Below are 46,505 nucleotides of genomic sequence, written 5' to 3'. Positions count from 1 at the left end.
TACGCCCGGCAGACCGAGTACGCCGACAACCCGCTGGACCTGGACAGCGACTACTACCTGGCCGAGCTGGGCTACACGGTGAAGGGCGTGGCGCTAAAGGCCGGCTACGAGGTGCTGGGTGGCGATGAAGGCCCCGGAAACCGCGCCTTCCAGACCCCGCTGGCGACCAAGCACGCGTTCCAGGGCTGGGCCGACATCTTCCTGCTGACCCCGGCGGCCGGCGTCGAGGATGCCTACCTCGGCGCCAGCGTGCCGCTGTTCGGCGGCATGCTGCAGGCCTGGTACCACGACTTCCGCGCCGAGCGCGGCAGCAGCCAGTACGGCGAGGAACTCGACGTCTCCTACGCCCATGCGATTCCCGGTGTGAAGGGCCTGACCGGGCTGGTGAAGTACGCCGGCTACGATGCCGACGACTTCGCCGTGGACACCGACAAGCTCTGGCTGCAACTGCAGTACAGCTACTGACGAAAACGGCCCCGCCTCGGCGGGGCTCTCCTCGTGCTCTCGCCGCGTGCTTTAGGAGTCTACCCATGCTCAAGCCCCTGCTCGCTTCCCTGCTGCTCGGCTTCGCCCTGCTCAGCCCCTCCACTTGGGCGGCCATCAATGCCGCCGAGGCGATGAACCTGTCCGGCATGCAGCGCATGCTCAGCCAGCGCATCGCCAAGTCATACCTGATGATCGGCGCCGATGTACGCCCGGAACTGGCCGAGCAGCAGCTCGGCCAGAGCATCGCCAAATTCGAGAGCAACTATCTGGCCTTGCTCGACTACGCGCCGACGGCGGACATCCGCCAGGCCATCGAGTCGGTCGGTCAAACCTGGAAACGCTACAGAGACCTGGCGCTGACCCGCCCCGACAAGAGCAACGCCCCGGCCGTGCTGGCCCTCAGCGACCAGTTGCTGGCCGAAAGCGAAAACGTGGTGCAACGGCTCGAACAGCACAGCGGCGGTCAGAGCGCGCGACTGGTCAATCGCAGCGGCCGGCAACGCATGCTCAGCCAACGCATCGCCAAGCTCTACCTGGCCATGAGCTGGGACTTGCCGATCGAGGGACTGCGGGACGATTTCGAGCAGGCGGTGGGCGAATTCGATCTGGCGCTGCGGGAACTGCAGCAGGCCCGGCAGAACACGCCCGGCATCGCCAAGGGCCTGCAGCAGGCCGACGCCCAGTGGCGCTATACCCGGGCTGGCTTCAATCTCTCGACCGATTCCCGCTATGTGCCGACGGTGATCACCACGACGACGGAAACGCTGCTGTGGCAGATGAATACGCTGACCAGCCAGTATGAAGGCGTGATGCTGGCGGGTTCCTGACGCGCTGCCGATCCTGGCGGCGAGATACCCGGGGGCGAGGCTTGGCCTGCCCGCCAGCCGCGCCGGGTTACGTGCTCCAGGCGCCGTGGTCTACCGGGCCCGACCTCGCGAACCAGGTCGGCCGGCGCCGCCCGAACCCTGTGCCCTAACCTTCGCTGCGTACCCGTTGTACCGCGTTCAGCCAGCCCAGGTAGAGTTTGGCCCGCGGCTCGTCGGCCATGCGCGGCTCGAAGCGCTGCTGGCGCTGCCAGTGGCTGGCGACCTCCTCGAGGTCGCGGAAGATGCCCGCCTTGAGGCCGGCCAGGTAAGCCACGCCAAGGGCCGTGGTCTCGGTGACCTCCGGGCGTTCAACCGGAACACCGAGAATATCGGCGAGGAACTGCATCACCCAGTTGTTCACCACCATGCCACCGTCGACCCGCAGCGCGCTGGGTGCCGCGGCGCCGTCCTGGCGCATGGCTTCGAGTAGGTCGCGGGTCTGGTAGCAGACCGATTGCAGGCCGGCGGTGACAATCTCCTTGATGCCGGTATCGCGGGTCAGGCCGAAGATCGCGCCGCGGGCTTTCGGGTCCCAGTAGGGCGCGCCGAGACCGGTGAACGCCGGCACCAGATAGACGCCGCAGGCATCGCCGGTCTGCTCGGCCAGGGCTTCGGAATCGCTGGCGTGGCTGATCAGCTTGATGCCGTCGCGCAGCCACTGCACGGCGGCACCGGCGACGAAGATGCTGCCTTCCACCGCATAGGTGACCTTGCCGTTCAGGCGATAGCCCACCGTGGTGAGCAGGCGGTTCTTTGAGGCTACCGGGGTGTCGCCGGTGTTCTGGATCATGAAGCAGCCGGTGCCATAGGTGCTCTTGACCATGCCCGGCTGGAAGCAGGCCTGACCGACCAGCGCAGCCTGCTGGTCGCCGGCCATGCCGAGCACCGGGATCGGCGCGCCGAGCAGCCCAGCATCGCAGACGCCGAACTCGGCGGCGCAATCCAGCACCTCGGGCAGCAGGCTGCGGGGAATGTCGAACAGCGCCAGCAACTCGTCGTCCCATTGCTGGCTGTGGATGTTGAACATCAGGGTGCGCGAGGCGTTGCTGGCGTCGGTGCGGTGCACCTTGCCACCGGTCAGGCGCCAGAGCAGGAAGCAGTCGACCGTGCCGAAACGCAGCTCGCCACGCTCGGCCCGCTCGCGGGCGCCGGGCACGCTGTCGAGTATCCAGCGCAGCTTGGTGGCGGAAAAGTACGGGTCGATCAGCAGCCCGCTCTTGGCGCTGACCATCGCCTCGTGTCCGGCGGCCTTGAGCTCGGCGCAGTAGTCCGCCGTGCGGCGATCCTGCCAGACGATGGCCGGGTGGATCGGCGCACCGCTGGCGGCATCCCACACCAGGGTGGTTTCCCGCTGGTTGGTGATGCCGATGGCGACGATCTGCTCGGCGCTCAACCCGTCCTGCTGCAGTGCCTGTCGGCAGACGTCCAGGGTGCTCTGCCAGATCTCCTCGCCGTCATGCTCGACCCAGCCGTCCTTGGGGAAGTACTGCTTGAATTCCTGCTGTGCACGGGCCACCGGCCGGCCCTCGGTGTCGAATACGATGGCGCGGCTGCTCGTGGTGCCTTGGTCAATCGCAAGTAGGTACTGGGCCATGCTCGGGTTCCTTATTGTTCTGGGCGAGGTGATTGGGCAGGTTCATTCGCGGCCAATGGCGGCGAACTGGGCTTGGGTGTGCTGCGCCAATAGCGCGGCGGCGAGTTCCACTTCCAGGCCGCGGCGGCCGGCGCTGACGTAGATGGTCGGAAAGGCCTTGGCGGTCTCGTCGATGAAGGTGCGCAGGCGCTTCTTCTGCCCCAGCGGGCTGATACCGCCAAGCAGATAGCCGGTGGCGCGCTGGGCGGCGCTCGGGTCGGCCATGTCGGCCTTCTTAACCCCCGCGGCCTGGGCCAGGCTTTTCAAATCGAGACTGCCGGCGACGGGGACCACCGCCACCAGCAGCTCGCCCTTTTCGCTGGCGGCCAACAGTGTCTTGAATACCCGCGCCGGTTCCAGGCCGAGTTTCTCCGCCGCCTCCAGGCCGTAGGACGGCGCCTTGGGGTCGTGGTCATAGCTGTGCACGCGATGCTCGGCACGGGCTTTCTTCAGCAGATCGATGGCAGGTGTCATGTTCGAATGTGAAAATCCGCGACAGGATTCGCGTACCATAGCCGAAAATTCGCGCTTGGGCAGCTCCCGGCTATAATGCCGGCCATTCCAAGGGAGCCCCTATGAGCCTAGCGCCTCGCCAACAGCGCATTCTCGACCTCGCCCGCGAGCGCGGCTACGTCAGCATCGACGAGCTCGCCCAGGTCTTCGCCGTCACCCCGCAGACCATTCGTCGCGACATCAACCAGCTGGCCGAACAAGGCCTTCTACGACGCACCCACGGCGGTGCTGCCAGCGAAGCGTCGAGCATTCAGAACACCGCCTACGGCATGCGGGCCGGGCAGATGCGCGATGAAAAGCAGCGCATCGCCGAAGCCATTGCCGCAGTGATTCCCAATCACGCTTCGCTGTTCATCAACATCGGCACCACCACCGAAGCCATCGCCCGCGCCCTGCTCAACCACACTGGTCTGAAAATCATCACCAACAACTTGCACGTGGCCGCCCAACTCAGCGCCAAGGACGATTTCGAGGTGCTGGTGGCCGGCGGCACGGTGCGCAGCGACGGCGGCGTGGTCGGCCAGGCGGCAGTGGATTTCATCCACCAGTTCAAGGTCGATTTCGCCCTGGTGGGCATCAGCGGCATCGACGAAGACGGCAGCCTGCTGGACTTCGACTACCAGGAAGTGCGCGTTTCCCAGGCGATTATCGACAACGCGCGGCAGGTCTTCCTCGCCGCCGACTCCAGCAAGTTCGGTCGCAACGCCGTGGTGCGTCTGGGGCCGATCACCCTGGTCGACCGAGTGTTCACCGACCACGTCCCTCCCGCCCCCATCGCCCGCCTGCTCAGCGAACAGAAGATCCACCTCGACCTGGTCTGAACCGCTCCAGAGCCTGCCAGGCCTGACGCTGGCGGCTGCGGAGAAGCCGGAGCTGGCCATTCTCGATGCTTTCCCTAGGTACGCGCCCCTACAAGTCGTTGCTGGATTGGCGAAGCGGCTATCGGGATGCCCAGGTCATGTCTGATTCCTGTAGGGGCGAATCCATTCGCCTGAGTTGCATGGCTATCCGTCCTGGCCCTGGCACCGTACTCGAACACTTACCTTGACCACTTGGCGCGAAAGTGATCATCGGGCTGGTCAAGTCGAGCGTCTTCGACTAATCTGTTTTCGGAAGTGAACATATCCTGTTCGATTTCGACTGACGGTGCCCCATGACTCAAAAAGACAACCTCACCGCTCCCGTTGCCGAAGTGTATGACCTTGCCGTTATCGGCGGCGGCATCAACGGCGTCGGCATCGCAGCCGATGCGGCCGGCCGTGGCCTGTCGGTCTACCTCTGCGAAAAGGACGACCTGGCCCAGCATACCTCCTCGGCCAGCAGCAAGCTGATCCACGGCGGCCTGCGCTACCTGGAACATTACGAATTCCGTCTGGTGCGCGAGGCCCTGGCCGAACGCGAAGTGCTGCTGGCCAAGGCACCGCACATCGTCAAGCCGATGCGCTTCGTGCTACCCCACCGCCCGCACCTGCGGCCGGCCTGGATGATTCGCGCCGGCCTGTTCCTCTACGATCACCTGGGCAAGCGCGAGAAACTGCCAGGCTCGCACAGCCTGCGCTTCGGCATCACCAGCCCGCTGAAAGCCGAGATGAAGCGCGGCTTCGAGTACTCCGACTGCTGGGTCGACGACGCCCGCCTGGTCGTGCTCAACGCGATGGCCGCCCGCGAGCAAGGCGCCCATGTCCATACCCACACCCGTTGCGTCAGCGCCCGGCGCAGCAAAGGCCTTTGGCACGTGCACCTGGAGCGCGCCGACGGCAGCCTCTACTCGATCCGCGCGCGTGCACTGGTGAATGCCGCCGGCCCCTGGGTGGCACGCTTCATCAAGGACGACCTGAAGCAGAAGTCGCCCTACGGCATCCGCCTGATCCAAGGCAGCCACATCATCGTGCCGAAGCTCTATGACGGCGATCACGCCTATATTCTGCAGAACGAAGACCGGCGCATCGTCTTCGCCATTCCTTATCTGGAGCGCTTCACCCTGATCGGCACCACCGACCGCGAATACCAGGGCGACCCGGCCAAGGTGGCGATCACCGACGGTGAGATCGACTACCTCCTGCAAGTGATCAATGCCCACTTCAAGCAGCCCATTGCCCGTGGCGACATCCTGCACACCTACGCGGGTGTCCGCCCCCTGTGCGACGACGAATCCGACGAGCCCTCGGCCATCACCCGCGACTACACCCTGGCGCTTTCCGCCGAACCGGGCGAGGCGCCCCTGCTCTCGGTGTTCGGCGGCAAGCTGACCACCTATCGCAAGCTGGCCGAGTCGGCCCTGGCGCAGCTCGCACCGTACTTCCCGAAACTGAAACCGAGCTGGACCCACCACAGCCCGCTGCCCGGTGGCGAGGACATGACCAGCCGCAGCGCCCTGGTGGAGGCCCTGTGCGCCGAACACGCCTGGCTGCCGACCACCCTCGCCCGCCGCTGGGCCGCCACCTATGGCAGCCGCAGCCACCGTCTGCTGCAGGGCGTTTCGACGCTGGAAGGCATGGGCGAACAGATTGGCGCCGATCTCTATGCACGCGAAGTCGACTACCTGTGCGATGAAGAATGGGCCCACGACAGTGCCGACATCCTCTGGCGCCGCACCAAGCTCGGCCTGTTCCTGAGTGCCACCGAGCAGGAGCAGCTGGCCGCCTACCTGAAAACGGCACACCCGCCCAAAGCGACCGTGCACGCAGCCTGACAGCACGCATGTTTCCCGCACCCCGCTTCGGCGGGGTTTTTTATGTGCGCAAAACCAGCCAAAGGACCGGGGGCCGAAAGCCCGAAGGTGAAGGGTAGGATGGCTCGACTGGCAGGAAGCCTCAGGTCGTATCAAGGCACCAAGCCGCCCAGCTATCACCTGACCTTTCAAGGACGTGAACATGCCCCTCGTACCTATTGGCAGAGCGCTGCTCGTTCTGACCGCTCTGTTATCCCCAACGCTTCGAGCCAGCACCCTGCATCTGGATGGCACCCCCATGGTGCTCCATGCCAGCGACTACAACGAACCCCTGACGCTGACCGGCCAGGCTGCTGGCACGACTCACGCCGTCGAGTTGACCAGGCAGTTGCCGGATCTCGATCTGCTGCTTGGGCTGACCAACCAGGCCAGGCTGCATGCCAGTGCCGAAGGCGCGCAGGCGCTGTCGTTGCACGGCGACGGCAGCGGCTCCCCTCTTACCCTTGCACTGATGGCCGGCGACCTCGAAAACAAGGGGTGGCTGTCGGCGCAAGGCGCCCAGGCAAGCGGGCTCTTCGTCGGCGATAACGCAGGCATTACCGGCCAGTTGAACAATGGCGGCCGCATCGAAAGCGAAGGTGTCGGGGCGGCGGGCATCCGGCTACAGAACTCCGCAGCGCTGCTCGCTGACTTGGCCAACAGCGGTCGCATCGAAGCGCGGGGTAACGGCGCCCGCGGTATCGCACTCTCGCTGGCCGGGATTGCCGGCAGCCTGGAGAACAGCGGCTGGATAAGCGCCACGGGGCGCAACGGCACCGCCATCGAGCTGGGCCAGACCAGTCATGTTGGCGCCATCGTCAATCAGCAGTCCGGCAAGGCCCTCGCCTCGGGGGACCACGCCCGAGGCATCGCGATCGCCCTGGGCTCCATGCAGTCTTCTTCGATCTCCCTCCGCAACTACGGCCTGGTCCGCAGCGAGGGGTTGGAAAGCATCGGGATTTTCGTCGACCACCCCGGCAATCTCTCGCTGCTGCGTAACGATGGCATCATCCAGGCGCGTGGCGAAAATAGCCGCGGGCTCCTGCTTGGCAGCGGCTATCTGGACGACGCCACCGCCACCCCCGGCCTGCAGTTGGTCAACACCGGCACGCTCGCTGCCGAGGGCATCGCCATCGAAGCCCTGGCCTCTTCCGTCGGCCATGACGCCTCTCCCTGGCTGAAAATCGATATGGAGCAGGGTTTGCTCGCCGGGAAAAGCGCCGCGATCAAGGGTGCCGGCAACATCATCCTGAACTTCAACGGTGGCGAGATCCGCGGGGACCTGCTGGGCCTGCACGAGATGTTCGCCAGCAACGGTGCCCGCTTCAGCGGTCAATTGATCCAGGCCCCCACCCTTTGGATCAGCTCGCTGGATCTGGTACAGCCGCATACCCGCCTCGAAGGCGATCTGCAGATGGCGGAGGGCACGCTCGATCTCAACCTCCAGCCTCGAACCGACCCGCACCGCGCCATTCTGGAGGTCAGCGGAACGGCGCGGTTTGGTCAATCCGGGCCAAGTACCCTGCGCCTGAAGGCTACCGCAGAGGACTTCCGCTCCCTGTCATCCCGTCGCTATACGCTGCTGAGCGCCAGCCATATAGACGTCCAAGGTGCCGGCAGCGGTTCAGGGCTGCAGGTGGTCAGCCAGTCCGACCTGCTGCGGATCGAGCGCTTCGCAGTGACCGACACCCAGATCAGCGCGGACGTCAGTGGCCTGACACCCGCCCAGGCCAGCGACTATCTACGCCAGCAAGGCGCGGGCTACCACATACTGCCGGCATTCGCCGCCTTCTATGGCACTACCCTGGGGCAACTCGACGAGCAAGACCCGCTGTTCGAGGCGACGGTCAGCAGCAATGGAGAAGCGCTAGCGCGGCTCGCGCAGCAACTCACCCCGGACGCCAACGGAGCCACCAGCCTCACCTCGCACAGCAACCTCAACCTGGTCGGCAACACCTTGCAGCAACGCAGCGCCGGGTTGCGCGGGCTCTCTTCCGGTGATGAGCTCAGCGAAACCGGACTCTGGCTGCAGGCACTCAGCAACGATACCGACCAAGGCACTCGCCAGGGCATTCCGGGTTTCGACGCTGACAGCCAGGGCCTCGCCATTGGCATGGATGGGCAGTTGAGTGATCACTCCCACCTGGGCATCGCCTACAGCTACCTCGACAGCGACGTGCGCAGCCAGAGCGGCAGCACCACGGATGCGGAAAGCCATGCCCTGACCCTGTACGGCGCCTATAGCCAGGGCCCCTGGTTCCTCGATGCCAGCCTTACCTACGGCCGGGGCGATAACCGCAGCAAGCGCTATGTCGCCGGCACTCGCGTCGAGGGCGACTACGACAGCACGCTATGGGGGCTGAGTCTGCTCGGCGGCCATGTCGTCGAGCTGGATGCGGGTTGGCAACTCGAACCCCGCGTTGCGGCACGCTACAGCCATGTGACGCTGGACAGCTATCGCGAGTCAGGCTCCGCCGCGGCGCTGGCGATCGGCAGTCAGACCCATGAGGTGGGCGAGCTGGGGGCCGGCATGCGTTTCGCCGGCCGCTTCGAGCTGGGCGGGGGGAGTCTCGAACCGGAGGCACGGTTGATGGCCTACCATGACTTCATCGCCGATCGGGTCAGCAGCACCAGCAGCTTCGTGGTGGGCGGCGCCCCCTTCGTCACGCCGGGCGCCAGCCCCGCACGCGACAGCTACGAGGCTAGCCTCGGTTTGAACTATCGCCTTGGTGCGACCAGTGTCGGGCTGAGCTATGACCACCTCACGAGGGCCGACTTCTCCAGTGATACCGTGCACGCCAAGCTCCGCTACGACTTCTGACAAAAGCCCCATACCGCGCCGTGTCCTGCTCCTGATCGCCTGCATGGCGGCACTGAGCGGCTGCGTTACACCGGTGGTCGACCTGGAGCAACTTGCCGAACAATCCCGGCATCAGGTCGCCACCCTGGCCACGGGCTCGTTTCAACTGCGAGCGCTCATCCCCAGGGAGGGCCCGCCGGGCGGCCGTCTGCGGGTGTATCTGGAAGGGGATGGCCGGGCCTGGGTCACGCGTAATCAGCCCAGTCTCGACCCAACGCCCAGGAACCCATTGGTGCCGAGCCTGGCGCTGTCCGATCCTCGTCCCAGCGTCTACCTTGCGCGGCCCTGCCAATATGTCCAATCCCCGCGCTGCGCGCCGCCTTACTGGACCCAGCAGCGCTACGGGCAGGAGGTCGTCGACAGCCTTAACGAGGCGCTGGAGCAGCTCAGGCAACGCTACGCAGCCACCTCCTTCGAGCTGATTGGCTATTCCGGGGGAGGCACGCTGGCGTTGTTGCTGGCCGCGACGCGCAACGACATCGCCCAGGTACAAACCTTGGCAGGCAATCTCAGCCCGCGCTTGTGGGCACGGTATCAGCGCCTAACGCCTCTCCTAGGCTCGCTGGACCCGCTGGATTACGCCGCCGTCCTCAGGCATCTGCCGCAACGGCATCTCGCGGGCGAGCGAGACACCATCATTCCCCTTGCCTTACAGGACGACTTCGCTAGACAACTGGGTCCCAGTGACTGCATGGAAAAGGTGGTGCTCGATGCCGACCACTGGAGCGGCTGGTCGACGCGGTGGCCGGCTTGGCGTGATCGGCCTATCGAATGTAGGTCCCAGCCAATTGCGCCTCGCCCACCCGGTGCGCGCTCAAATACGGCAGCACCGCCGCCAGCAGCGGCTCCTTGAAGGCTTCTTGGAAGCGATGGGCCAGGCCGGGGATGAGCTTCAGCTCGCTGCCTTTGATATGGGCGGCTACGTGCACGCCGTGCATTACCGGCAGCAGTGGATCGGCGGTGCCATGAACCACCAGGGTCGGCACGCGCAGGCGGTTGAGCAGCCCGACCCGGCTGGGCTCGGCAAGAATCGCCAGTAACTGGCGCTGCACGCCTTCGGGATTGAAGGCGCGGTCGTAGGCTTCGGCGGCCTGTTGCAGCAGCAGCTCGCGGTCGTCGGCGACCCGCGGGCTGCCGAGGGCGGCGAGCAGGTCGGCTTGCTGCTCGATGGCCACTTCGCGGCTCGGCGCTTCCCGGCGAGCCAGCAGTTCCAGCAAGGCGCCATCGGGGGCGGGCAGGCCCTGGGCGCTGGAACTGGTCATGATCAGGGTCAGGCTCATCACCCGCTGCGGTGCCAGGTCGGCCATGTGCTGGGCGATCATGCCGCCCATGCTGGCGCCCAGCAGGTGGAAGCGCCCCACGCCCAGCGTGTTCATCAGGCCCAGGCCGTCACGGGCCATGTCGCGCAAGCGATACGGTGCCGTCACCGCCAGGCCGAGCCGATAGCGCAGCGCCTCATAGGCGAGGTTGGCCGGCGGCGCGGCGTGCTTCCAGCGCGACAGACCCACGTCGCGATTGTCGAAGCGGACCACGCGAAAGCCCTGCTGGCAGAGGCGCACCACCACTTCGTCGGGCCAGTGGATAAGCTGCCCGCCAAGCCCCATGACCATCAGCAGCACCGGGTCGCGCTCGCGGCCGATGCTCTGATAGGCCAGGGTCAGGTCGCCCACGTCGGCATGCTCGGTGGGCACCCGGGGATCGCAAGGGGAGGCCGCGAAAGACGGCAGGCCGCAGAGTAGCGCGGCCAGAAACAGGACAACACGCATGTTCGAAACACCAACGAATGCAACTTCCAGTAGATCGGAATTCTGCGGATGTTCGTTCGTGCGCACTGCCACAAAAGCATGACAATTTGATGAAGGCCGCCGAGCGGTCACCGACGGCTGTGATTCTTCGGCGCGGCAGGGCGGGACCGGGCGCTCGCGAGCGCCCGGCAGGATCAGGCCGGCAGCGCCTCGCGCAGTTGCCGCGCGGCTTCCACCATGTTCTTCAGCGCCGCCTCGGTTTCCGCCCAGGCGCGGGTCTTCAGCCCGCAGTCGGGGTTGACCCACAGCCGCTCCACCGGGATGCGCCTGGCGGCCCGTTGCAGCAGCTCGACCATTTCGCCCACCTGCGGCACCCGCGGCGAGTGGATGTCGTAGACGCCGGGGCCGATCTCGTTGGGGTAGGCGAAGTGCTCGAAGGCGTCCAGCAGTTCCATCTGCGAGCGCGAGGTCTCGATGGTGATCACATCGGCGTCCATCGCCGCGATGGCTTCGATCACGTCGTTGAATTCGCTGTAGCACATGTGGGTATGGATCTGCGTGCCATCGGCCACTCCCGAGCTGCACAGGCGGAACGCCTCGACTGCCCAGTCCAGGTAGGCGCCGCGCTCGGCCTGACGCAGCGGCAGGCCCTCGCGAAACGCCGCCTCGTCGATCTGGATGATGCCGATGCCGGCGGCCTCCAGGTCCCGGACCTCATCGCGAATGGCCAGCGCCAGTTGCCGCGCCTGGGTCTCGCGAGGCAGGTCGTCGCGGGCGAAGGACCACATCAGCATGGTCACCGGGCCGGTCAGCATGCCCTTGAGCGGTTTGTCGGTGAGGCTCTGGGCGAAGCGGATCCACTCCACGGTCATCGGGCGCGGGCGGCTCAGGTCGCCATAGATGACGGCCGGTTTGACGCAGCGCGAACCGTAGCTCTGCACCCAGCCGAAGCGGGTGAAGGCGTAGCCGTCCAACTGCTCGGCGAAGTATTCGACCATGTCGTTGCGCTCAGCTTCGCCGTGCACCAGCACGTCCAGCCCCAGGTGTTCCTGGATGCGCACCGCCTCGGCGATTTCCGCACGCATGGCAGCGATGTAGCCGGCCTCGTCGAGGTTGCCCTGCTTGAAATCCCGACGCGCCTGGCGGATCGCCGTCGTCTGCGGGAAGGAGCCGATGCTGGTGGTGGGGAACGCCGGCAGCCGCAGGTGCGCACGCTGTTGAGCGATGCGCTCGGCAAACGGGGTGGCGCGGCGGCAGTCATCGGCGGTCACCGCCTGCAAGCGCGCCTGCACCTCGGCCTTGTGGATGCGCGGCGAGCGCTTGCGGCTTTCCTGCACCTGCTGGTTGTGGGCCAGCGCCGCCTTCACCTCGTGGGCCTCTGGCTGATCCACGGCACGGGCGAGCAAGGCCACCTCGGCGCACTTCTGCACGGCGAACGCCAGCCAGCTCTTCAACTCTTCGTCCAACCGGTCCTCCCGCTCTAGGTCCACCGGACTGTGCAACAGCGAGCAGGAGGGCGCGACCCACAGGCGCTCGGCAAACCGCTCGCCGGCCTGCTGCAGCAAGCCCAGGGCCTGTTGCAGGTCGCAGCGCCAGATGTTGCGGCCGTCCACCACGCCGAGGGACAGCACCTTGTAGGGCGGCAGGCGATCCAGCACGCCCGCCAGTTGTTGCGGCGCCCGCACCAGATCGATATGCAGGCCGTCCACCGGCAGGCCGACCGCCAGCCCGAGGTTGTCTTCCAGGCCACCGAAATAGGTGGCCACCAGTTTCTTCAGCGGTGCGTGCTGGAGCAGGTGATAGGCGCGCTCGAAGGCGTTCTTCCAGTCCTGCGGCAGGTCCAGCACCAGGATCGGCTCGTCGATCTGCACCCACTCCACCCCCTGCGCCGCCAACCGACCGAACACTTCGCCATAGAGCGGCAGCAGGCGATCGAGCAGATCCAGTCGGTCGAACGACTCGCCCTTGGCCTTGCCCAGCCACAGGTAGGTCAGCGGGCCGAGCAGCACCGGCTTGACCCTGTGCCCGAGGGCACGGGCTTCGTCGACCTCCTCGAACAATTGCTGCCAGCTCAGGCGGAACGACTGGTCAGCGGTGAATTCCGGCACCAGATAGTGGTAGTTGCTATCGAACCACTTGGTCAGCTCCTGGGCCTGGAGCGTCTGCGCCTGTGCGCTGCCGCAGCAGCTGTGGGTGGCGCCACGGGCCATGGCGAACAGGGTCTCCAGGCCAACCTTGCCGTCGGCGGCACGGAAGCGTTCGGGGATCACGCCAAAGGTCAGCGACTGGGTCAGCACCTGGTCGTACCAGGCGAAATCGCCTACCGGCAGCAGTTCGATGCCGGCGTCCTTCTGCGCCTGCCAGTGGGCGGCGCGCAAGTCGCGGCCGACGGCGCGCAGGCCGGCTTCGTCCAGCTCGCCGCGCCAGTGGGCTTCGAGGGCTTTCTTCAGCTCGCGGTCGCGGCCGATACGGGGGAATCCAAGGGTGTGGGCCAGTGCCATGGGAGCGTCTCCATACGGTTGATGGAGGCGATTGTCGGTGCGATGAAAGAATGAGACAAACTCAAGTTACTACACTTCATCTAAAGATATTCTCATGTTGCATCCGTATCCAGACGCCCAAACCCGTGACCGACCGTGACCGCAAAATGCATGCAGGCCGCTGGCAGCGAGGCACCCATGACGAACGACGACGCACCGAGCAATCTGCAGGAACTGCTGCAACGGGTCGAGCAGTCGAGTGCGGGATAGGACCAGGCTGCCTTCGCCAATTCCCTCAACGGCACCGCATTGACCGCCTTGGGGCTGGCGCTGTTCACCCACGATGGCGTGCCGGAGATCCTGGCGTTCGCATATTGCATCGGCAGCCTCCTGCTGTTCGGCCAGCCCCTGCTCTCCTAGCCGGCTCGACAGCCAATCGGGCTTGGGGGACACTTGCATCGTTCGATGAACGACGTTCATGCAGACTGCCTCGCACCCGGCTGGCCGCCGTAGCCATAGCGAGCCTTCTGCCGGCATCTCACCCCAAGCAGTCCGAGTGATCCGCCACCATGCTGGAAATCCGCCACCTGAAGACCCTTCATGCACTTCGCGAAGCTGACAGCCTGGTGGACGCCGCCGAGCGCCTGCACCTGACCCAATCGGCGCTGTCCCACCAGTTCAAGGAACTGGAGGAGCGCCTCGGCATGCAGCTATTCGTGCGCAAGACCAAGCCGCTGCGCTTCACCAGCGCCGGGCTGCGCCTGCTGCAACTGGCCGATGCGGTGCTGCCGCAACTGCGTGGCGCCGAGCGCGACCTGGCGCGGCTGGCCGGCGGCACGGCGGGCCGCCTGCATATGGCCATCGAGTGCCACAGCTGCTTCCAGTGGCTGATGCCGACCATCGACCAGTTCCGCGATGCCTGGCCGGAGGTGGAGCTGGACCTGGCCTCGGGCTTCTCCTTCGCTCCGCTGCCGGCGTTGGCCCGCGGCGACCTGGACCTGGTGGTGACCGCCGACCCGGTGGAGATGGCCGGCATCAGCTACGTGCCGCTGTTTACCTACGAGGCGCTGCTGGCGGTTGCCAACCAGCACGCGCTGGCCAGCAAGCCCTACATCGTGCCGGAGGATCTGGCCACGGAGACGCTGATCAGCTACCCGGTGGAGCGCGACCGGCTGGATATCTTCACCCGTTTCCTCGATCCGGCTGACATCGAGCCGGCCGGGGTCCGTACCGCCGAGCTGACGGTGATGATGCTGCAACTGGTGGCGTCCGGGCGCGGGGTCTGCTGCCTGCCGAACTGGGCGATCCACGAGTACAGCTCCCGCGGCTATGTCACTGCCAAGCGCCTTGGCGATAAAGGCCTGGTCGCCACCCTCTATGCCGCCATTCGCGCGGACATGCTCGATGCCCCATTCATGCGCGACTTCCTGCTGACCGCCAAGGACACCTCCTTCGCCACCCTCGAAGGCGTCAGCGTGGCGCCGAAGAGCCGCTGAGCCGGCGCATTGACAGCCAACGCCCCTCACCGATCAGGCCCTCATTTCCCGGACCGGCGAGCGGCAACCGAGCAGCCGTTGGCAGTCTCGCCACCCAAGGTGCAACACGGTTCCGCATCGCTTGTCTGCTAGGGTGCACAACAATCCATCCAACAGGAGCTTGCCATGCCCAGCGGACGCGCAACCCTCGCCGTCAGTTTTACCCTGCTTGCCCTCGCCGCCTGCCAGACCCGAGACAGGGCACTCGACTACCAGATTCCGCAGATGCCGGAGGCCGCCAGCGGCTATCAGGCCAAGCCCGGCTGGGCCATGGAAAAATACGCCGTCGCGGCCGCCAATCCGCTGGCCACCGATGCCGGCTACCAGGTGCTCAAGGCCGGCGGCAACGCCCTGGACGCAGCCATCGCCGTACAGATGGTGCTGGCGCTGGTGGAGCCGCAATCCAGCGGGCTCGGTGGCGGCGCCTTCCTGATGTACTGGGACGGCCAGCAGCTGGAAGCCTTCGACGGGCGCGAAACGGCACCGGCGGCGGCCAGCGAAGAGCTGTTCCTGAATCCCGACGGCACACCCATGGACTTCATGGCCGCAGTGGTCGGCGGCCGTTCGGTCGGCGTGCCCGGCGTGCTGAAGATGCTCGAAACCGCCCACCGCGAACACGGCAAGCTGCCCTGGGCGACGCTGTTCACCCCGGCGATTCGCCTGGCCGAACAGGGCTTCGCGGTCAGTCCGCGGCTGAACAGCCTGTTGGCGGCGGATACCTACCTGCGGCAGAACCCGGCGGCGGCCGCCTTCTATTACCAGGCGGACGGCTCGCCGCTGCCGGTCGGCACGCAATTGCGCAACCCGGCGCTGGCGCAGTTGCTGCGGGATATCGCCGAGCACGGCAGCAGTGCCTTCTATGAGGGCGCGGCGGCCGAGGCGATGGTCAGGCAGGTCAACCGGAGCGCCAACCCCGGCCGCCTAAGCCTGGAGGACCTGGCCGGCTACGAGGCGAAGAAGCGCCTGCCGCTGTGCACGCTCTGGCAGCGCCAATACCGGGTCTGCGGCTTCCCGCCCCCCTCCTCCGGCCACCTGACGATGATGCAGATCCTCGGGCTGCTGGAGCAGGTGCCGCCCCTGGAGCCGCTGGAAAACGAGCTGCCGACGCCGACCTTCCTGCACCAGTACAGCGAAGCGTCGAAGCTGGCCTATGCCGATCGCGCCCAATACATCGGCGACCCGGACTACACCCTGGCCCCCGGCGGCAACTGGAACAGCATGCTGGCGCCGGACTATCTCAAGCAGCGCGCCGCGCTGATCGGCTCGCGCAGCATGGGCACGGCCCAACCCGGCGTGCCGGCACCTATGCCGCTGGCCTATGCGCCCCAGGCCGACCAGCCGGAACACGGCACCAGCCACATCAGCATCGTCGACGCGGACGGCAACGCCCTGGCGATGACCACCACCATCGAATCGGCATTCGGCTCGCGGCTGCTGAACGACGGCGGCACCGGCCTGCCGGGCGGTTTCCTGCTGAACAACGAGCTGACCGACTTCGCCTTCGTGCCCCGCGACGCCCAGGGCCGCCCGGTGGCCAACCGCGTCGAGCCGGGCAAACGGCCGCGCTCGAGCATGACGCCGACCCTGGTGTTCGATGCCAACAACGGCCAATTGCTGGCCAGCGTCGGCTCACCGGGCGGTGCGGCGATTATCCACTTCACCGGCAAGACCCTGCTGGGCCTGTACGGCTGGCAGTTGAACGCGCAGAAGGCCATCGACCTGCCCAACTTCGGCAACTTCAACGGCCCGACCGTGCTGGAGGCCGGGCGCTTCCCGGCCGCCACAGTGGCAGCGCTCAAGCAACGCGGCCAGGAAGTGAACGAGATGGAAATGACCAGCGGCCTGCAAGCCATCCAGCGCACGGTGACAGGCTGGTTCGGCGGCGCCGACCCGCGCCGCGAAGGCGTGGTGATGGGGGAATAACACCCTCGTGCGCCGTGAGGTGGGCCAGCAGCGCAGGCCACGGAATCGAATCGCCGCGACACCGCTGGCGCGCTGCATAACCCACCACAACGAGGTCACGTGCCATTCGTTGGGCTTCGCTGCGCTCAACCGCAACCGATGGACGTACGGGCTGTAGGTTGGGTTGAGGTACGAAGCCCAACGAGCGGATTGCCTGCCATCGACGGGGTTCGGATTGTCTCGGCCACCACGCGCTCGGCGCGCCTAACCACCCTACGCGCTTTTCTACCCGTGAATCGCCGGCTCGCGGTAATGCCGTTTGCATGCCTGGCCGTCGGCGCGGAACAGGTGGCATTTGTCGGCTCGCAGGCCGGCGACGTAGGGCTGGCCGGCGGCGACACGGCGGTTGCCGTCGCAGCGCAGGGTGACCATGTGATCCACCCCTTCCAGATCGAGGTAGAGCAGATTGTGGTCGCCCAGGCGCTCGGCGACGCCGATCTGCCCGTGGAAAGCGATGTCGGCCTGGTCCGGCTCGACGAAATGCTCCGGGCGTACCCCCAGCGTGAGGCTGTCGCCGGGGTTGACCAGGCTGCCGTCCACCGGCAGGCGCAGGCGATAGCCGCCGGGCAGTTCAACTTCCACCGTCTCGGCGCTGGCCTGGGTGGCCCTGACCTCGAGGAAATTCATCTGCGGCGAGCCGAGGAAGCCGGCGACGAACTGGTTCTGCGGGTAGTGGTACAGCTCCAGCGGCGGCCCGACCTGGGCGATCTCGCCGGCATTGAGCACGACGATCTTGTCGGCCATGGTCATGGCCTCCACCTGATCATGGGTGACGTAGATCATGGTGGACTTCAGCCGCTGGTGCAGGCGCGAAATCTCGATGCGCATCTGCACCCGCAGGAAGGCATCGAGGTTCGACAGCGGCTCGTCGAACAGGAACACCTTGGGTTCGCGCACCAGCGTACGGCCGATGGCCACGCGCTGGCGCTGGCCGCCGGAAAGGTCCTTGGGCTTGCGTTCGAGCAGCTTGTCCAGCTGCAGGATGCGCGCGACCTCCTCCACCTTGCGCTGGATCTCACCCTTGTTGACCTTGGCCAGCTTGAGGCCGAAGGCCATGTTTTCTGCCACCGTCATGTGTGGATAGAGCGCGTAGGACTGGAACACCATGCCCACCGAGCGATCCATCGGCGGCAGGTCGTTGACCCGCTGCGAGCCGATCAGCAGGTCGCCGTCGGTGATGTCCTCAAGTCCGGCGATCAGCCGCAGCAGGGTCGATTTGCCGCAGCCGGACGGCCCAACGAAGACGACGAATTCGCCGTCCTGGATCTCCAGATCGATATTGCGGGTAATGCGGATGTCGCCGTAACTCTTGCAGATATTGCGCAGGGTGACGCTGGCCATCTTTGACTCCTCAGACAGGGCGCGGGCCCGTGCCGACCATTGCAGAATGCCGAAGCCGGTTCAAGGCGAAGCACCGCGAACCGGCGACCGGCTCAACCAAGCAGGCGGGCGAAGCCGAAGCCATGGGCCGGCAGCTCTACCCAGCGGCCGAGGAACTGCGCGGTGCTGGCCGGCACTTCGAGCAGCGGTTCGACCATGGATTTCAGCGGGTAGCGGCGCTGTTCGTCGCCGAGATTGAACAGGCACAGCCAGACCTGCTCGCCCAGCCGCCGCTCGAACACCAGCAACGCGTCGTCGTGGTGCACCATGCGGATGTCGCCCTCGATCAACACCGGCTGGTCCTGGCGCCAGGCGAGGAAGTTCCGGTAGCAGTTGAGCATGGAGTTCGGGTCCCGTTCCTGGACGGACACCGCCAGGGGCCGGTGCGAATCGGGCAGTGGCAGCCAGGGCCTGTCCAGGGTGAAACCGCCATGCACGTCGCCTTCTTCCCAAGGCATAGGCGTGCGGCAGCCGTCGCGACCCTTGAATTCCGGCCAGAAGCGCAGGCCATAGGGATCGACCAGTTCCTCGTAGCGCAACTCGGCTTCCGGCAGGCCCAGTTCCTCGCCCTGGTAGAGGCAGACGCTGCCCCGCAGGGACAACAGCAGGGCCATCATCAGCCGCGCGCGCTGCGGGTCGGGCTGGCCATTCAGCGCCCAGCGGCTGATCACCCGCACCACGTCGTGGTTACCGGTGGACCAGCAGGGCCAGCCGTCGCCCAGTTCCTTCTCGATGCTCTCCAGGGTGTGGCGGATGAACGCCGGGCTGCACTGCTCGGTGAGCAGGTCGAAGGAATAGGCCATGTGCAGCGTATCGCCGCCGCCGGTGTAGGCCGCCATGGTGCGCAGCGAGTTGTCGCAACCGACCTCGGCCACGCTCGAGCTGCCGGGGTAGCGCTCCAGCAGCGCGCGCAGGCGACGCAGGAAGCCGAGGTTCTCCGGCTGGGTCTTGTCGTAGAGGTGCTGCTGGTAGGCGTAGGGATTGTCGGCGCGCACACCGATGCTGCCCTCGCGGATTTCCAGGTTCGGTGGGTTGTCCCGTAGCAGGCGATCATGGAAGTAGAAGTTCGCCGCATCCAGGCGGAAGCCGTCCACACCGCGCTGCAGCCAGAACTCCATATCGTCGAGCAGCTGCCGCTGTACCGCCTCGCAGTGGAAGTTGAGGTCCGGCTGGCTGGAGAGGAAATTGTGCAGGTAGTACTGCTTGCGCCGGCTGTCCCAGCTCCAGGCCGGGCCGCCGAATACCGACAGCCAGTTGTTTGGCACCGTGCCGTCCGGCTTCGGGTCGGCCCAGACGTACCAGTCGGCCTTGGGGTTATCGCGGCTGGAGCGGCTCTCGGCGAACCAGGGATGCTGGTCGGACGAGTGGTTGAGCACCTGGTCGATGAACACCCGCAGACCACGCTCGTGGGCCGCCGCGATCAACCGGTCGAAATCCTCCAAGGTGCCGAACAGCGGGTCGACGCCCCGATAGTCGGCCACGTCGTAGCCGAAATCATCCATCGGCGAGGTGAAGAACGGCGACAGCCAGATCGCATCCACCTTGAGGCTGGCAATGTAGTCGAGCTTTTCCAGCACGCCAGGCAGGTCGCCGACGCCGTCGCCGTTGCTGTCGAAGAAGCTGCGCGGATAAACCTGATAAATGACGCCACCGCGCCACCAATCCTTACGGAGGACAGTCATACAGCGAACCCTTGGATGTCAGTGATTACTCCAGGCCACTGTAGGGTGCGCCCGGTATCGCCACATCATCCCGTGAGGATATTTATCGGGCTGATGGGTTGGGCGTAGGGGGAGGAGACTCGGGGGATGAGGCCCTCCGGCGGTGCCGGGACCCTGCGTCGGTGGCGCGACAGGCTCCTGCGTTGCCGGCCCCTGGTTACCGGCCTTCGCCGGTATGACGGGGTATGGGCATGGCGTGGTACGTCAGGCCGCTGTCCTGGCGATGGTCGGGACCCTGCACCGGTGGCGCGACAGGCTCCTGCGTTGCCGGCCTTCGCCGGTATGACGGGGTATGGGGATGGCGTGGTACGTCAGGGCCGTCGTCCCGGCGAAGGCCGGGACCCAGGATGGGCGGTGCGAGTGGCTCCTGCGCCTACGCTTCGGCAGTCCTTCCACGATGAGACTCGCTGGTTTGAGAGTGTCACCTGGCTGATCGGGTCTGACACTCCGAGGGGAGCGCCCCTCTCCCCAACCCTCTCCCGGTGGGAGAGGGGGTGGCTGGTGCCTACCTCGGGTCGGGTGTGAGGCTTCGCGCCATTGCGCGACCATCGACCACGCAAGGAGCGCTCTGCTCCCCTCTCCCTCCGGGAGAGGGGCCGGGGGTGAGGGTGGCGGGGCTTCTTGCGGGCCGCCCGCTGTGGTGGTTCACGCCACTTCTCCACTAGACGTCCACCCAGCCCTCTTCCACGCGGGGAGAGGGGCTACGCGCCGTGGATCAGCGCGTAGCCCGGACTTCACCAACGACGCCCACCTCGTCCTTGCAGACACCCGACGAGCAATCCCCGCCCGCTACTCCCCCTGAATCTTGCTCAATAGACTCCTGGCCAGCTGCACCGCCTCGCTGCGGTGGGTGATGTTGAGCTTCTGGTAGAGGCTGCGGATGTGCGTCTTGATGGTAGTGGGCGCAACGTTGAGGTGTTCGGCGATCTGCTCGTTGGACTGGCCGGCATGGATCAGGCTGAGCACCTGCCATTCGCGGCGGGTCAGCGGCGAGTGGCGGATCAGTTCGGGCACATCGGGGCGGTTGATGATGTCCTGGATCACTGCCTCGTCCAGGGTGATGCGGATGGCCCGGCTGAAGTCGCGCTGCTGCTGGGCCAGCTGGATCAGGCGGTTAGCCCGCTGCTGTTCCAGCTCGTCCAACCTGCGCTCGTGCTGCAGCGCCTTGAGCATGGCGATCAGCACTTTGCCGGCACGCAGGAAGCTACCGATGGCGCCGGTGGCATTGGCCAGGGTCAACGCCTTGTGCAGGTGGTCGAGCGCGGCCTGGCGCTCTTCCCGCTGCCAGTGCAGTTGCGCCTGGAGGATCTGGTTGCGGTTCTGGTCCATCACCAGGTGATGGCGCTCGGCCTCGGCCTGCAACTGGCGCAGGATCGGCAGGGCGCGTTCGCTCTGATTCAGCGACAGGTACGCACGCACGTGGTTGCGCGCGTTGCACTGGGTGAAATGGTTGACTGCCGGCGCCAGCGGCGGCGCGGTGCCGAGCCATTGCTGGATGGCTTCCTTGTCCTGGGTCGACTCCCAGTAGCCGAGCATCACCGAGTGGGCATTGGCGCGCCAGTCAATGTGGTAGCTGTCGTCGGCCAGCATGCTCTGCAGCTTGGCGATGTAGTCGGCGCAGACATTCTGCTGGCCGCGGGCGTGGGCGATGCGGGCCAGCAGCACATAGCACTGCAGGAACCAGTGGTCACCCACCGCGTCGAGAATCTCGATGCCCTGCAGTGCGGTCTGCTCGGCGGCGTCCAGGTGGTGCCATTCCCAGAGCACCTGGCCGCGGATGCGGTAGATGAACTCCATGATCGGCGTGGCCTGCAACTGCTCCTGCTCGATGTACTGCATGGCCCGCTCCTGCAGGTTGTAGGCCTTTTGCAGGAAGCCCTGGGCGATGGCGATTTCCGATAGCTGGCCGAGGCTCCAGAGCACCTGGTGCGACGCATGGATATCGCGGGCGCGGCGCTCGGCTTCTTCGTACTGCTTCTGTGCCTGCACCAGCGCGCCCTGGACGAAGTGCGCCTCGGCCAGCGCCGACAGCGCCGCCACCTTGGAGGTGCGCATGATCATCGGCTCGCCGGCCAGCGCCTCGCGGGCCAGGGCGATGGCCTTCTGCTCGTCGCCCTGGTTCATCGCGACCTGGGCGCGCACGGCCTTGAACTCGCCTTCGATACGTGTCCATTCCTGGGGCGAGCAACTCTCCTGCAAGGCCTGCTCGCCAGCCTTGAACCAGCGTTCGACCTGGTCGAACTGGTACTGATTCTGCGACACCCAGGCTTGCAGCAGGGTGAACAGTGGCGAGCCGGCGATGGTGCCTTCCGGCAAAGCCTCCAGGCACTGTTGCAGCAGGCTCAGGCGACCCTGGCGATAGAACTGCCGGCCATGGCTCTGCAGCACCTGGGCGACCCGCTGCGGGTTGCGCGCCAGCACCGCATGGCGGGCGGCCTCCTCCGGCATCTGCTCTTCGATCAATGCCTCGGCGGCGCGCAGGTGCAACGCGGCGATGCGGTGCGGCTGGTGGGTGCGCAGCTCGCCCTGGAGGAAACAGGCGAACAGCGGATGGTAGGCGAACCATTGGCGCAGGCCGTCGAGCGGCTGCAGGAACAGGCCCTCGCGCTCCAATCGCTCGAGCATTTCGCGGCCATTGCAGGTTTCAGTCAGGCGATCGGCCAGGGCGGCGCTGAAGCGCTCCAGCAGGCAGGTCGACTGCAGGAAATCGAGGGTCTGCGCGTCGAGGTTGTCGAGCACCTGTTCGCGCAGGTAGTCGCGAATGTACGGATGGCCGAGTTGCAGGCTCTCCAGGAACAGGTCCATGCCGCGTCCGGTCTGCACTTCCTGCACCGCCAGTTGCAGGGCGCAGGGCCAGCCGCCGATGCGCCGGTTGAGCCGCTCGATCTGCTCGCGATTGATGTTTACCGGCAGCCCGAGGGCCAGGACCGATTGCACTTCGTCGTGCTCGAAGGCCAGGTGGCTGGCGTCCAGCGCCAGCAACTGGTTCTTCACCCGCAGCTCGGCTACGCCCAGCTCCGGCAGGCCGCGGCTGCATACCAACAGCGTCAGCCAGTCGGGCATGTGGCGCAGGAAGAAGCGCAGCGCGCGAATCGCCGCGCGGTTGTGCAGCGCCTCGAACTCGTCGAGCACCAGCAGCAGCGGTTCGTGTTCGGTCGGCAGCTCGGCGAGCAGGCGGGTCAGCAGCGCTTCGAAGCCCTCGCCGCCCTGCTCCGCCAGCAGCAGGCTCAGCGGGCAGCCGTTATCCAACTGGCGGTCGAGCGCATGTACCAGATAGCGGCCGAGCTGGGCCGCGTCGTTGTCGCTGGCGTGCAGTTGCAACCAGGCGACCTTGCCGGGAAATGCCTGCGTCCACTGACAGGCCAGGGTGGTCTTGCCGAAGCCGCTGGCAGCCTGCAGCACGGCCAGGCGCACCTGCGGCAAGCGCTGCAGCCACTCGTCGAAACGCGGCCGCTCGACCAACCCCTTGGGCAGCGCCGGCACCATCAGCTTGGCCGGAATCAAAGGCAACGGCGCGGGGGTCGCGGCACTCATGGAACGTCTCCCGTTAGTTCTGGTTGTTCGGGTAGCGTCGGATCATACGTCAAGCGAAGCGGTAAAAACGCGAGCGCGGTGGCCTCTTGGTAGGCATGGTTTCATGGCGTGTGCAACCCGCCGCCTTACTGTATGGGCGAACTCATTCGCCCAACGAAGCCGAGTCAGGCGAATAAATGCGCCCCTACAGCCAAGCGACTCACTCCGCCACGGCAGTGGGATTCAACCGCCCTATACGCCGGCGAATCCCCAAGGGCGGGTGCAACCCGCCGTTTGCTCCACTCACTGCTCAACCCTTCACCCCGCCGGCGGTCAGGCCGCCGACGATCCACTTCTGGCAATAGAGGAACACCGCGGTGATCGGCAGCCCGGAGAGCACCGCCGCCGCGGCGAAGTCGCCCCACAGGTAGTTCTGCTCGTAGAGGTACTGCTGGGCGCCCACCGCCAGGGTCAGCTTGTCCAGGTCCATCAGCAGCACCGAGGCCATCGGGTACTCGGTGATGCTGGTGATGAAGGCGAGGATGAACACCACGGCGAGGATCGGCACGCTCATCGGCAGCAGGATGTGCAGGAACGCCTGCCAGGTGGTGGCACCGTCGACGATGGCGGCCTCTTCCAGCGAGGCGTCGATGCTCTCGAAGTAGCCCTTGATGGTCCAGATGTGCAGCGCCATGCCGCCGAGGGAAGCGACGATCACCGCCCCGTGGCTGTTGACGCCGAGCCAGCTGACGTATTGGCCGAGCTGGTCGAACAGTGCATAGATGGCCACCAGCGACAGCACCGGCGGGAACATCTGGAAGATCAGCATGCCCTTGAGGATCGGCCCCTTGCCGAGGAAGCGCATGCGCGCGAAGGCGTAGGCGCTGGTGGTCGACAGCATCAGGATCAACAGCGAGCTGATCACAGCGATCTTCATCGAGTTCCACAGCCAGGTGAGCACCGGGAACGGCGGCTGCACCACGCTGCCATCGGCCTGGGTATAGGGAATGCCCAGGGCCAGCGACCAATGCTCCAGGGTCGGGTTGTCCGGTAGCAAGCTGCCGGTGGCGAAGTTGCCCTCGCGAAAGGAGATCGACACCACCATCAGCAGCGGGAAGACGATCAGCGCGATGAAGCCGAGCAGCCCCAGGTGGGTGAGCCAGACGCGATACTTGACGGATTTGCGTTGCACCATAGCCATCTTGGTATCTCCTCAGACCTTGACCTTCGACAGCTTCAGGTTCAGCCAGGCCATGGCACCCACCAGCAGGAAAATCAGCGTGGCGATGGCGGCGGCAAGGGCGAAGTTCTGCCCGGAGTCCTGGAAGGCGATGCGGTAGGTGTAGCTGACCAGCAGGTCGGTGGTACCCGCCGGCGTGGTCGCGCCGATGATGTCCGGAGCACCGCTGGTAAGCAGGGTGATCAACACGAAGTTGTTGAAGTTAAAGGCGAAGCTGGCGATCAACAGCGGCGCCAGCGGCTTGATCAGCAGCGGCAGGGTGATCTTCAGCAGGTTGTCCAGCGGCGTCGCGCCATCCATCGCCGAGGCCTCGTAGAGGTCCCTAGGGATGGCCTGCAGCAGGCCCATGCACAACAGCAGCATGTACGGGTAACCGAGCCAGGTATTGACGATCAGCAGCATGCCGCGGGCCAGGGTCGGATCGCTGAACCAGTCCGGCCGCACGCCGAACAGGCCGCCTAACAGCAGGTTGATCTCGCCGAAGTTCTGGTTGAACAGGCCCTTGAACACCAGGATGGAAATGAACGCCGGCACCGCATAGGGCAGGATCAGCAGCATGCGGTACACCGCCTTGCCACGGATCAGCTCCCACTGCAGCAGGCTGGCCAATACCAGGCCGACGGCCAGGGTGAAGAGCACGGTGAGCCCGGCGAAGGCCACTGTCCAGACGAAGATCTGCAGGAACGGCTCGCGAATGCTCGGGTCGGTGAGCACCTTGGCGAAGTTGCTCCAGCCGGCGTAGACGGTGAAGCCAGGGGCCACCTTGTTGCCCTGCGGGTCGACGTAGAAACCGATTTCGTGATTGGCCACCAGCACCTCGCCGCTGCGGGTGTTTTGCAGGTTGCCATTGTCCAGCAGGCGGTACAGCGGCTTGACCGCCGCCACCTCGCGCAGCCCGTAGAGGCGCAGCAGCTCGCCCTCGCGGTCGCGCAGCGTCCACTGCTCCAGTTCGGCGCGGCGCTTGATCACCTCGCGCAACGGCAGCGCCTCGCTCAGCTCCACCGCTTCCCGTGGTTGCAGGGCCAGCGGTTCGCTGGCCGCCGGTTCGCCGGCAAGCGGCGCGGAGACGAAAGTGCCCTGTTCGCCCTTGTTCACCTTCAGGCGCAGGCCCTCGGCACTCTCATGCAGGCTGAACGGATAGCGCTCGCCGCTGACGTAGGTCTGCTGCAGGTGATAGCGCTGCACCTGCTCCAGGCTCAGCAGGTTGGTGCCGCTGTAGTTGGTGAAACCGATGCCCACCGTGTACAGCAGCGGAAAGATGACGAAGGTCAGCATGCCGGCCACGGCCGGGTAGATATAGCGGTGCGCGTAGGCCCTGCGGCTGATAAATACATAGCTCGCAAGGCCGGTCACCACCAGCCCGAGCAGGGCGAAGGCGATCTGCTTCTGCGCGTACAGCGCCAGCACCAGGTACAGCGCCAGGGCGTTGCACAGCCCCCAGACCGACCAGCGCACGAGGTTGCGCAACAAGGGGAACGACGGAGAGTTGAGCATGGTGGGGCTGGGCAGCTCGGCTGGCGCATTCACGGCGGACATCTTGGTTATAGCCTCAAGGCGCGCCGCCGGCGGCGAATGCTACCGGCGGCGGGGGTTCACTTGGCGATACGCTTGGCGGCGTCGTCGAGAGCGGCGTCGACCGTCTGGCGTCCGGAGGTGATGTTGGTCAGCGCGGGCCCCATGGCCGACCAGAAGGCGCCCATTTCCGGCACATTGGGCATCGGCCGGCCAAGCTGGGCGTTCTCGAAAGTAGCCTTGATATAGGGATCGCTGGCCAGTTCGGCCATATAGGCCTTGTTCGCCACCGCACCGAGCGGCACGTCGGCATTGACGGTCTTCAACCCATCGATCTGCAGCAGGTAGTTTTCCAGGAACTCCACCGCCAGCGCCTGGTTCGGGCTGGCGGCATTGAGGGTGGCAGCCATCACCCCGGTGAACGGTCGGCTGACCGCATCGCCCACCGCCGGAATCGGTGCCACGCCGAAGTCGATGCCGCTCTTCTGGATGTTCGACCAGGCCCAGGGGCCGCTGATCATCATCGCCGCCTCGCCCTTGTTGAAGGCCGCCTCGGTAACGCTGTAGTCGGCGCCCTTGGGCATCACGCCCTGGTCGATCAGCGCCTTGAGCACCGCGGCACCCTGCTTGGCGCCGGGCGTGTTCACGCCGGTCTGCTTGACGTCGTAACCCTTGTCGCCCTGGCCGAATACGTAGCCGCCGTTGGCCGCCAGCAGCGGCCAGGTGAAGTAGGTGTTGTTGTAGTCCCAGAGGATCGCGCGCTTGCCGTCTTTGGCCAGCTTGTCGTTGAGGGCGAAGACGTCGTCGAAGGTCGACGGCGGGGTCGGCACCAAGGCCTTGTTGTAGATCAGGCCGACGGCTTCCACAGCGATCGGATAGCCCCACAGCTTGCCGTCGTAGGTCACCGCCTCCCAGGCGAAGTCGGCGATGGCCTCCTTGCTCTTGGCGCTCGGGTCGATCGGCGAGATCAGCCCGCTCTGCGCCCACTCGCCAAAGCGGTCATGGGCCCAGATGAACACGTCCGGCCCGTTGCCGGTGGCAGCGGCCTGCTGGAACTTGTCGGTGGCGCTGTCCGGGTGGGCCACTTCCACCGGGATGCCGGTGTCGGCGGTGAACTTCCTGCCGACTTCGGCCAGGCCCTTATAGCCCTTGTCGCCGTTGATCCAGATGACCAGCTTGCCTTCTTCGATGGCGGCCAGGGCCGACAGCGGCTGGCTCAAGGCGGCCAGGCCCAGGGCGACTGCGCCCCACAGCTTCTTGTTCATTCGTCTTGTCCTCGTGGCTTCTTATTGTTGATCCACAGCGTGCCGCGTGCCGGTGCCGCAGCCCAGGCATGTTCATCCAGGCCACGCGGCCCCCGCATCCTCCTCGCCACAACGGGATGGGGCGTAGAACCGGGGCGTAGTCTGCCAGCCGGCTGGCCGGAAAAGCCAATCTGCGCCCCCTTCTCCGCCTGCCGCGCTGCGGGCGATCCCGCTTTAATGCAGCGACACCGAACTGGGAGACCTCCATGCGACCTCTTGATCGGCGCCTCGTTGCGCTCTGCCTCGCGCTGCTCGTCGGCAGCGCCACGGGCGAACCCCGTTTGCAGGCCTGGCTGGACGACCAGGCCGTGCCACTGCACTGGCAGAGCCTCGGCGACGAACGCTTCGCCGCCGAACTGATCCTGCCGCGCGGGCAACTGCTGCTGGGAAACGAACCAGGCGAGGCCAAGCCGCTGGCACTCTATCGCCGCCATGCCTGGCGGGACGACGACCGTTTCCGCCTGGAACTGGCCGAAGCCGGCCGCTATCGCCTGCTGGCAGACCTTGGCGACAAGCCGGGCCTGCGCCTGCTGCCGCAGCGGGACATCCACGCCGGCCCGCAGGCCGTCCGTTGCAAACCCTGGGATGGCGAGCCGCTGAACGTGGCAGTGGGCGATGTGTTCAGCGAAGGCCAGTTGTTGCGCGATGCCTACAGCGGCCAACAGGCGCGAGTGAAGAACGGTCGCATCCACCTGACCCCGGCGCCGGCCAGCGACGGCCTGTTGTTGCTGGAGGCGGCCGAGGCGACGGCTTCCCAGGAGCGGGATTGGCGCACCGCCAGCGTCTACTTCGTGCTCACCGACCGCTTCCACAATGGCGACCCGAACAACGACCGTGCCTACGGCCGCCAGCCGGATGGTGACCAGGAGATCGGCACTTTCCACGGCGGCGATCTCAAGGGCCTGACCGCCAAGCTCGACTACCTGGCCGGCCTGGGCATCAGCGCGCTGTGGATCAGCGCGCCCTACGAGCAGATCCACGGCTGGGTCGGCGGCGGCGACAAAGGCGACTTCCGCCACTACGCCTACCACGGCTACTACGCGCTGGACTTCACCCAACTGGACGCCAACCTGGGCAGCGAGGACGACCTGCGAGAGCTGATCCGCCAGGCCCACGCCCGCGGCATTCGCGTGCTGTTCGACGTAGTGCTCAACCACCCCGGTTACTCCACCCTGGCGGATATGCAGCAGTTCGGCTTCGGCGGGCTGCGCGACGGCATGGATGAGTACCTGCCGCAGCGCTGGAGCGAGTGGCAACCGGAGGATTACGAGAACCTGCACGCCTACCACAACCTGATCGACTACCAGCACCCCGGCTGGGCCGCCTGGTGGGGCAAGGACTGGGTGCGCGCCGGTATCGGCGATTACGACGTGCCACCCAGCGCGCTGATCGATCCGCTCAAGGGTTCGCTGGCGTTCCTGCCTGACTTCAAGACCGACAGCGACCAGCCGGTCGGATTGCCGGCGTTTCTCCAGCACAAGCAGCCGACCCATGCCGTACCACGGGACGGCTACCGGGTGCGCGACTATCTGGTGGAATGGCTGACCCGGTGGGTGCGCGAGTTCGGTGTCGACGGCTTTCGCGCCGATACCGTCAAGCATGTCGAGCCGAGCACCTGGGCGCAGCTGCGCCGTGACGCCGACCAGGCTCGGGCGCAGTGGTCGTCCGCCAACCCGGACGATCCCTTCAGCGGCAGCCCGTTCTGGATGGTCGGCGAAGTCTTCGGCCATGGTCCGCAGACCAGCCTTTACCAGGACAATGGCTTCGACGCGCTGATCAATTTCGACTTCCAGAGCGAGATCGCCGGAGCAGGCAGCGACTGCCTGGCTCGCGCCGAAGATGGCTATCGCCACTACGCCGAGCTGCTGGCCAAGCACGCGGGACACAACTTCATGAGCTACGCCTCGTCCCACGACACCTCGCTGTTCTTCGCCCAGCACGGCAACGACCTCGGTCGCCAGCGGGGCCTGGCCAACGCCCTGCTGCTCGCCCCCGGCGCGGTGCAGATCTACTACGGCGACGAAAGCGCCCGCCCACTCGGGCCCAGTGGTTCCGACCCGTTCCAGGGCACTCGCTCGGACATGAACTGGAGCGAGCACGACAAACCGCAGATCGCCGCGCTGATCGAGCACTGGCGCCGCCTCGGCCAGTTCCGCGCGCGCCATCCGGCCGTCGGCGCCGGCACCCATCGGCGCCTGTCCACCCAGCCCTACGCCTTCGCCCGCGTGCGTGGCGAGGACAAAATCATCGTGGTGCAGGGACGATGATTGAACTCACGCCTCGTCATAGCAGCGCAGGTGGGTATCCAGAGAGCGGCAACGCAGGAACCTCCCGCGCCGCCCAGCCTGGGTCCCGGCCTTCGCCGGGACGACGGTCCGAGTGGGGACACCTCCGTTTACCCGGTCATACTGGCGCGGGCCGGTATCCAGAGATACCGACAACGCAGGAACCTCCCGCACCGCCCAGCCTGGGTCCCGGCCTTCGCCGGGACGACGCTCCGAGTGGGGACACCTCCGTTTACCCCGTCATACCGGCGCAGACCGGTATCCAGCGGCAGGCCGCTCGGAAACCCAATGCTTCATTCGCCCGCCCCGTCATTCACGATCAGGAGCTTTCCATGACCCCGGAAGAACGACGCCACCTCATGCAACTGGCCATCGTCAGCAGCGGCGCCGAGATGCAGGTTGGCAAGATCGAAGACAGCCCGCTGCCGCTCCAGCAGTTGCTCGCCACCGCGCCAGGCCAGGCCCATGTGCGCCAGGTGATCGACAACGGCCTGACCGCCACGGTCTACCGCATCGCCGCCGAGGGCCGGCAGTGGACCCTCAAGCGCGCCCGCGAGCAATGCAAGGTACAGAACATCGACGGCAAGACCTCGTTCCTCAACGAAGTGCAGCGCCGCGCCGACCTGCAGAAACTCAAGGCTGACCCGCAGTGGTGCGAGGCCCTGGCGGGCATCGTCGATACCCGGTACGCCAGCTACCGCAACGGCGTGATCCTCTCGCCCTGGATCGCCGGTACCACAGTGCAGGAGTGGAACGAGCGGCAGCTACTGGAGCTGTTCGAACTGCTCGGCGCGCTGCTGGAAAACGGCCTGTTCGACTGGGACCTATGCACCGGCAACATCCTCGACGACGGCCATATCCGCCTGTTCGACTTCGGCTACATGTACCGCTTCAATCCGCTGCAAAGCTTCAACAGCAACGGCCGGCTGACCCCGCAACACCATGGCGCCGAGCGCTTCGAAACGCGCTGCTACTACGCCCACCTGTTGCACCTGGAAAAGCAGCAGGGCCAAGCCGCCGCCCTCGCCGCGCTGGAGCGGGAAAAGCGCATCGCATTGCAGATGTACCAGCGCCTGCGCCACGCTCTGGACAAGCGCGGCGCGAGCGCGGAGGTGCTGGACTGGCTGAACGGCATCATCGGCGAATGGCGCCAGGCCCTGCGCGGCGGACTGGAGGGCCTCTACCTGCGCGAAGCCTGGCGCTCGCACTGGAGCGATCTGGACGACGACCTGCGCGGACAGACCTGCACTCCCATGACCCTGGCGCGCATCGACTGGCTCAACACCAGCCTGAACGAACACAGCCAGAACCTCGGCCGGCTAGGCGTGCTCGAGCGGCACACCGCCGAACGCCTGCACGAAGAACTTCGCCAGGCCCGCGAGCAGGCGCAGTGCTGGCAGGTGTAAGACAAGCGCCGGGCCGGTAGGTTGGGTTGAGCTAGCGATGCACCGCTGCTGGGCTTCGCCGCTTAGATTCTCAACCCATCCAGGTGCACCCTGCCTCATCCCGCGGGTTGCGGTTGAACGCAGCGAAGCCCAACGCGGCGGAGTTTCGCCAGGTCATGCCCTACCCGAAAAAGCGCGCTCGGCTACTGATCCCAGGGCTTGCCGCGGGTCTGCTCGTCGAGCCGTACCTTCTGCTGCAAGGCGGCCTTGGCCAGCATGTGGGCGCTGACCGGCGCGGTGATGAACAGGAACAGGGTGATCAGCAGCTCGTGCAGGCTGACGCCTTCCCGGTAGCCGAAGTAGATCAGCGAGGCGATGACCATGCCGCCCACCCCGAGGGTGGTGGATTTGGTCGGGCCGTGCAGGCGCATGAAGAAGTCCGGCAGGCGGTACAGGCCGATGGCGCCGACCAGGGCGAACAGACTGCCGATCAATAGGAACAGCGCCACCAGGGTTTCGATGAACAGGTTCACAGGCAGGCCCTCATTCGATGATGTCGCCACGCAGCAGGTACTTGGCCACAGCCACGGTGCCGACGAAGCCCATCACCGCGATCAGCAGCGCCGCCTCGAAATACAGGTTAGAGCCCAGCCAGATACCGAACAGCACCAGCAAGGCGATGGCGTTGATATACAGGGTATCCAGGGCGAGGATTCGGTCCGGCAGGTCCGGGCCCTTGATCAGGCGGGCCAGGGTCAGCGCGAAGGCCAGGCTCATGATCGCCAGGCACAGGGGGATCACGTAGGCGAGCATGCGAACACCTCCAGCAGCGGCGCTTCGTAACGGGTCTTGATGCTGTGGATCAGCTCGGCCTCGTCGGCCACGTCGAGGGCGTGCACCAGCAGGCTGCGGCGATCGTCGCTGAGGTCGGCGGACACCGTGCCTGGCGTCAGCGAGACGACGCTGGCGAGCATGGTCAGCGCCAACTCGTCCTGCAGCACCAGGGGAATCTCGACGAAGGCCGGGCGCAGCTTGCCGACCGGGCCGAGGATCAGCTTGGCGACCTGCAGGTTGGCCACGAGGATATCCAGCAGCACGCGCAGGAAGAACAGGCACAGCTTGCCCGGATACAGCACCCGTGGCGGATGGATCCAGAACACCTGGGTCAGCAGCGGAATCAACCAGCCAAGCACCGCGCCCAACAGCCAGTGGCCGAGGCTCAGGCTGTTGACCAGCAACAGCCAGACCAGCAGCAGGCACAGGCTGAGCAGCGGGTGGGGCAACCAGCGGCGAGCCCTCATAAACCACCTCCGCTGTGCTCGATGAGCTGCCAATACAGATCGAGGGAGTTGAGCTGCGCGACGGTCGCATCCAGGTACACCAGCATCGGCTGAGCCAGCGCCACCAGCAGGGGACCAAGCAGCAGCAGGCCGGCACAAGCGCTCATGCGCACCGCGTCGCGCTCGGCACTGCCGAGCACGCTGATACCGGTGCGCCAGAACAGCGTGCTGCCGGCCCGGCTCAAGGCCACCAGCGTCGCCAGGCCGCCGAGCAGCACCACCGGCCAGAGGAACAGCGCCTGGCTGCCCTCCGCCGCGCGCAGCAGCAGCAATTTACCGAAGAAGCCGGAAAGCGGCGGCAACCCGGTCACCGCGATGGCGCCTATGAAGAACAGCCCGCCCAGCAGGTGCGGCTGCAGCAACGCCGGGCCCTGCACCAGCTCGCCGCCCTTGACCCCGCGCTGGCGGGTAATCATGTCGGCGAGCAGGAACATCGCCCCCATCGCCCAGGTGCTGTGCGGCAGGTAGAAGAGCACGGCGGTCAGCGCCTCGGCCGACCCCATGGCGATCCCGGCGAGCAGGGTGCCCATCGACAGCACTGCCAGGTAGGCCAGCAAGCCCTGCAGGCGGGTCGCCGCCAGGGCGCCGATCGCGCCCAGCGCCAGGGTCAGCAGGGCCAGCGGCCACAGCCACTCCTCCGCCAGGCCGGCCAGGTCGCCGGCGCGCTCGCCGAAGATCAGCACATAGACCCGCAGAATCGAGTAGGCACCGACCTTGGTCATGATCGCGAACAGCGCCGCCACCGGTGCGCTGGCGGCGGCATACGCCTTGGGCAGCCAGAAATACAACGGCAGGATCGCCGCCTTGAGGCCGAATACCACCAGCAGCAGCAAGCCGGCCGCGCCCAGCAACGGCGCCTGGTTGCCGTCCGCGGCGGCGACCCGGATCGACAGGTCGGCCATGTTCAGGGTGCCGGTAATGCCATACAGCACACCGACGGCGATCAGGAAGAACGCCGAGCCCACCAGGTTGAGCACCACGTAGTGCAGGCCGGCGCGCACCCGCTCCGGCCCGCCGCCGTGCAGCAGCAGCGAGTAGGAGGCGATCAGCAGGATTTCGAAGAAGACGAACAGGTTGAACAGGTCGCCGGTGAGAAAAGCACCGTTGATGCCCACCAGCTGGAACTGAAACAGCGCATGGAAATTGCGCCCGCGCTGGTCGTCGCCGCGCACCGCGTAGATCAGCGAGAACAGCGCCAGCAGCGAGGTGACCAGCAGCATCAGGGCGCTCAGCCGGTCGAGCAGCAGCACGATGCCGAACGGCGCGCGCCAGTCGCCCAGGGCGTAGGTGCGGATCGGTCCGGCATCCGCCTGCACCATCAGCCAGCCGCTGATCGGCACCAGGGCCAGGGTGACCAGCAGGGACAACGCGCGCTTGGCCGGCAGGCCCCAGCGCGCGCCCAGCAGCATCAGGCAGCCGGCGAACATCGGCAGCAGGATCGGCAGGATCAAGCCGTGGTTCATCGCGACTCCCCGCCGTCGACGTGATCGGACTTCAGCTCGCCCAGGCTGCGCAGCGCCAGCACCACCAGGAAGGCGGTCATCGCAAAACCGATGACGATGGCGGTCAGCACCAGCGCCTGGGGCAGCGGATCGCCGTACAGTTCGCTCTTGCCGATCACCGCGGCGGCGTTGGTCTGCAGGCGGCCCATGGCGAACAGGAACAGGTTCACCGCATAGGAAATCAGGGTCAGCCCCATCACCACCGGGAAGGTGCGCCCGCGTAGCAACAGGTAGACGCCGCTGGCGGTGAGCACGCCGAGGGCGGCCGCGTATATCGCTTCCATCAGAGTACCTCTTGTCCTTCCTTCTCCTGGGTCAGCTTGCCCAGGTTGGCGAGAATCAGCAGGGTCGCCCCGACCACGGTCAGGTACACGCCCAGATCGAACAGCATGGCCGTGGCCAACTCGAAATCGCCCACCAGCGGCCAATGGAAGTGGCCGAACGCGGAGGTCAGGAACGGGCGGCCGAAGACCCAGCTGCCGAGCCCGGTCAGGCCGGCCAGCAACACGCCGCCACCGGCCATGTAGTGGTAATTGAGCGGCAACCGCGACTGCGTCCACTGCACGCCACTGGCCACGTACTGCAGGATCAGCGCCACCGCGGTGACCAGCCCGGCGATGAAGCCGCCGCCCGGCAGATTGTGCCCGCGCAGGAAGATGAAGACCGAGATCAGCAGTGCCATCGGCAGCAATACGCGGGACAGGGTGGCGAGGATCAGCGGATGGCGGTCCCGCGCCCAGCTGCGCCCCTGCTCGTCCTCGCGCGGCTGGAACAGGCGCAGGCCGTCGAGCATGGCGTAGATGCCGATGCCGGCAATGGCCAGCACGCTGATCTCGCCCAGGGTATCGAAGCCACGGAAGTCCACCAGAATCACGTTGACCACGTTGGCGCCGCCACCGCCGGGCACGCTGTTCTCCAGGAAGAACGCGGAAATGCTGTCGTACGGCCGGGTCAGCACGGCGAATACCAGCAGCGCCACCATCAGCCCGCTGGCCAGGGCCAGGATGAAATCGCGCAGGCCACGCATGCTGCTCGACTCGCCCGGCGTGCGCGAGGGCAGGAAGAACAGCGCCAGCATCAGCAGCACGATGGTCACCACCTCGACCGACAGCTGGGTCAGCGCCAGGTCCGGCGCGGAATAACGGGCGAACACCAGCGCCACCAGCAGGCCGACAACGCTGAGCATCACCAGCGCCACCAGGCGCTGGCGGTGCAGGGCCACCGTGAGCACCGCCGACAGCGCCAGCATGACCAGGCCGAGCGCGGTCACCCCGTCGACCGGCGTCAGCGCCAAGGGACCGCGCAGCAGCGGCAAGTCCGCCAGGCCGAGGGTCACCACCACCAGTGCGGCGCCCAGCAGCAGCGCCACATAGCGTTGCAGGGAACCGTTCTCCAGGCCATGGGTGACGCGCGCACACAGCGCCACCACCAGTTGCACGGCGCGCTCGAACACCAGTTTGGCATCGACTTCCGGCAAGCCGGAATACCAGCGGAACAGCGGCTGGCGGCAGGCATACACCAACACGCCGCCGATCAGCGCGACCACGCTCATGGCCAGCGGCATGTTCAGGCCATGCCAGATCTCCAGGCTGTATTCCGGCAACTCCCCGCCCAGGCTCGCCGAAGCCGCCGTGGCCAGCAGCGGCGCCACCGTGTAGCCCGGCAGCATGCCCACCAGCAGGCAGAGGAACACCAGAATTTCCACCGGCACCTTCATGTAGCGCGGCGGCTCGTGGGGCGGATGCTTGGGCAGGTTGATCGGCTCGCCGTTGAAGAACACGTCATGGATGAAGCGCAGCGAATAGGCCACCGAGAACACCCCGGCCAGGGTCGCGGTCGCCGGGATCACCCAGTTGAAGGCGCCCAGCAATTGCTGGTTGAGAGTCTCGCTGAAGAACATTTCCTTGCTGAGAAAGCCATTGAGCAGCGGCACCCCGGCCATCGCCAGGGACGCCACCATCGCCAGCACCGCAGTATGCGGCATGTACTTCCACAACCCGTTGATGCGCCGCATGTCGCGGCTGCCGGTCTCGTGATCGATGATGCCGGCGGCCATGAACAGCGAGGCCTTGAAGATCGCGTGGTTGATGATATGGAACACCGCCGCCACCGCCGCCACCCGCGTGCCCAGGCCGAACAGCAGGGTAATCAGGCCCAGGTGGCTGATGGTCGAATAGGCCAGCAGGCCCTTCAGGTCGTGCTGGAACAGCGCCATGCAGGCGCCGACCAGCAGCGTCGCCAGTCCCGCCATGCTGACCAGGTAGAACCACCACTCCGATTCGGCCAGTGCAGGATAGAGCCGCGCCAGTAGGAACACCCCGGCCTTGACCATGGTCGCCGAGTGCAGGTAGGCGGACACCGGGGTCGGCGCCGCCATGGCATGGGGCAGCCAGAAATGGAAGGGAAACTGCGCCGACTTGGTGAACGCGCCGAGCAGCACCAGCACCAGTGCCACCGGATACAGGTCATGGGCACGGATCGCGTAGCCGCTGGCCAGCACCCGCGACAGCTCGAAGCTGCCGGCGATGTGGCCGAGCAGCAGCACTCCGGCGAGCAGGGCCAGGCCGCCACCGCCGGTCACCGCCAACGCCATGCGCGCGCCCTTGCGCGCATCCGAGCGCTCGCCCCAGAAGCCGATCAGCAGGAACGACGACAGGCTGGTCAGCTCCCAGAACATCAGCATCAACAGCAGGTTTTCCGACAGCACCACGCCGAGCATGGCGCCCATGAACAACAGCAGGAAGGCGAAGAAACGCCCCATCGGCTCCTTCTTCGCCAGGTAATAGCGTGCGTAGAGCACGATCAGCAGGCCAATGCCGAGGATCAGCAAGGCGAAGAGAAAGCCCAGCCCGTCCAGGCGCAGGCTGAGGTTGAGGCCGAGCTGCGGCAGCCACTCGTAGCGAACGGTCAGCACCTGCCCGGCAAACACCTCCGGCTGGTGCCAGAACAGCAGCGCCAGCCCCGCAACCGGCGCCACCGCCGCGGCCAGGGCGCAGGCGGAACGGCCGAACCGCTGGGCGAGCAGCGGCAGGCAGACGCAGAGAAACGGCAAGGCGACGATAAGCGCAAGCGCCATGAACAACCCCTTATGCAAGCCCGGCAAGCCCCGAACAGCGCCTTGCCAGGCCAGTGGCGCCCCGCCGTGCGAACGGGACGCGGCTCCTTGGTAACCTCTGCTGCGCAACGGCCGGGGGATTCGCACAGCGCGCGCTGCCCGCGCGCCTCACCTAAGCCTTTGTCGCCACAGGATAATTGGAGGCCGATTATCCATAACGGGCAAACCGGCGTCATGGCCGGAAGTATTTCCAAAAGCGTGCGAAAGCTACGGACGGCCACGGCGAACGCGGCTCGGGTAAGACAATGCCGGCCGCTCGGTGTCCCCGGCACTCGCTGAAAAATATAGCCGAAGCGGCGTGCCCGCCCCGGCTGCAGGCTCAATGGGCGACGCGGCTGACCCCATTGACGGTGAGGATGCGCACGCGCTCGCCGACACGGAAGATCTCGTTCGGTTGCACTTCCTGCACATAGGCGCGCAGGGTGCCGTCATCTTCACGCACGGTGATCTCGACGCCCTGGGTGCGGGTGAGTCCCTCCTCTGCGGCAGCGCCCAGCAGGCCGCCGGCGACCGCACCGATCACCGCCGCCACGGCACTGCCACGCCCGCCGCCGACGCCACTGCCGGCCACGCCGCCGACTACTGCGCCGGCACCGGCGCCGATAGGTGTCTTGGTACCTTCGATGCGCACCGGGCGCAGCGAATCGATGGTGCCCATGCGCACGGTTTGCACTCGGCGGGCCTCGTCACGGGAATAGGTATCGCCGGTCAGGCTGGAGGCGCACCCCCCGATCGCCAGCACGGCCATCAGTGCCGTCGTCAGCATTGCGGACTTACGCATAGCAATTCCTCCACTCACGAAATGACGTCCCTTTATACCCCGCACCAGGCCACTGTCACGTGGGCATCCGCTTGGCTAGGGCACCTCTAAAAACTACCTGCGTTGTCATCGCTGCGTTAAAAACAGGCTCAAAATGCTCATTTACAGCGCGTAAACTCCGCTTTTTCGCCTGTTTTTGCCTTGCGCTGACTGCCTCGCCTACGTTTTTAGAGGTGCCCGCTAGGGGGCCAAACGTTCTCGAATCCAGACGCCGTTCACCAAACGATAGTTCAAGCGGTCGTGCAAGCGACTCGGGCGCCCTTGCCAGAACTCGATGCGCTCCGGCAGCAGGCGATAGCCGCCCCAGTGCGCGGGGCAATGCGGGGCCTGGTTGAGAAAACGCTGTTCGGTTTCCGCCAGCAACCGCTCCAGCTCGGCACGCCCCGAGATCACCCTGCTCTGCGGCGAGGCCCAGGCGCCCAGGCGGCTGCCCAGCGGGCGCACCTGGAAGTAGGCATCGGACTCCTCGGGGGACACCCGCTCGACCTTGCCTTCGATGCGCACCTGGCGCTCCAGGCTCGGCCAGAAAAAGGTCATGGCAGCAAACGGACGGGCCTTGAGCTGGTCGCCCTTGGCACTGTCGTAGTTGCTGAAGAAGGTAAATCCGCGGGTATCGAGCCCCTTGAGCAGCAGCACCCGGCAATGCGGACGGCCATCGGCATCGACCGTGGCCAGGGTCATGGTGTTCGGTTCGACCGGCAACTGCTCGGTCTTGACCGCGTCGGCGAACCACTGCTGGAACAGCGCCAGTGGCTCGTCCGGCGCCTGGGACTCGTCGAGGCCATCACGGGTGTAGTCGCGGCGCATATCCGCCAGGGTCTGGGTCATGGTGCATCTCCTGCAAGTCGATGCCCCTTAGCTTACCCAGTCATCCCCTGGCGTGCTTGACCTGCGACAAGGGAAGCGCGACCGCTCAGGAGCCCTTGCTGTCCTCGGCCAGCATGATGGCCCGCGGCATGATCAGCACCTCGACCCGCTGGTTGCGGGCGCGGGCTTCCTGGCTGTCATTGGTCACCCGCGGCTGCGCCGAGCCGATGCCCTTGAGCTGCAGGCGGTCGCGCCCGAGGCCGGACAAGCGGAAGATCGCCGCCACCGAGCGCGCCCGCTCAAGGCTCAGTTGCAAGTTGCGCTGGGCGTCGCCGCTGTCATCGGTGTGCCCGAGGATCATCACGCTGCTCTGCGGGTCCGCCTTGGCCAGTTGCGCGACCCGCGAGAACGGCATCAGCGTGACCGGCAACAGCATCGTCTCGCGGTCCGGATTGAACGAGCTGCTGGCCGGCGCGATCAGCGCCAGGCCGTCCTTGCGCCGCTCCACCTCGAACGCGCTGCCCGCCACCGCTTCGCGCAGCGCCCGCTCGTGCTCGTCGAACCAGGCCTGGTTCAGCTGCGCCGCCTCGGCAGCCACCGGCTTCGCGGCGGCCTGCGGCGGCTCGGCTTCGCGCGTGCCGCAGCCGGAAATGGTCATGCAGACGACCAGGGTGACGATCTTGAACTTGAGCAGCTTCATGAATGGGGCTCCGTGGCAGACAGATTGGAACAGGAACAGGCCGCGCCCCCAGTACTGGCGGCCTGATCTCATGTACAAGCTTAAATTCTGGACACAACCCATTAATTCGCAAAGTTTTCTTTTGCAGAACTGATGAGTGGTCGGGTCTGGCTTGGCAGCCGTCCCGCTCGGGCCGGCAAACATACCCGATGCGCATTTCGCCGTCTGCGGGAACTTATTCACGTTTGCGCAGACTGACTGCTATCCCCAAGTCCCTGGACGTTGCCGGATCACGCGCATCAGGGCCACGGTGGCCGAACAAGAACCAGAAATCGGCTGCCGACGAAACGCTCACAAGGCATTGGTTGCAGGCGGAGAGACCCTCCGCTTTCGCTCAGGAAGGCCCCAATGAGGAACGTTGGACTCCCTAGGCCGCACGCGGAATCCCCCCGTCGGCCACGCTACCCGGCGGTCTGTCGCCAGACAGCGAACGACGCCTGCACCAAGCCTGCCGCACGCAGGCGCCGGACATTCACCTGCACAACTCCCAGTACTCGCCGTGCGCAACGCGCCCCTGGCGCCGCCGGCTCGCTGTCGCCGCGCCGGGCGAGGCGTGCCAGCCCCCGCTCGAGCGAGTGTCCTGCCACCTGGCTTATGGATGTAGTCGTTGTCGTCAACAACCCAAGAGGTGATCTATGGAAGAACTTGCGTGCGCCCAAACCCTCGACTTCTCCCTCAGCCCCGAGGAAATCGAGCAATTCCACCGCGACGGGTACATCGGCCCGTTCGATCTCTACGACCAGGACGAGATGGAGCGCCATCTGCAGGCCCTGCGTCCCAAGCTGATCAATACCAAGCATGCGGTCTACCGGCAGGATAAGGCGCTCTCGGGTGTCACCAACCTGTCCAACTACGACCGCCACCTGGATGTCGACTTCCTCGCCCGCCACATCACCAGCCCGGAGATCGTCGACCGGGTGGCCAGCATCCTCGGCCCGGACGTGCTCTGCTGGCGCAGCGAGTTCTTCCCCAAGTACCCCGGCGACGAGGGCACCGACTGGCACCAGGCGGATAACTTTTCCAACGTAGCCGGCTCCAAGCATCCGCAGATCGTCTGGCCGGAGGATGCGCAGTTCGGCGGCACCATCACCGTCTGGGCCGCGTTCACCGATGCCACCGTCGAGAACGGCTGCCTGCAGTTCATTCCTGGTTCGCACAAGACGATGAACTACGACGAAACCAAGACCATGGAATACAACGCCGAGGCCATCAACCGGATGGAAAAGGGCGGCGTGCGGCGCGGCTTCTTCGGCTATGACTACCGGCAATTGCAGAAGGACCCGAACTGGAGCCCCGACGAGTCCCAGGCCAAGTCCATGGTCATGCGCCAGGGCCAGTTCATCATCTTCTGGTCGACGCTGATGCACGCCTCCCACCCCCACAGCGGCCTGACCGACAAGATGCGCCTGGGCTTCGCCGCCCGCTACCTGCCCACCTCCGTCAAGGTCTACCCGTACTCCAACACCCTGCAGGAGTTCGGCGGCGAAGCCAGCCTGGACAAATTCGGCTGCGTGCTGGTGTCCGGCAGGGACGACTATCACCACAACCGTTTTGCCGAGCACACCGCCAGCGGCATGCGCTTTCCCGTGCGCTGATCGACAGAGGAGCCCGACCATGAGCGATAAAGCGAAACTCGAGCACTGGCTGATCGAGGCCTGCCGCGAACTGGGGCTGCCGGTGAAGGACGCCGACTGCGATTTCTTCGCCGCTGGCGGTACCTCGCTGACGGCGATCAAGCTGCTGGCCAAGGTCGAAGATCGCTTCGGCGAGGACGCCCTGCCACCCGACGACCTCTTCGCCCATAGCACCCTGTGCGAGATCGCCTCGAGCATCCAGCGCAACAGCCAGCGGCAAGACGCCCTCGACGAAGCCTGAGGCAGGCCCGTGCACCCTCACGACGACCGCTGGCTGCTGCCGCTCACACCCTGCCCTGCGCGCCCGGCGCTCAGGCTGTTCTGCTTCCCCTATGCGGGCGGCAGCGCCGACCTTTTCCGCGTCTGGCAGGGCGGGATGGGCGCAGAGATCCAGCTGATCGCCGTGAGGTTGCCCGGACGGGGCAACCGCATCAAAGAAGCGCCCTACGGCGAGTGGGAACCGCTGTTGCGGGATACCTTCGACGCGTTGTCGCCGTACCTGGCCGAGCCCCACGCCTTCTATGGCCACAGCTTCGGCGGTCGCCTGGCCTACGAGCTGACCCATCTGGCCGAAGCGGCCTTTCCAGGACGAACGCGGCACCTGTTCGTCTCCGCCTGCCGCAGCCCGGATCACCCACAGACACGCCCTTATCTACATGAACTGCCGGAGCCGGATTTCCGCGCCGCACTGCACACCATGGGCGGCACCCCTGCCGAGGTACTGCAGAGCGAAGCCCTGATGCGCCTGGTGCTGCCGGCGCTGCGCAACGACATGCGGCTCTCCGAATTGTGGAGCGACCGTCATGGTCGAGGCGTTGCCGCCCCCCTGACCGCGCTATGCGGGCGCGACGATGCCCTCGATGACTACAACAGCATGCGCGGCTGGCAGCGCTTCGCCCGCAACCGCTTCGAGCTGTTGGAAATCCCGGGTGGGCACTTCTTCCTGGAAACCCACCGCCACGACCTGCTGGAAGTCATCGCCACACGCCTGGGAGGTGGCAATGGATAGACAACTGAACTTCACCGAGGCCGCGTTGGCCATGCATCGCCAGCTCAACCGTACTGCCGCACCCTACCCCGAAGGCAGCGTGCCGATGCTGTTCGAGCAGAAGGCCGAACGCTACCCCAATGCGCCGGCGCTGATCCATGGCGAGCGCACCCTCACCTACCGCGAGCTCAACCGCCTGGCCAACGGCCTGGCGACCACGTTGTTGCAACGAGGCGTGAGACCCGGCCACACGGTTGGCGTCTGCCTGCCCCGCTCGCCCGAACTGATCATCGCCCTGCTGGCGGTCGTGAAATGCGGCGCCGCCTACCTGCCCTTCGAGGCCGCCTGGCCCGAGGAGCGTTTGAACGGCCTGTTCGAGGACAGCGACTGCCGCTGGCTGATCAGCGACGACGCCGCAGCCCTGGGCCAACGATTCAGCCGCTGCACCGCCGTGCAACTGAGCCCCACCGAGCTGCCGCAGCCGGCGCCGAATCCGGGAATCACCGTGACCCCGCAGGCCATCGCCTACATCAATTTCACCTCAGGCTCCACCGGCCGACCCAAGGGCGTGCCGATCCAGCATCGCAGCATCGTCCGCCTGGTCTTCGGCAGTTGCTACGCACCGCTCAACCAGGGCACCCGCCTGCTGCAACTGGCGCCGGTGAGCTTCGATGCGGCGACCTTCGAAATCTGGGGCGCGCTGCTGCACGGTGGCGTCTGCGTGCTCTACCCGGCGACCTTCGTCCGCCTGTCGCAACTCAAGCAGGTGCTCGACAGCCAGGCCATCAGCGTGCTGTTCCTCACCACCGCGCTGTTCAACAGCGTGATCGATGAAGCGCCGCAGACCCTGGACAACGTCGGCACGATTCTCACCGGCGGCGAGGCCCACTCGCTCAAGCACATCGCCCGCGCCCTCGAGCGCTACGGCCCGGAACGCCTGGTCAGCGTCTATGGGCCGACCGAAAGCACCACCTTCGCCACCCACTACCCCATCCGCCAGCTGCGACCCGGCGAAACCGCCCTGCCCATCGGCCGACCGATCCAAAACACCCGCGTCTACCTGCTCGCCGGCGATACCCTCTGCGGCCCCGGCGAGAGCGGCGAAATCTGCCTCGCGGGTCCCGGCCTCTCGCCGGGCTACCTGGGCCTGCCGGAGCTGAACAGAGAGCGCTTCATCGACTGCGAAATCGCCGGCCTGCGCGAACGCCTCTACCGGACCGGCGACCTCGGCCACGTTCGTCCCGACGGCAACCTGGTGTTCGAGGGCCGGCAGGACGACCAGGTGAAGATCAGCGGCTACCGCATCGAACTGGGCGAGATCGTCCATCACCTGCAGCAGCATCCGGCCGTGCGCCAGGCCTATGTCGCCGTCGAACTCAGCCCCGCCGGGGAAAAATCCCTGGCGGCCTTCATCGTGCCCGCGAACGACTACAACCCCGCCGCCCTGCGGCGCCACCTGCAAGGTAGCCTGCCGGGCTACATGATCCCGGCGCGCCTCCAGGCGTGCGACGCCCTGCCCCTTTCGGCGACCGGCAAAGTAGACCGCCGCGCGCTTCTTTCACTACCCCGCCACCAGGAGTCACTCGTTCATGAGCATTAGCAAACGCGCCCAGCAGTTCCAGGACATTCTCCACCAACGCGGCCTGGACCTGACCGTGATGGAGCTGCCCGACTCCACCCGCACCGCGGACGACGCCGCACAGGCGCTCGGCTGCCAGAAGGCGCAGATCGTCAAATCCCTGGTGTTCCGCAACGCTGCCACCAACGAACCCGTGCTGGTACTCGCCAGCGGCCCCAACCGGGTCAACGAAAAGGCCATCGCCGAATTCGTCGGCGGTCAGATCAGCAAGGCCGACGCCGACTTCGTCAGGGAGGTGACCGGGTTCGCCATTGGCGGCGTACCGCCCCTCGGCCACAAGCAGCCGCTGACCGTGCTGGTCGACGAAGACCTGCTCACCTTCCCGGAAATCTGGGCAGCGGCCGGAACCCCCAATGCGGTATTCAAGATTCCCGGCACGCTCACCGACATCCTGCCCGAGCACCGCGTCGTGTCCGTCAAATAGCCGCTGGAGAATGCCGATGCCGGCCGCCTTTCTCACCGAACAGCACCAGGCGATGCGCGAACGGGTGCGCGGCCTGTTGCGGCAGCTCGTGCTGCCCCACGCCGACCAGTGGGAAGCCCAGGGCCACATACCGCGCGACGGCTGGCGAGCGCTGGCGCAACACGGTCTGCTGGGCTTCGCCCACCGCGGCGAGGGCTTCCTCCATAGCGCCATCCTGCTCGACGAACTGGGCCGCACCGGTTACGCCGGCATTCGCGCCGCCGTCGGCGTGCATGCCTACATGGCGCTCTCCTACCTGGAACTGTTCGGCACGCCGGAACACCGCGAACGCTACCTGGCCGACGCTCGCGCCGGCCGACGCATCGCCGCACTCGCCATCAGCGAAGCCCAGGCCGGCTCCGACCTGCGCCACCTGGCCACCCGCGCCGAACCGGTCGACGGCGGCTACCGCGTCAGCGGCCGGAAATGCCACGTGGCCAACGGCTCCCAAGCGGACTTCTTCATCACCCTGGTGAAGACCCGCGACGAAGCGCCCGGCAAAGGCCTGACCGGTGCCAGCCTGCTGATCATCGACGCCGACACCCCCGGCGTGCGCCGCACACCGGTGCCCATGCTCGGCTGGCACAGCGCCGATGTCTGCCATATCGACCTGGAGGAAGCCTGGGTGCCCGCCGACCACCTGATCGGTCGACGCGACAAGGCGCTGCTCTACCTCATGCAAGGGCTGGATTTCGAACGGCTGGTCGCCGGCCTGCTCGCCCTCGGCGGCGCCCGGCACTGCCTGGACGTGGCCAACCGCTTCGTCCGCGAACACCAGGTCAAGGACGCCCCGCTCAGCGCCAACCAGGCCGTACGCCACCGCCTCGCCGATCTGTCCGGCGAACTGGAACTGATCCACCACTACGCCTACCACGCCGCCTGGCGCCACAGCCGCAACCACCTCGACACCCGCACCGCCTCGGTGCTCAAACTAAAGGCCACCGAACTCGCCCAGGCCGCCGCACAAGCCTGCCTGCAATACCACGGCGCCCGCGGCTACCAACGCGACGCCATCCCCGCCCGCCTCTACCGCGACGCCATGGCCGGCACCCTCGCCGCCGGAGCCAGCGAGCTGATGCGCGAACTGATCTTCGAAACCGACTTGCCCGGTGAAGGGGATCGATAGGAGAACGGGTGTATCACAGGCATGCCCAACGCTGCGCAATGAGTGCAGCGGGTGACCATCGCATCGATCCAACTGACGGAACGATATGGGTGAAAGCGACCATCGCCCCACATCTCCGTCACTCCAACGAAAGCGGAAGTCCAAATACCGTGCTGCCTCCCCTTGAAATCACTCCCACCAACATTAACCACCAGTTGCCGGTTCGACTCCCATCCATCCCCGCTGACGCGGGGAACACTCCGCCGGGAATTCCGGGGCTATGCCGTAGTCAGGCTCATCCCCGCTGGCGCGGGGAACACTCGCGGCTGGAGGTGTATTCGATCGGCGAGAGCAGTTCATCCCCGCTCGCGCGGGGAACACACTTGAGCTAACCGCTTATATATAAGCCACAAAATAGCCCTTGAAATTTCTACCAGCCCTTTCCGACCATCTGCGCCCATCTCAACGGGCTTTTCGCTTTGCTTTCCGCTCCGCTCTTCCATACTGACTTCAAGGCGCGCGATTCTCGTTGATGCGGGGCCGGCTTCGCGTCAACCTTCCGGTCATTCGCAAGCGCTCCGGTGGGCATATTCGTGTTGCCACGTCTGTTACCGGGCATCAGGACGTAGAAAGATGATCAGCCGACGTATGGCCTCCCTTCGATTTGCAGCAGGATTGCTGCTACTGGCAACGCTGCATGCCAGCGCGGCCGATGCCTATGACCGCCCGCTGCGCATCGCCTACAACGATGCCTGGAGCCCCTACAGCTACAAGGGCGCCGACCACAAGGCCCACGGCATACTGGTGGAGGTGCTGGAGGAAGCGCTGGTCAAGCGCATGGGCTTGCGGGTCGAGCACCACAGCTATCCCTGGAACCGCGTGCAGCTGCATATCGAGCAAGGCGTGCAGGATGCCTTCATTACCGTGCCTACCGCCGAGCGGCTGATCTATTCGCAGTCTTCCGCGGAGGTCGCCTTCGTGGTGGAGATGCGGGCTTTCGTCAGCCCGACTTCCGCGCAGTACCCCTCGCTGCAGAAGGTGAAAACGGTGGCGCAGTTCACCCAGTTCAAGATCTGCGACATCTACGGCAACGGCTGGTCGAAGCGGCTCTACGATGCCAACCAGGTCTACGCCACCCTGTTCCGCACCAACGAAATCGCCATGGAGCAGGTCATCCACGGCCATTGCGACCTGACCATGGGGGCCGCCGAGGTGGGCCTGCA

Annotated in this window: 36 protein-coding genes and 1 pseudogene (1 of these 37 running past the window's edge); 17 read left to right on the top strand and 20 right to left on the bottom strand. The window is 66.1% G+C overall.

All coding sequences use genetic code 11. The annotated features are described in order from the left end of the window. Window positions 1-465 (top strand): annotated as a pseudogene (locus ACWKV7_RS13910) (alginate export family protein); the annotation flags it as partial. Window positions 466-530: 65 nt separating this feature from the next. Then, a complete protein-coding gene (locus ACWKV7_RS13905) occupies window positions 531-1,313 on the top strand; it encodes a type IV pili methyl-accepting chemotaxis transducer N-terminal domain-containing protein (protein WP_483858278.1) in 783 nt (260 codons plus the stop codon). Between the two features lie 145 nt (window positions 1,314-1,458). Here the strand turns inward: ACWKV7_RS13905 and glpK are convergent, their stop codons facing one another. Together glpK and ybaK are read right to left on the bottom strand one after the other, a co-directional pair. Further along, window positions 1,459-2,946, bottom strand: a complete 1,488-nt coding sequence (gene glpK / locus ACWKV7_RS13900) for a glycerol kinase GlpK (protein ID WP_483858277.1) — start codon at window positions 2,944-2,946, stop codon at window positions 1,459-1,461. Between the two features lie 42 nt (window positions 2,947-2,988). Beyond that, window positions 2,989-3,459, bottom strand: a complete 471-nt coding sequence (gene ybaK, locus ACWKV7_RS13895) for a Cys-tRNA(Pro) deacylase (RefSeq protein ID WP_483858276.1) — start codon at window positions 3,457-3,459, stop codon at window positions 2,989-2,991. 101 nt (window positions 3,460-3,560) lie between these two features. Here ybaK and ACWKV7_RS13890 point away from each other — a divergent pair, with 101 nt between their 5' ends. The 4 genes from ACWKV7_RS13890 to ACWKV7_RS13875 all read left to right on the top strand — a co-directional run bounded on the left by ACWKV7_RS13890 (window position 3,561) and on the right by ACWKV7_RS13875 (window position 9,921). Continuing rightward, entirely contained in the window at window positions 3,561-4,319 is a 759-nt protein-coding gene (locus ACWKV7_RS13890) for a DeoR/GlpR family DNA-binding transcription regulator (RefSeq protein WP_483858275.1), read from the top strand. Between the two features lie 332 nt (window positions 4,320-4,651). After that, window positions 4,652-6,190 carry a glycerol-3-phosphate dehydrogenase gene (glpD, locus tag ACWKV7_RS13885; protein ID WP_483858274.1) on the top strand — a complete coding sequence of 513 codons (1,539 nt, stop codon included), beginning with the start codon at window positions 4,652-4,654 and terminating at the stop codon, window positions 6,188-6,190. A 181-nt stretch (window positions 6,191-6,371) separates the two neighbouring features. Then, window positions 6,372-9,029 carry an autotransporter family protein gene (locus ACWKV7_RS13880; protein ID WP_483858273.1) on the top strand — a complete coding sequence of 886 codons (2,658 nt, stop codon included), beginning with the start codon at window positions 6,372-6,374 and terminating at the stop codon, window positions 9,027-9,029. Window positions 9,030-9,072: 43 nt separating this feature from the next. Beyond that, window positions 9,073-9,921 (top strand): alpha/beta hydrolase, encoded by an 849-nt coding sequence (locus ACWKV7_RS13875; protein ID WP_483858272.1) that lies wholly within the window; start codon window positions 9,073-9,075, stop codon window positions 9,919-9,921. On the opposite strand, the gene ACWKV7_RS13870 is transcribed toward ACWKV7_RS13875, so the two are convergent. From ACWKV7_RS13870 to ACWKV7_RS13860, 3 genes are all read right to left on the bottom strand, one after another. Then, the gene (locus ACWKV7_RS13870) at window positions 9,833-10,834 is read right to left on the bottom strand and encodes an alpha/beta fold hydrolase (RefSeq protein WP_483858271.1); all 1,002 of its coding nucleotides are present in this window, start codon (window positions 10,832-10,834) and stop codon (window positions 9,833-9,835) included. The genes ACWKV7_RS13875 and ACWKV7_RS13870 overlap by 89 nt on opposite strands. A gap of 173 nt (window positions 10,835-11,007) precedes the next feature. Continuing rightward, a complete protein-coding gene (gene metE, locus ACWKV7_RS13865) occupies window positions 11,008-13,314 on the bottom strand; it encodes a 5-methyltetrahydropteroyltriglutamate--homocysteine S-methyltransferase (protein WP_483858270.1) in 2,307 nt (768 codons plus the stop codon). Between the two features lie 92 nt (window positions 13,315-13,406). Next, on the bottom strand, window positions 13,407-13,673 hold the full coding sequence (locus tag ACWKV7_RS13860; RefSeq protein WP_483858269.1) for a hypothetical protein: 267 nt from the start codon (window positions 13,671-13,673) through the stop codon (window positions 13,407-13,409). Window positions 13,674-13,862: 189 nt separating this feature from the next. Between ACWKV7_RS13860 and metR the strand changes: the two genes are divergently transcribed. Together metR and ggt are read left to right on the top strand one after the other, a co-directional pair. After that, a complete protein-coding gene (gene metR, locus ACWKV7_RS13855) occupies window positions 13,863-14,789 on the top strand; it encodes a transcriptional regulator MetR (RefSeq protein WP_483858268.1) in 927 nt (308 codons plus the stop codon). A gap of 165 nt (window positions 14,790-14,954) precedes the next feature. Further along, on the top strand, window positions 14,955-16,751 hold the full coding sequence (gene ggt, locus ACWKV7_RS13850; protein WP_483858267.1) for a gamma-glutamyltransferase: 1,797 nt from the start codon (window positions 14,955-14,957) through the stop codon (window positions 16,749-16,751). 264 nt (window positions 16,752-17,015) lie between these two features. Here the strand turns inward: ggt and malK are convergent, their stop codons facing one another. From malK to malE, 6 genes are all read right to left on the bottom strand, one after another. Then, window positions 17,016-18,131 (bottom strand): maltose/maltodextrin ABC transporter ATP-binding protein MalK, encoded by a 1,116-nt coding sequence (gene malK / locus ACWKV7_RS13845; protein ID WP_483858266.1) that lies wholly within the window; start codon window positions 18,129-18,131, stop codon window positions 17,016-17,018. Between the two features lie 92 nt (window positions 18,132-18,223). Next, on the bottom strand, window positions 18,224-19,852 hold the full coding sequence (locus tag ACWKV7_RS13840) for an alpha-glucosidase (RefSeq protein ID WP_483858265.1): 1,629 nt from the start codon (window positions 19,850-19,852) through the stop codon (window positions 18,224-18,226). 828 nt (window positions 19,853-20,680) lie between these two features. Beyond that, on the bottom strand, window positions 20,681-23,425 hold the full coding sequence (malT, locus tag ACWKV7_RS13835) for an HTH-type transcriptional regulator MalT (protein ID WP_483858264.1): 2,745 nt from the start codon (window positions 23,423-23,425) through the stop codon (window positions 20,681-20,683). Window positions 23,426-23,714: 289 nt separating this feature from the next. Further along, window positions 23,715-24,605 carry a maltose ABC transporter permease MalG gene (gene malG, locus ACWKV7_RS13830; protein WP_483858263.1) on the bottom strand — a complete coding sequence of 297 codons (891 nt, stop codon included), beginning with the start codon at window positions 24,603-24,605 and terminating at the stop codon, window positions 23,715-23,717. A 12-nt stretch (window positions 24,606-24,617) separates the two neighbouring features. Next, a complete protein-coding gene (gene malF, locus ACWKV7_RS13825; protein ID WP_483858262.1) occupies window positions 24,618-26,180 on the bottom strand; it encodes a maltose ABC transporter permease MalF in 1,563 nt (520 codons plus the stop codon). A gap of 56 nt (window positions 26,181-26,236) precedes the next feature. Further along, window positions 26,237-27,421, bottom strand: a complete 1,185-nt coding sequence (gene malE, locus ACWKV7_RS13820) for a maltose/maltodextrin ABC transporter substrate-binding protein MalE (RefSeq protein ID WP_483858261.1) — start codon at window positions 27,419-27,421, stop codon at window positions 26,237-26,239. A gap of 245 nt (window positions 27,422-27,666) precedes the next feature. On the opposite strand from malE, the gene ACWKV7_RS13815 reads away from it, so the two are divergent. Both ACWKV7_RS13815 and ACWKV7_RS13810 read left to right on the top strand, forming a co-directional pair. Further along, window positions 27,667-29,727 (top strand): alpha-amylase, encoded by a 2,061-nt coding sequence (locus ACWKV7_RS13815; protein ID WP_483858260.1) that lies wholly within the window; start codon window positions 27,667-27,669, stop codon window positions 29,725-29,727. Between the two features lie 350 nt (window positions 29,728-30,077). Then, window positions 30,078-31,151 (top strand): protein kinase family protein, encoded by a 1,074-nt coding sequence (locus ACWKV7_RS13810; protein ID WP_483858259.1) that lies wholly within the window; start codon window positions 30,078-30,080, stop codon window positions 31,149-31,151. Between the two features lie 182 nt (window positions 31,152-31,333). Here the strand turns inward: ACWKV7_RS13810 and ACWKV7_RS13805 are convergent, their stop codons facing one another. From ACWKV7_RS13805 to ACWKV7_RS13765, 9 genes are all read right to left on the bottom strand, one after another. Next, window positions 31,334-31,663: a Na+/H+ antiporter subunit G gene (locus tag ACWKV7_RS13805; protein ID WP_483858258.1), complete on the bottom strand. Its 330-nt coding sequence runs from the start codon at window positions 31,661-31,663 to the stop codon at window positions 31,334-31,336. A gap of 10 nt (window positions 31,664-31,673) precedes the next feature. Beyond that, window positions 31,674-31,943: a K+/H+ antiporter subunit F gene (locus ACWKV7_RS13800; RefSeq protein WP_483858257.1), complete on the bottom strand. Its 270-nt coding sequence runs from the start codon at window positions 31,941-31,943 to the stop codon at window positions 31,674-31,676. Further along, entirely contained in the window at window positions 31,928-32,431 is a 504-nt protein-coding gene (locus ACWKV7_RS13795; RefSeq protein ID WP_483858256.1) for a Na+/H+ antiporter subunit E, read from the bottom strand. Before ACWKV7_RS13795 ends, ACWKV7_RS13800 begins: the two co-directional genes overlap by 16 nt. Next, window positions 32,428-33,933: a monovalent cation/H+ antiporter subunit D gene (locus tag ACWKV7_RS13790; protein ID WP_483858255.1), complete on the bottom strand. Its 1,506-nt coding sequence runs from the start codon at window positions 33,931-33,933 to the stop codon at window positions 32,428-32,430. Before ACWKV7_RS13790 ends, ACWKV7_RS13795 begins: the two co-directional genes overlap by 4 nt. After that, on the bottom strand, window positions 33,930-34,256 hold the full coding sequence (locus ACWKV7_RS13785) for a Na+/H+ antiporter subunit C (protein ID WP_483858254.1): 327 nt from the start codon (window positions 34,254-34,256) through the stop codon (window positions 33,930-33,932). The genes ACWKV7_RS13790 and ACWKV7_RS13785 overlap by 4 nt, the downstream gene beginning before the upstream one ends. After that, complete coding sequence (locus ACWKV7_RS13780; RefSeq protein WP_483858253.1) at window positions 34,256-37,048, bottom strand: monovalent cation/H+ antiporter subunit A; 2,793 nt, start codon at window positions 37,046-37,048, stop codon at window positions 34,256-34,258. Before ACWKV7_RS13780 ends, ACWKV7_RS13785 begins: the two co-directional genes overlap by 1 nt. Before the next feature lie 358 nt (window positions 37,049-37,406). Further along, complete coding sequence (locus ACWKV7_RS13775) at window positions 37,407-37,868, bottom strand: outer membrane lipoprotein (protein WP_483858252.1); 462 nt, start codon at window positions 37,866-37,868, stop codon at window positions 37,407-37,409. 219 nt (window positions 37,869-38,087) lie between these two features. After that, window positions 38,088-38,735, bottom strand: a complete 648-nt coding sequence (pdxH, locus tag ACWKV7_RS13770; protein ID WP_483858251.1) for a pyridoxamine 5'-phosphate oxidase — start codon at window positions 38,733-38,735, stop codon at window positions 38,088-38,090. 85 nt (window positions 38,736-38,820) lie between these two features. Continuing rightward, complete coding sequence (locus ACWKV7_RS13765; RefSeq protein ID WP_483858250.1) at window positions 38,821-39,414, bottom strand: OmpA family protein; 594 nt, start codon at window positions 39,412-39,414, stop codon at window positions 38,821-38,823. Window positions 39,415-40,088: 674 nt separating this feature from the next. Between ACWKV7_RS13765 and ACWKV7_RS13760 the strand changes: the two genes are divergently transcribed. The 7 genes from ACWKV7_RS13760 to ACWKV7_RS13730 all read left to right on the top strand — a co-directional run. Next, the gene (locus ACWKV7_RS13760) at window positions 40,089-41,048 is read left to right on the top strand and encodes a chlorinating enzyme (protein WP_483858249.1); all 960 of its coding nucleotides are present in this window, start codon (window positions 40,089-40,091) and stop codon (window positions 41,046-41,048) included. Window positions 41,049-41,067: 19 nt separating this feature from the next. After that, complete coding sequence (locus tag ACWKV7_RS13755; protein WP_483858248.1) at window positions 41,068-41,328, top strand: phosphopantetheine-binding protein; 261 nt, start codon at window positions 41,068-41,070, stop codon at window positions 41,326-41,328. A gap of 9 nt (window positions 41,329-41,337) precedes the next feature. Then, the gene (locus ACWKV7_RS13750) at window positions 41,338-42,096 is read left to right on the top strand and encodes a thioesterase II family protein (RefSeq protein ID WP_483858247.1); all 759 of its coding nucleotides are present in this window, start codon (window positions 41,338-41,340) and stop codon (window positions 42,094-42,096) included. After that, window positions 42,089-43,675: an amino acid adenylation domain-containing protein gene (locus ACWKV7_RS13745; protein ID WP_483858246.1), complete on the top strand. Its 1,587-nt coding sequence runs from the start codon at window positions 42,089-42,091 to the stop codon at window positions 43,673-43,675. Before ACWKV7_RS13750 ends, ACWKV7_RS13745 begins: the two co-directional genes overlap by 8 nt. After that, a complete protein-coding gene (locus ACWKV7_RS13740) occupies window positions 43,665-44,138 on the top strand; it encodes a YbaK/EbsC family protein (RefSeq protein ID WP_483858245.1) in 474 nt (157 codons plus the stop codon). The genes ACWKV7_RS13745 and ACWKV7_RS13740 overlap by 11 nt, the downstream gene beginning before the upstream one ends. A 16-nt stretch (window positions 44,139-44,154) precedes the next feature. Further along, window positions 44,155-45,303: an acyl-CoA dehydrogenase family protein gene (locus ACWKV7_RS13735; protein ID WP_483858244.1), complete on the top strand. Its 1,149-nt coding sequence runs from the start codon at window positions 44,155-44,157 to the stop codon at window positions 45,301-45,303. Window positions 45,304-45,915: 612 nt separating this feature from the next. Beyond that, window positions 45,916-46,505, top strand: the 5' portion of a protein-coding gene (locus tag ACWKV7_RS13730; protein ID WP_483858243.1) for a substrate-binding periplasmic protein. The gene runs 193 nt beyond the window's last position; the window shows 590 of its 783 coding nt (coding positions 1-590); the start codon lies at window positions 45,916-45,918; the stop codon falls past the right edge of the window.

It is taken from the genome of Zestomonas ipomoeae, from assembly GCF_057128665.1.
This window is presented reverse-complemented; position numbering and strand designations above follow the sequence as displayed.

Coding starts and splice junctions, on each gene's coding strand:
- ACWKV7_RS13905 (WP_483858278.1), top strand. CDS start 531: ATGCTCAAGCCCCTGCTCGCTTCCCTGCTGCTCGGCTTCGCCCTGCTC.
- glpK (WP_483858277.1), bottom strand. CDS start 2,946: ATGGCCCAGTACCTACTTGCGATTGACCAAGGCACCACGAGCAGCCGC.
- ybaK (WP_483858276.1), bottom strand. CDS start 3,459: ATGACACCTGCCATCGATCTGCTGAAGAAAGCCCGTGCCGAGCATCGC.
- ACWKV7_RS13890 (WP_483858275.1), top strand. CDS start 3,561: ATGAGCCTAGCGCCTCGCCAACAGCGCATTCTCGACCTCGCCCGCGAG.
- glpD (WP_483858274.1), top strand. CDS start 4,652: ATGACTCAAAAAGACAACCTCACCGCTCCCGTTGCCGAAGTGTATGAC.
- ACWKV7_RS13880 (WP_483858273.1), top strand. CDS start 6,372: ATGCCCCTCGTACCTATTGGCAGAGCGCTGCTCGTTCTGACCGCTCTG.
- ACWKV7_RS13875 (WP_483858272.1), top strand. CDS start 9,073: ATGGCGGCACTGAGCGGCTGCGTTACACCGGTGGTCGACCTGGAGCAA.
- ACWKV7_RS13870 (WP_483858271.1), bottom strand. CDS start 10,834: ATGCGTGTTGTCCTGTTTCTGGCCGCGCTACTCTGCGGCCTGCCGTCT.
- metE (WP_483858270.1), bottom strand. CDS start 13,314: ATGGCACTGGCCCACACCCTTGGATTCCCCCGTATCGGCCGCGACCGC.
- ACWKV7_RS13860 (WP_483858269.1), bottom strand. CDS start 13,673: ATGCAATATGCGAACGCCAGGATCTCCGGCACGCCATCGTGGGTGAAC.
- metR (WP_483858268.1), top strand. CDS start 13,863: ATGCTGGAAATCCGCCACCTGAAGACCCTTCATGCACTTCGCGAAGCT.
- ggt (WP_483858267.1), top strand. CDS start 14,955: ATGCCCAGCGGACGCGCAACCCTCGCCGTCAGTTTTACCCTGCTTGCC.
- malK (WP_483858266.1), bottom strand. CDS start 18,131: ATGGCCAGCGTCACCCTGCGCAATATCTGCAAGAGTTACGGCGACATC.
- ACWKV7_RS13840 (WP_483858265.1), bottom strand. CDS start 19,852: ATGACTGTCCTCCGTAAGGATTGGTGGCGCGGTGGCGTCATTTATCAG.
- malT (WP_483858264.1), bottom strand. CDS start 23,425: ATGAGTGCCGCGACCCCCGCGCCGTTGCCTTTGATTCCGGCCAAGCTG.
- malG (WP_483858263.1), bottom strand. CDS start 24,605: ATGGCTATGGTGCAACGCAAATCCGTCAAGTATCGCGTCTGGCTCACC.
- malF (WP_483858262.1), bottom strand. CDS start 26,180: ATGTCCGCCGTGAATGCGCCAGCCGAGCTGCCCAGCCCCACCATGCTC.
- malE (WP_483858261.1), bottom strand. CDS start 27,421: ATGAACAAGAAGCTGTGGGGCGCAGTCGCCCTGGGCCTGGCCGCCTTG.
- ACWKV7_RS13815 (WP_483858260.1), top strand. CDS start 27,667: ATGCGACCTCTTGATCGGCGCCTCGTTGCGCTCTGCCTCGCGCTGCTC.
- ACWKV7_RS13810 (WP_483858259.1), top strand. CDS start 30,078: ATGACCCCGGAAGAACGACGCCACCTCATGCAACTGGCCATCGTCAGC.
- ACWKV7_RS13800 (WP_483858257.1), bottom strand. CDS start 31,943: ATGCTCGCCTACGTGATCCCCCTGTGCCTGGCGATCATGAGCCTGGCC.
- ACWKV7_RS13795 (WP_483858256.1), bottom strand. CDS start 32,431: ATGAGGGCTCGCCGCTGGTTGCCCCACCCGCTGCTCAGCCTGTGCCTG.
- ACWKV7_RS13790 (WP_483858255.1), bottom strand. CDS start 33,933: ATGAACCACGGCTTGATCCTGCCGATCCTGCTGCCGATGTTCGCCGGC.
- ACWKV7_RS13785 (WP_483858254.1), bottom strand. CDS start 34,256: ATGGAAGCGATATACGCGGCCGCCCTCGGCGTGCTCACCGCCAGCGGC.
- ACWKV7_RS13780 (WP_483858253.1), bottom strand. CDS start 37,048: ATGGCGCTTGCGCTTATCGTCGCCTTGCCGTTTCTCTGCGTCTGCCTG.
- ACWKV7_RS13775 (WP_483858252.1), bottom strand. CDS start 37,868: ATGCGTAAGTCCGCAATGCTGACGACGGCACTGATGGCCGTGCTGGCG.
- pdxH (WP_483858251.1), bottom strand. CDS start 38,735: ATGACCCAGACCCTGGCGGATATGCGCCGCGACTACACCCGTGATGGC.
- ACWKV7_RS13765 (WP_483858250.1), bottom strand. CDS start 39,414: ATGAAGCTGCTCAAGTTCAAGATCGTCACCCTGGTCGTCTGCATGACC.
- ACWKV7_RS13760 (WP_483858249.1), top strand. CDS start 40,089: ATGGAAGAACTTGCGTGCGCCCAAACCCTCGACTTCTCCCTCAGCCCC.
- ACWKV7_RS13755 (WP_483858248.1), top strand. CDS start 41,068: ATGAGCGATAAAGCGAAACTCGAGCACTGGCTGATCGAGGCCTGCCGC.
- ACWKV7_RS13745 (WP_483858246.1), top strand. CDS start 42,089: ATGGATAGACAACTGAACTTCACCGAGGCCGCGTTGGCCATGCATCGC.
- ACWKV7_RS13740 (WP_483858245.1), top strand. CDS start 43,665: ATGAGCATTAGCAAACGCGCCCAGCAGTTCCAGGACATTCTCCACCAA.
- ACWKV7_RS13735 (WP_483858244.1), top strand. CDS start 44,155: ATGCCGGCCGCCTTTCTCACCGAACAGCACCAGGCGATGCGCGAACGG.